The 57,087-nt window shown below is 70.3% G+C and carries 50 protein-coding genes and 1 pseudogene; 31 read left to right on the top strand and 20 right to left on the bottom strand.

Annotation, left to right across the window (positions count from 1 at the left end; translation table 11 throughout):
* Positions 1-57: 57 nt before the first annotated feature.
* The 8 genes and pseudogenes from ACIA03_RS20700 to ACIA03_RS20665 form a co-directional block, all read right to left on the bottom strand.
* Entirely contained in the window at positions 58-1,410 is a 1,353-nt protein-coding gene (locus tag ACIA03_RS20700; RefSeq protein WP_396985957.1) for an MFS transporter, read from the bottom strand.
* Positions 1,411-1,450: 40 nt separating this feature from the next.
* Positions 1,451-3,217, bottom strand: a complete 1,767-nt coding sequence (locus tag ACIA03_RS20695) for a sulfatase (protein WP_396985955.1) — start codon at positions 3,215-3,217, stop codon at positions 1,451-1,453.
* 60 nt (positions 3,218-3,277) lie between these two features.
* Entirely contained in the window at positions 3,278-3,928 is a 651-nt protein-coding gene (locus tag ACIA03_RS20690; RefSeq protein ID WP_396985953.1) for a PadR family transcriptional regulator, read from the bottom strand.
* A gap of 145 nt (positions 3,929-4,073) precedes the next feature.
* A pseudogene (locus tag ACIA03_RS20685) lies at positions 4,074-4,190 on the bottom strand (nuclear transport factor 2 family protein); the annotation flags it as partial.
* Between the two features lie 98 nt (positions 4,191-4,288).
* Positions 4,289-5,161: a metallophosphoesterase gene (locus ACIA03_RS20680; protein WP_396985951.1), complete on the bottom strand. Its 873-nt coding sequence runs from the start codon at positions 5,159-5,161 to the stop codon at positions 4,289-4,291.
* Positions 5,162-5,183: 22 nt separating this feature from the next.
* A complete protein-coding gene (locus tag ACIA03_RS20675) occupies positions 5,184-5,651 on the bottom strand; it encodes a hypothetical protein (protein ID WP_396985949.1) in 468 nt (155 codons plus the stop codon).
* Positions 5,648-7,117, bottom strand: coding sequence for an FGGY family carbohydrate kinase (locus ACIA03_RS20670; RefSeq protein ID WP_396985947.1), 1,470 nt, complete (start codon positions 7,115-7,117; stop codon positions 5,648-5,650). Before ACIA03_RS20670 ends, ACIA03_RS20675 begins: the two co-directional genes overlap by 4 nt.
* Positions 7,114-7,944: a DUF1028 domain-containing protein gene (locus ACIA03_RS20665; RefSeq protein WP_396985945.1), complete on the bottom strand. Its 831-nt coding sequence runs from the start codon at positions 7,942-7,944 to the stop codon at positions 7,114-7,116. The genes ACIA03_RS20670 and ACIA03_RS20665 overlap by 4 nt, the downstream gene beginning before the upstream one ends.
* Positions 7,945-8,087: 143 nt before the next feature.
* Here ACIA03_RS20665 and ACIA03_RS20660 point away from each other — a divergent pair, with 143 nt between their 5' ends.
* Both ACIA03_RS20660 and ACIA03_RS20655 read left to right on the top strand, forming a co-directional pair.
* Entirely contained in the window at positions 8,088-9,536 is a 1,449-nt protein-coding gene (locus tag ACIA03_RS20660) for an APC family permease (protein WP_396985943.1), read from the top strand.
* A 110-nt stretch (positions 9,537-9,646) separates the two neighbouring features.
* Positions 9,647-10,987: a class II 3-deoxy-7-phosphoheptulonate synthase gene (locus ACIA03_RS20655; protein WP_396985941.1), complete on the top strand. Its 1,341-nt coding sequence runs from the start codon at positions 9,647-9,649 to the stop codon at positions 10,985-10,987.
* On the opposite strand, the gene ACIA03_RS20650 is transcribed toward ACIA03_RS20655, so the two are convergent.
* The 4 genes from ACIA03_RS20650 to pknB form a co-directional block, all read right to left on the bottom strand.
* On the bottom strand, positions 10,984-11,463 hold the full coding sequence (locus tag ACIA03_RS20650; protein WP_396985939.1) for a GNAT family N-acetyltransferase: 480 nt from the start codon (positions 11,461-11,463) through the stop codon (positions 10,984-10,986). The genes ACIA03_RS20655 and ACIA03_RS20650 overlap by 4 nt on opposite strands.
* Before the next feature lie 10 nt (positions 11,464-11,473).
* Complete coding sequence (locus ACIA03_RS20645; protein ID WP_396985937.1) at positions 11,474-12,433, bottom strand: hypothetical protein; 960 nt, start codon at positions 12,431-12,433, stop codon at positions 11,474-11,476.
* A 183-nt stretch (positions 12,434-12,616) separates the two neighbouring features.
* Positions 12,617-13,525: a deoxyribonuclease IV gene (locus ACIA03_RS20640; RefSeq protein WP_396985935.1), complete on the bottom strand. Its 909-nt coding sequence runs from the start codon at positions 13,523-13,525 to the stop codon at positions 12,617-12,619.
* Positions 13,526-13,527: 2 nt separating this feature from the next.
* Positions 13,528-15,660 (bottom strand): Stk1 family PASTA domain-containing Ser/Thr kinase, encoded by a 2,133-nt coding sequence (gene pknB, locus ACIA03_RS20635; RefSeq protein ID WP_396985933.1) that lies wholly within the window; start codon positions 15,658-15,660, stop codon positions 13,528-13,530.
* A gap of 193 nt (positions 15,661-15,853) precedes the next feature.
* Here pknB and ACIA03_RS20630 point away from each other — a divergent pair, with 193 nt between their 5' ends.
* The 3 genes from ACIA03_RS20630 to ACIA03_RS20620 are packed head-to-tail and all read left to right on the top strand — an operon-like array spanning position 15,854 to position 17,105.
* Entirely contained in the window at positions 15,854-16,225 is a 372-nt protein-coding gene (locus tag ACIA03_RS20630) for an Rv2175c family DNA-binding protein (RefSeq protein ID WP_396985931.1), read from the top strand.
* Between the two features lie 32 nt (positions 16,226-16,257).
* On the top strand, positions 16,258-16,674 hold the full coding sequence (locus tag ACIA03_RS20625; protein ID WP_396985929.1) for a ribonuclease domain-containing protein: 417 nt from the start codon (positions 16,258-16,260) through the stop codon (positions 16,672-16,674).
* 8 nt (positions 16,675-16,682) lie between these two features.
* The gene (locus ACIA03_RS20620; RefSeq protein ID WP_396985927.1) at positions 16,683-17,105 is read left to right on the top strand and encodes a barstar family protein; all 423 of its coding nucleotides are present in this window, start codon (positions 16,683-16,685) and stop codon (positions 17,103-17,105) included.
* A gap of 3 nt (positions 17,106-17,108) precedes the next feature.
* On the opposite strand, the gene ACIA03_RS20615 is transcribed toward ACIA03_RS20620, so the two are convergent.
* Entirely contained in the window at positions 17,109-18,638 is a 1,530-nt protein-coding gene (locus ACIA03_RS20615; RefSeq protein ID WP_396985925.1) for a molybdopterin-dependent oxidoreductase, read from the bottom strand.
* A gap of 101 nt (positions 18,639-18,739) precedes the next feature.
* Between ACIA03_RS20615 and sigK the strand changes: the two genes are divergently transcribed.
* Both sigK and ACIA03_RS20605 read left to right on the top strand, forming a co-directional pair.
* Positions 18,740-19,342, top strand: coding sequence for an ECF RNA polymerase sigma factor SigK (sigK, locus tag ACIA03_RS20610; RefSeq protein ID WP_396985923.1), 603 nt, complete (start codon positions 18,740-18,742; stop codon positions 19,340-19,342).
* Positions 19,332-20,009, top strand: a complete 678-nt coding sequence (locus ACIA03_RS20605; protein WP_396985921.1) for an anti-sigma factor domain-containing protein — start codon at positions 19,332-19,334, stop codon at positions 20,007-20,009. Before sigK ends, ACIA03_RS20605 begins: the two co-directional genes overlap by 11 nt.
* On the opposite strand, the gene ACIA03_RS20600 is transcribed toward ACIA03_RS20605, so the two are convergent.
* Positions 20,006-21,301 carry an MFS transporter gene (locus tag ACIA03_RS20600; RefSeq protein ID WP_396985919.1) on the bottom strand — a complete coding sequence of 432 codons (1,296 nt, stop codon included), beginning with the start codon at positions 21,299-21,301 and terminating at the stop codon, positions 20,006-20,008. The two genes, ACIA03_RS20605 and ACIA03_RS20600, sit on opposite strands and share 4 nt — an antisense overlap.
* 178 nt (positions 21,302-21,479) lie before the next feature.
* Between ACIA03_RS20600 and ACIA03_RS20595 the strand changes: the two genes are divergently transcribed.
* The 9 genes from ACIA03_RS20595 (at position 21,480) to ACIA03_RS20555 (ending at position 33,298) form a co-directional block, all read left to right on the top strand.
* Positions 21,480-22,274: a PaaX family transcriptional regulator C-terminal domain-containing protein gene (locus tag ACIA03_RS20595; RefSeq protein ID WP_396985917.1), complete on the top strand. Its 795-nt coding sequence runs from the start codon at positions 21,480-21,482 to the stop codon at positions 22,272-22,274.
* 107 nt (positions 22,275-22,381) lie between these two features.
* Positions 22,382-24,736, top strand: coding sequence for a hypothetical protein (locus tag ACIA03_RS20590; protein WP_396985915.1), 2,355 nt, complete (start codon positions 22,382-22,384; stop codon positions 24,734-24,736).
* Positions 24,737-24,748: 12 nt separating this feature from the next.
* Entirely contained in the window at positions 24,749-25,873 is a 1,125-nt protein-coding gene (locus ACIA03_RS20585) for a cupin domain-containing protein (protein ID WP_396985913.1), read from the top strand.
* On the top strand, positions 25,870-26,694 hold the full coding sequence (locus ACIA03_RS20580; RefSeq protein WP_396985911.1) for a fumarylacetoacetate hydrolase family protein: 825 nt from the start codon (positions 25,870-25,872) through the stop codon (positions 26,692-26,694). Before ACIA03_RS20585 ends, ACIA03_RS20580 begins: the two co-directional genes overlap by 4 nt.
* Positions 26,691-27,296: a maleylpyruvate isomerase family mycothiol-dependent enzyme gene (locus tag ACIA03_RS20575; protein WP_396985909.1), complete on the top strand. Its 606-nt coding sequence runs from the start codon at positions 26,691-26,693 to the stop codon at positions 27,294-27,296. Before ACIA03_RS20580 ends, ACIA03_RS20575 begins: the two co-directional genes overlap by 4 nt.
* 26 nt (positions 27,297-27,322) lie before the next feature.
* Positions 27,323-28,840: an FAD-dependent monooxygenase gene (locus tag ACIA03_RS20570; protein ID WP_396985908.1), complete on the top strand. Its 1,518-nt coding sequence runs from the start codon at positions 27,323-27,325 to the stop codon at positions 28,838-28,840.
* Complete coding sequence (locus ACIA03_RS20565) at positions 28,833-30,905, top strand: acetate--CoA ligase family protein (RefSeq protein WP_396985906.1); 2,073 nt, start codon at positions 28,833-28,835, stop codon at positions 30,903-30,905. The genes ACIA03_RS20570 and ACIA03_RS20565 overlap by 8 nt, the downstream gene beginning before the upstream one ends.
* Complete coding sequence (locus tag ACIA03_RS20560; RefSeq protein WP_396985903.1) at positions 30,886-32,559, top strand: (2,3-dihydroxybenzoyl)adenylate synthase; 1,674 nt, start codon at positions 30,886-30,888, stop codon at positions 32,557-32,559. The genes ACIA03_RS20565 and ACIA03_RS20560 overlap by 20 nt, the downstream gene beginning before the upstream one ends.
* Positions 32,560-32,587: 28 nt before the next feature.
* Complete coding sequence (locus tag ACIA03_RS20555) at positions 32,588-33,298, top strand: alpha/beta fold hydrolase (protein ID WP_396985901.1); 711 nt, start codon at positions 32,588-32,590, stop codon at positions 33,296-33,298.
* A 61-nt stretch (positions 33,299-33,359) separates the two neighbouring features.
* Here ACIA03_RS20555 and ACIA03_RS20550 read toward each other — a convergent pair whose 3' ends face one another.
* Positions 33,360-34,445: a polyprenyl synthetase family protein gene (locus ACIA03_RS20550; RefSeq protein WP_396985899.1), complete on the bottom strand. Its 1,086-nt coding sequence runs from the start codon at positions 34,443-34,445 to the stop codon at positions 33,360-33,362.
* A gap of 34 nt (positions 34,446-34,479) precedes the next feature.
* Here ACIA03_RS20550 and metF point away from each other — a divergent pair, with 34 nt between their 5' ends.
* Complete coding sequence (metF, locus tag ACIA03_RS20545; protein WP_396985897.1) at positions 34,480-35,370, top strand: methylenetetrahydrofolate reductase [NAD(P)H]; 891 nt, start codon at positions 34,480-34,482, stop codon at positions 35,368-35,370.
* Here the strand turns inward: metF and ACIA03_RS20540 are convergent.
* Together ACIA03_RS20540 and ACIA03_RS20535 are read right to left on the bottom strand one after the other, a co-directional pair.
* Positions 35,354-36,697, bottom strand: a complete 1,344-nt coding sequence (locus ACIA03_RS20540; RefSeq protein WP_396985895.1) for a phytoene desaturase family protein — start codon at positions 36,695-36,697, stop codon at positions 35,354-35,356. The two genes, metF and ACIA03_RS20540, sit on opposite strands and share 17 nt — an antisense overlap.
* Positions 36,694-37,332 carry a DUF4126 domain-containing protein gene (locus tag ACIA03_RS20535; RefSeq protein ID WP_396985893.1) on the bottom strand — a complete coding sequence of 213 codons (639 nt, stop codon included), beginning with the start codon at positions 37,330-37,332 and terminating at the stop codon, positions 36,694-36,696. The genes ACIA03_RS20540 and ACIA03_RS20535 overlap by 4 nt, the downstream gene beginning before the upstream one ends.
* A gap of 161 nt (positions 37,333-37,493) precedes the next feature.
* Here ACIA03_RS20535 and ACIA03_RS20530 point away from each other — a divergent pair, with 161 nt between their 5' ends.
* The 5 genes from ACIA03_RS20530 to ACIA03_RS20510 all read left to right on the top strand — a co-directional run bounded on the left by ACIA03_RS20530 (position 37,494) and on the right by ACIA03_RS20510 (position 41,320).
* Entirely contained in the window at positions 37,494-38,087 is a 594-nt protein-coding gene (locus ACIA03_RS20530; RefSeq protein WP_396985891.1) for a hypothetical protein, read from the top strand.
* 192 nt (positions 38,088-38,279) lie between these two features.
* A complete protein-coding gene (locus ACIA03_RS20525; RefSeq protein ID WP_396985889.1) occupies positions 38,280-38,720 on the top strand; it encodes an SAV_6107 family HEPN domain-containing protein in 441 nt (146 codons plus the stop codon).
* 37 nt (positions 38,721-38,757) lie between these two features.
* Positions 38,758-39,483: a methyltransferase domain-containing protein gene (locus tag ACIA03_RS20520; protein WP_396985887.1), complete on the top strand. Its 726-nt coding sequence runs from the start codon at positions 38,758-38,760 to the stop codon at positions 39,481-39,483.
* A gap of 117 nt (positions 39,484-39,600) precedes the next feature.
* Positions 39,601-40,806, top strand: coding sequence for a DNA polymerase IV (gene dinB, locus ACIA03_RS20515; protein WP_396985885.1), 1,206 nt, complete (start codon positions 39,601-39,603; stop codon positions 40,804-40,806).
* Positions 40,807-40,951: 145 nt separating this feature from the next.
* Positions 40,952-41,320, top strand: a complete 369-nt coding sequence (locus ACIA03_RS20510) for a DUF3040 domain-containing protein (RefSeq protein ID WP_141792796.1) — start codon at positions 40,952-40,954, stop codon at positions 41,318-41,320.
* An 8-nt stretch (positions 41,321-41,328) separates the two neighbouring features.
* Here the strand turns inward: ACIA03_RS20510 and ACIA03_RS20505 are convergent, their stop codons facing one another.
* From ACIA03_RS20505 to ACIA03_RS20495, 3 genes are read right to left on the bottom strand one after another with little or no spacing between them, the layout of a single operon-like run.
* Positions 41,329-43,623, bottom strand: coding sequence for a transglutaminaseTgpA domain-containing protein (locus ACIA03_RS20505; RefSeq protein ID WP_396985882.1), 2,295 nt, complete (start codon positions 43,621-43,623; stop codon positions 41,329-41,331).
* On the bottom strand, positions 43,620-44,912 hold the full coding sequence (locus ACIA03_RS20500) for a DUF58 domain-containing protein (protein ID WP_396985880.1): 1,293 nt from the start codon (positions 44,910-44,912) through the stop codon (positions 43,620-43,622). The genes ACIA03_RS20505 and ACIA03_RS20500 overlap by 4 nt, the downstream gene beginning before the upstream one ends.
* Positions 44,913-44,933: 21 nt before the next feature.
* The gene (locus ACIA03_RS20495) at positions 44,934-45,887 is read right to left on the bottom strand and encodes an AAA family ATPase (protein WP_396985878.1); all 954 of its coding nucleotides are present in this window, start codon (positions 45,885-45,887) and stop codon (positions 44,934-44,936) included.
* A gap of 301 nt (positions 45,888-46,188) precedes the next feature.
* Here ACIA03_RS20495 and mraZ point away from each other — a divergent pair, with 301 nt between their 5' ends.
* The 9 genes from mraZ (at position 46,189) to murD (ending at position 56,963) form a co-directional block, all read left to right on the top strand.
* The gene (gene mraZ / locus ACIA03_RS20490; RefSeq protein WP_396985876.1) at positions 46,189-46,611 is read left to right on the top strand and encodes a division/cell wall cluster transcriptional repressor MraZ; all 423 of its coding nucleotides are present in this window, start codon (positions 46,189-46,191) and stop codon (positions 46,609-46,611) included.
* A gap of 251 nt (positions 46,612-46,862) precedes the next feature.
* Complete coding sequence (rsmH, locus tag ACIA03_RS20485) at positions 46,863-47,873, top strand: 16S rRNA (cytosine(1402)-N(4))-methyltransferase RsmH (protein ID WP_396985873.1); 1,011 nt, start codon at positions 46,863-46,865, stop codon at positions 47,871-47,873.
* A complete protein-coding gene (locus tag ACIA03_RS20480) occupies positions 47,870-48,463 on the top strand; it encodes a hypothetical protein (protein ID WP_396985871.1) in 594 nt (197 codons plus the stop codon). The genes rsmH and ACIA03_RS20480 overlap by 4 nt, the downstream gene beginning before the upstream one ends.
* 11 nt (positions 48,464-48,474) lie before the next feature.
* Positions 48,475-50,298, top strand: coding sequence for a peptidoglycan D,D-transpeptidase FtsI family protein (locus tag ACIA03_RS20475; protein WP_396985869.1), 1,824 nt, complete (start codon positions 48,475-48,477; stop codon positions 50,296-50,298).
* 154 nt (positions 50,299-50,452) lie between these two features.
* Positions 50,453-50,887 (top strand): MarR family winged helix-turn-helix transcriptional regulator, encoded by a 435-nt coding sequence (locus tag ACIA03_RS20470; protein WP_396985867.1) that lies wholly within the window; start codon positions 50,453-50,455, stop codon positions 50,885-50,887.
* Between the two features lie 55 nt (positions 50,888-50,942).
* Positions 50,943-52,658 carry an MFS transporter gene (locus ACIA03_RS20465; RefSeq protein WP_396985865.1) on the top strand — a complete coding sequence of 572 codons (1,716 nt, stop codon included), beginning with the start codon at positions 50,943-50,945 and terminating at the stop codon, positions 52,656-52,658.
* A 139-nt stretch (positions 52,659-52,797) separates the two neighbouring features.
* Positions 52,798-54,258, top strand: a complete 1,461-nt coding sequence (locus ACIA03_RS20460) for a UDP-N-acetylmuramoyl-L-alanyl-D-glutamate--2,6-diaminopimelate ligase (RefSeq protein ID WP_396986159.1) — start codon at positions 52,798-52,800, stop codon at positions 54,256-54,258.
* Between the two features lie 138 nt (positions 54,259-54,396).
* Positions 54,397-55,515, top strand: a complete 1,119-nt coding sequence (gene mraY / locus ACIA03_RS20455) for a phospho-N-acetylmuramoyl-pentapeptide-transferase (protein WP_396985863.1) — start codon at positions 54,397-54,399, stop codon at positions 55,513-55,515.
* A complete protein-coding gene (murD, locus tag ACIA03_RS20450) occupies positions 55,497-56,963 on the top strand; it encodes a UDP-N-acetylmuramoyl-L-alanine--D-glutamate ligase (protein ID WP_396985861.1) in 1,467 nt (488 codons plus the stop codon). Before mraY ends, murD begins: the two co-directional genes overlap by 19 nt.
* Positions 56,964-57,087 lie beyond the last annotated feature (124 nt).

Raw genomic sequence — 57,087 nt, 5'->3', positions numbered from 1 at the left:
GGTGGCCCCGTCAACCGCGGTGCTGATGGCGGTGCGATGCGAGGGGGGTCGAGGCCGTCAGATGATCCCTGTGACCTGGGTACGACGCCTCGTGAGCTCGTTGTTGACCCGATCGGCGTCACGGGCATACGTGACGTAGAGCGCGCTCAGGACGAGGCCGTTGAGGATCATGAGACCGACGACCACCCACAGGAATACCGTCTGGATGCCGATCGCGGCGGCGAGCTGGCCAGCGACGAGCGCGAACAGCGCCCAGCCGATCGTTTCGAAGATCGTCAGCCAGATCGCGAAGCCTTGTGCGCGCAGTTCGGGGAGGATGACAGCCGCCACGATCGGCCGGTTCACGGGGACATTCAAACCCTGAGCGATCGCCATCAGGAACCAGAAGACGCCGTAGACGGCGATCCCGCCCGAGTAGGGGATCTGCGTACCGAAGAACGCAAAGATCGCGAATGCGAACTGCGCGGTCTGGAGCAGCAGCGGGCGGCCGGTCCGCGGCAGGGCTCTGTCGACGAAGCTCACTCCGATACCACCTCCGAGCGCGCCGATCACGTAGCCGATGCCGAAGGGGATGAGGACAATCGCGGCCGTAGCGTTGTGGAAACCACGCTCGGACACCAGGAAGGTGACACCGAAGATCGGGATGAGCAGGTGACCCGAGAGCAGACGCGAGAGCATCATGACGGAGTAGGTCGGAATGCGGAACAGGGAGAGCACCGAACGGAAGGTGACGCGCGTCGGGACCCGCTGATCCTCGGCGAGGTCGGCCAGCAGGGCCTCAGACGCTCCGACGCCAGGATCCTTGAAGCCGACGGCGACGACGGCTCCGGCCAAGATACAGATACCGCCGAGCGTGCACATCGCGTAGCGCCAGCCGTCGACACCGAGTTCGGTAAACGTGGCGATGGCGGGGCCGACGAACGAGGCGGCGCCATTGATGGATGCGTAAAGGACGCCAGCAGCCTTGCCGCGGTCCTTGTCCTCGAACGAGTCGGCGATGACAGCGTTCACGATGGGTGTCCCGCCGATGACCGACGCCACCATGAGTGTGTTGAACACAAGGAGCCATCCGAAGCTCGGCGAGAGTCCGGCGAGAACGCCGAAGAAACCGCCGAGCAGCGTGGTGGCCATGAGGGTCTCTTTGCGCCCGATCCGACCTGCGAGCCACACCCAGGCCGGACCCATGGGTGCGGACGCAACCTTGCCGAGCGCAGTGAGCGCGCCGAGGCCGGCGGCGGAGACGTTGAGTGCGGTAGCGATGCTTGGGAAGATCGTGGTGATCGCACTTGCTTCGGTGTTGTCCACCACACTGATGCCAGTGAGCGTCATCAGGTTACGCCACCGGCGCGGTACGTGGGCTGCCTTGGCCGCGGCGTGAGCCTCGGTCTCAGCAGGAGCGGGGGTTGTCATGTGCGGTGTTCCTATCTGTGGAGTCCGATCGACGCTGCGATCAGCGCATCGACAATGGGGTGGTCAGCGCATCGAGTTGGCGGGCGATGGCCCGTAGCGTGTGCACTGGGATGAGCGCCGCGCGCGCCAGCGTGATCAGGCTGAGTTGCGTGGGTAGAGCGACGAGTTCCGTATGGGTCGCTGCGGGAATCTCGCGCTCGAGGATCGTTCTCGTGGACGGATCGCTCAGAAGCGTCAGGAGCGGCTGCTCGAGCTGCTCGCGCGCTGGCAGGTCGTCGAGGTCGGGCATCGGCTCCAGCAGCGCTTCGGCGCGCCCGGCCTGGGCCCGCACCAGAAGATGCGACTCGTCAGGTTCGCCGTCGAGAGGGAGTCCTAGGCGCTCGAACTGGCTGGCCGGTGCATCGGACTGGCGCAGTAGGCGAGTCAGCAGGCGCACCATTCGTAGTTCGATCTGCGGATCGTCGATGGGGTTCTTCTGGTGTGGATCCGTCTCGAGATCGAACAGGAGGGTGCCGTGCTGCCAGGGATTCATCCATCCGGCCGCTGCCGGTATGAGCATCGTGCGGATCCCCTTGGTGAAGGGCAGCGGCTCCGCCGGCGTCCAAGCAGTCAGCTCCGCAGGTGAAAAACGGGCCCGCATGTGAGTTGGCATGAGGGTGTATTCCTCGAGCGGCGCATTGGAGATGTCGTAGGCACCGCGCATGTACACGTAACGTCCGTCCGTGACGTTGACATGACCGCCATGGATTCCGAAGAGCGCTCCGTCACGGATTCGGCGGTCGTCTTCGAGCACCTCGCTCAGGTCACGACCCTGCATGTCCGGTGTTGGCTCGATGTCGAAGAAACGCAGCAGCGTCGGGGCGATGTCGATCGTCTGCGCGAGCGCCCCGCGGCGGGTATCGGCACCTCGCCCACGCGGGTCCCAAAGGAACATCGGAAGATGCACGAGTTCGTTGAACCAGGGTTGCACCGACTTGGCCCACCAGCCGTGCTCGCCCAGAAGGAAGCCGTGATCGGTGTTGACAATGAGCATCGTGTCTTCCCACATGGCGTGCTCGTCCATGAAGTCGAGGACGCGGCCGAGCGAACGATCACACATGGATACCAAGGCGGCGTACTCGTATCTGGCGTGCTGGATCTGCTCCTCCGGCTCGGCCACCTTTTCGTAGCCGGGCCAGTCGAACTCGGGACCCTCGTAGTCGTGGGGGTAGAGCTCCTTGTAGGCCTCGTGGACGAAGAACGGCTCGTGTGGGTCGAAGAGTTCGATCTGCAGCATCCACTGGTCGCTGGCGACGTTTGCTTCGAGGAACTCGATGCCCGCATCGACGGTGCGCGTCTGTGAGTGTTCGGCCTCTGTCCGCATGTAGTCGCGGTTGATCTCGTCCTGACGCTTCATCGCCAGCCCGTCACCACGCAGGCGATCCACGACGCCCTTCCACGGGTCGCCCTCCTGCCCGCGGAAGAACTCCCATGTCGTGTACCGCGTGTGGTAGGTGGCGCCGCCGTCCTCCCAGTAATGGGGGTGGTCAGAGGCAAGATGAGTGTGAACTCCTGCCTGCTTGAGCATCTCGGGCATCGAGTCGTCGAACGGCTCCAACGGTCCCCAGGAGCGGTGGAGGAAGTTGTACCGACCGGTGTGGAGTTCGCGGCGGGCAGGCATGCACGGCATGGATCCGGCATAGAAGTTGTCGAAGGTCACCGCTCTGGCTGCGAGGCGGGCGAAGTTGGGGGCGTCGACGATGGTCTCCGCGTATGCGGGAATCATGTGGCGGTTGAGACTGTCGAACATTAAGACGATGGCCCTCACGGGTGGTTCTCTCCTCGGCAGGTCGGGTGGACAGGGCTGGGTCGGGAGCTGTGACGACGCTCAGCGAAGGGTGTCGAAGATGTGCAAGTAGTCAGAGATCTCAGCGTCCTCAGGCGTGTCGAGCAGGAAGGCGCGGAGTCGCTCGAGCGCCGCGACATGCTGATCCATGCCTGCCGCGCCCTTGCGATGCATCCACTCGTTGATGAGGCCAACCAGCGCTGGGTCCGATTCCGCGCCCTCGCGGACTTCGAGTTGGCGGTCGCGGTGGCGGTAGCGCGCGATTTCGTCGTGACGGGTGGACAACTCCGTCTCGATCAGCCGCAGGATCTGTTCACGCGTCATGAACTCGGCGAAGGCGAGGCGGGCGTCGAGGTCGGGGTCGTTGTATCGGGAGGGCGGCAAGTATGGCCCCGTGAGCCAGTCCAACAGGACCGTCATGCCCTCGTCAGTGATCCGGTAGGTCTTGGCGTCGGTCGCCCCGGCCCGCGGCTCGACCGTGTGCACGACCCAGCCGTTGTCCTCCATCCGAGCCAGCGAGCGATACACCTGGCTCATCTGGGTGTTCGAGCGCAGGAAGCGACCCTGCGTGTCGAGGTACTTCTTCAGGTCGTAACCGGTGCGCGGGTGCCGAGCCAGGACCCCGAGCAGGATGCTCTCGAGCTTCATTTCCATCCCCTCTTCGTTGTCGCGGATCGAGAAAAAGGATTCCACTTGTGTGATCCTCGTCACCGGGAAGGATGGCACAAGTATCATGCTTCCGCAAGAGAGGCCGGGTTCCCCGAGCGTGCCGGGGCAAGGCCTTGTTCGCGAGCTTCCAGACTCCGTCGACGAGCACGAGCAGGGATGCTTCTGTGACGGTGTCGGGGCCGTGGATGAGAGTCATCGTCGCTGTGGCGACGGCGCCGCGGACCTCGACGGAGTCGAGGTGACGTACGCGGTCCTTCTCATCAGGAGCGGGGGAGCCGGTGAACAGGCTGCCCTGGTCCTCGAGCGGCCAGGAGGCGAAGGTGCCTTCGCGGATGTTGTGACTACGGAAGTGTGACGAACGGCTTTCCGAGCGCGATGGGCACCTCAGCGCGGCTCGTCGGTGTCCTCCCCGGAGGCGGCGTCGTAGAGGTAGACCTGCTGGCCGGCACGGGGGTCGCGGGCGGTGATCACGAGGAAGGTGGGGGAGGCCGGATCGGCGAGGTCGACAACGGTGGCGCCGGCACCGAGCACGCCGCGTACGAGATGTGGGGGTGCGGTGGTGTCGATGCGGGTGACGACGCCGGGCGTCACCCAGACGGGTACGCCGGCGAGGAATCCGCTGACCTGGAAGTGGAGGTGGCCGGTGAGGATCGCGCGTACGTCGCTGCCGCGCACCACCCGGCCGAGGGCGGAGATGTTGCGGAGCACGACCTCGGCGACGTAGGGGAGCGAGGCGAGGTGGAGGGGCGGATGGTGCAGGACGAGGACCGTCCCGTCGCGCGTCGGAGTCGCCAGCTCGGCAGCGAGGTAGGCCAGCTGGTGCTCGTCCAGGAAACCGTGGGTCTCGCCCGGTACGAGGCTGTCGACGGTGACGACCCGGAGGTCGCCCAGGAAGCTGACGGCCGCGCAGAGGTCCGAGTCCGGATCGAGCAGGCGACCGCGGTCGCTGCCGTCGGCGTCCCGGTGTCCGCTGCCGAGCACCTCACGGAACGGTCCCCGGGCATCGTGGTTGCCGGTGGAGTAGATGTGCGGGATGCCGCGCTCGGCCGCGAACGCGCCCACCCGCTCCAGGACCGCGCGGCAGCCGGCGGCCGAGCCGTCGTCGGCGATGTCGCCGCTGACGACGACGGCGTCCAGGCCGGGCAGGTGGCGGGCGTCGCGCAGGATGCCCTCGAGTGCGGCCACGGCGTCGACGCCGTCCATGTCGGTGCCGCTCGCGGAGACGTGGGTGTCGGACAGGTGCAGGATCCGGGTCAATGTGGCTTCTCCTGTCGCCGGGTCAGGTGGTGTAGGCCGACATGAGCACCTTGGCGAGGCCGTCGCTCTCGGTGAGGACGGCGACGTCGAGGTAGTGGGCGTCGACCTCGTCCCCGGCCTGCGTGAGGTCGACCTGGACACAGGCGATCGCATCGGTGCAGCCGGTTGCAGCCAGCGCGGGCGAGCCGGGCAGGTCGGCGAGCCAGGCGTCGAGCTCGGCCCGGGGGACCGTCATCGCGCCCTCGTACTGCCAGTCCTGGAACCCGATGTAGGTGCAGCTCGCGTCCGAGGTTCCGTCCGGTAGGCCTGGTGCCCCGACCGCCTGCGCTAGATCGACGCAGTCGGCCGGCTCGTCCTCGGCCGGCCCGAGCAGGTCGGCGCCCACCCAGACCGTCAGCCCGCCAGCGCCGACCAGGCCGAGGACGACGAGCACGGCACCCGCCATCAGCGCCCACGCCCACCAGGGCAGACCGCGCGAAGGACTGCTCACGCCCACTGCCGGGAGCGTTCGACGGCCCTGGTCCAGGAGGCGTACGCCTCATCGGCCGCATCGCGACGCGACGCGTCGGGGGAGAAGGTGCGGTCCAGCGCCCAGGTCTCGCGGATCTGGTCGAACGAGGACCACACGCCGACCCTGAGCCCGGCGAGGAAGGCCGCGCCGAGGCCGGTGGTCTCGACGAAGCGGGGCCGGGAGACGTCCACCCCGAGCTGGTCGGCCTGGAGCTGGCACAGCAGGTTGTTGGCGGCTGCGCCACCGTCGACGTTGAGCGAGGCGACAGGCGTCGGCATCGTCGCCATCACGTCGCGCACCTCGAAGGCGATCGCCTCCAGCGTTGCCCGCACGATGTGGGCACGGGTGGTGCCGCGGGTGATGCCGATGATCGTGCCGCGGGCGTCGGGATCCCAGTGGGGCGCCCCGAGCCCGGTCAGGGCGGGCACGAAGACGACACCCTCAGACGAGGAGACGGTGCGCGCCAGCGCCTCGGTCTCCGCGGCCGAGCCGATGATCTGCAGGCCGTCGCGCAGCCACTGCACCGCGGCGCCGGTCACGAAGATCGAGCCCTCGAGGACGTAGGTGACCTCTCCGGAGGGCGACATCCAGCCCGGCGAGGTGAGGAGGCCGGACTCCGAGCGCTGCGGCGTGGAGCCGGTGTTGGTGAGCACGAACGAGCCGGTGCCGTAGGTGCACTTGGAGTCGCCCACCTCGAACGCGGCCTGGCCGAACAGCGCCGCCTGCTGGTCGCCGGCCACCCCGGCGATCGGCAGCGAGAGGTCCAGGAACGAGCGCGGGTCGGTGACCACGCCCTCGCCCCAGTTGGGGGCGATCTCCGGCAGCGCGTCGCGGGGCACCCCGAACAGGTCGCACAGCTCGTCGGACCACTCGTTGGTGTTGATGTCGAACAGCAGCGTCCGCGACGCGTTCGAGACGTCGGAGACGTGGTGCAGCCCCCGGGTCATCCGGGCGATCAGGTAGGAGTCGACGGTGCCGATCGCGTAGCGCCCCGACTCCACGTGGGTCCAGGTGTGTGGCTCGTTCTCGCGGATCCAGGCCAGCTTGGTCGCGCTGAAGTAGGGGTCCAGGCGGAGCCCGGTCAGCTCCCGGACCCGCGCGTCGTGCGCCGCCATCGAGGAGCACATCGCGGTCGTACGCCGGTCCTGCCACACGATCGCGCGCCGCGGCGAGCCCAGCGTCTCCCGGTCCCACAGCACGACCGTCTCGCGCTGGTTGGTGATCCCGATGCCGACGAGGTCGTCCCTGCCGTGGGCCGCGAGGACCGTACGGCACGCCTCCAGGGTGGCCTGCCAGATCCCCTCGGGCACGTGCTCGACCCGGCCCGGGCTGGGGAAGTGCTGGTCGAACTCCTCATAGCCCCGGGCGGCGACCTCGCCCTTCTCGGTGACGATCAGCGCGGTGACGCCGGTGGTGCCGGCGTCGATGGCGAGGATAGAGCTCACTTCGGCGTCCTGACGATGTCGAGGATGCGCCGGTCGATCCAGGCCAGATCCTCGGCGACCCGCATCTCGTAGTTCTCGGTGGCGACCCAGGCGAGGAAGCCGGAGGCGCCCTGCGCCGCGGCGTACGTCTCCAGCTCGGCCTCGAGCTCGGGCGTGACCGGCACCTTCTCGGCCTCGGTCGAGGCGGTCAGATAGAAGTCACTGAGGTCGAGGAGTCGCTTCAGCTCGGTGATCGGCGCCGCGTGGTCGTCGACGCGCAGGTCGGCCGCGATGTCGTCGTTGCCGCCGTAGCCGGCCTCCTCGCGCACGACCAGGAGGGCAGCGCTCTGCCGCCCGCGGCTGTCGCCGCCGGCCTCGTCGCCCGCGGCCAGGGCGGCCAGCAGCCGGTGCTGGAGCGGCTCGTCGGGGGACGAGGCGAGCCAGGCGGCCTCCATCGCCTCGACCACCTCGGGGCCGGTGAGGATGTTGCCCTGGATCGCGTAACCGTCGCCGGTCCGGCCGCCCGCCCAGTCGAAGCAGGACGATCCGGTGTGGGAGACCGCGTTGCCGTCGACGTCGACGATGCCGACCTGGCGGTGGTCGCGCCGCTCGTCCTCCTCCAGAAGCCTCTCGAGGGCGACGGCAGCGGTCGCGCCCTCATCGAGGTGTGCCAGCGCGAGACCCTTGTAGGCGACGTTCGCCTCGGCCTGGGTGGCGATGGCTCCGACGCCGGCGACGGCGGCCGGAACGGCTGATCCGACGGCCAGGAACTTCGAAGCGACGGCCACACCCCAGGTGGGCTCCCCGGTGCCGGGATCAACTGCTCTGGCGACGATCGAGAAGGTCATGACAGCGACCCTATCCGCGAAAATTCAGCTGGCTACGGCGTGTTTACGAATTGTCGTACACCTAACGGCGCCGTTGGGCTTTGATGGACGGATCCCTTCATCGTTCTCGAGCACATGTCTCGAAATCCTTACCAGGAGGAACCATGAGCAACCTGGCGCAAGAGAAGAACACCGAGCTCAAGAGAGTCATCGGCCCCAAGCTCTTGCTTCTCTTCATCGTCGGCGACATCCTCGGCACCGGTGTCTACGCCCTGACCGGTTCGGTCGCCGGCGAGGTCGGCGGTGCGGCCTGGGCCCCGTTCCTGGTGGCCTTCGCCGTCGCGACGATCACCGCCTTCTCCTACCTGGAGCTGGTGACCCGGTTCCCGCAGGCGGCCGGCGCGGCGCTCTACACGCACAAGGCCTTCGGCATCCACTTCGTCACCTTCCTGGTCGCGTTCACCGTGATGTGCTCCGGGATCACCTCGGCCTCGACCGCGTCCAACGCGTTCGCGGGCTTCCTCAACGACGGGCTCGGGCTCGATGCCGCGCCGGGAAGCCTGACCCTCGTCCTGATCGCGCTCGGGTTCATGACCCTGGTGGCGTTGATCAACCTGCGCGGCGTGGGTGAGAGCGTCAAGGCCAACGTCGTGCTCACCCTCGTCGAGCTCTCCGGTCTGCTGCTGGTCATCTTCGTCGGTCTGGCCGGGATGTTCGCCGGCAAGGCCGACTTCTCCCGCGTGATGATCTTCGAGTCGGCCGAGGGCAAGAACGCCTTCATGGCCGTCACGGCGGCCACCACGCTGGCGTTCTTCGCCATGGTCGGCTTCGAGGACTCGGTCAACATGGCAGAGGAGACCGAGAACCCTCGCCGTGACTTTCCCAAGATGATGCTCACCGGCCTCGGGATCACCGGGCTCATCTACGTCCTGGTGTCGATCTCCGCGGTCGCCCTGGTTCCGGTCGGCGACCTCACCGACCCGGAGAAGGGATCGGCGCTGACCCAGGTCGTCGCCGCCGGCGCCCCGGACCTGCCGTTCGACACCATCTTCCCGTTCATCGGGATGTTCGCGGTCGCCAACTCCGCGCTGATCAACATGCTGATGGCCTCGCGGCTCGTCTACGGCATGGCCAAGCAGTTCGTGCTTCCGCCGGTGCTCGGCAAGGTGCTGCACGGGCGGCGTACGCCGTGGATCGCGATCCTGTTCACCACCGCGATCGCCTTCGGCCTGATCATCTGGGTGGTCAACGCCAGCGGGTCCGAGAAGGGCGCCGAGACCGTCTCGCTGCTCGGCGGCACGACCTCGCTGCTGCTGCTCTGCGTTTTCACCGTGGTCAACATCGCGCTGCTGGTCATCCGCCGCCGTCCGCCGGGGAACCCTGACCACTTCAAGGCGCCGGTCTGGATCCCGGTCGTCGGAGCCGTCACCTGTGCCTATCTGGCGGGCCCGTGGGCACGCAGCGCCGAGCAGCAGGACCAGTACAAGGTCGCCGGTGTGCTGCTCGTCATCGGCATCGTCCTGTGGGGACTCACCCGGATCTTCTACAAGCCCGAGGGCGGTCACTTCCAGGACATCGAGCACATGGACCTCCACCCCGAGGACGACGAGTAGCGGGGTGAGGTCGGTCAGGGCCGGCGTACGTTCTCCACAGGACGTACGCCGGCCCCGCCGTGTCTGAGATGACTTCGTAACAACCGGGTGATCCGCGTACCCTGAGGCTCGTGAACGACGCCTTCCCCTCCCTCGAGCAGCTGCACGCCATCGGAGCCCTTCAGCAGCCGACCTATTCCGACCCGGTCGCCCTGGCCGCGGCGGTCGAGAAGCTGAGGAACCAGCCGCCGCTCGTCTTTGCGGGGGAGTGCGACCAGCTCAAGAGCTCGATCGCCGCCGCCGGCCGCGGCGAGGCGTTCATCCTGCAGGGCGGCGACTGCGCCGAGGTCTTCGCCGAGGCGACCGCCGACAACACCCGCAACAAGCTCCGCGTGCTGCTCCAGATGGCAGTCGTGCTGACGTACGCCGCCTCCGTCCCGGTCGTGAAGATCGGCCGTCTCGCGGGGCAGTACGCCAAGCCGCGCTCCTCCGACACCGAGACCCGCGACGGCGTGACCCTGCCCGCCTACCGCGGCGACGCCGTCAACGGCTTCGAGTTCACCGCCGAGTCCCGGATCCCCGACCCGCAGCGGCTGCTCGACGTCTACCACGCCTCCGCCTCGACCCTGAACCTCGTGCGCGCGTTCACCACCGGTGGCTACGCCGACCTGCGCCAGGTGCACACCTGGAACTCCGAGTTCGTGCGCAACTCGCCCGTCGGCGCGAAGTACGAGGCGATGGGCTCCGAGATCGAGCGCGCGATCGCGTTCATGGAGGCCATCGGCGCCGACCCGGAGGAGTTCCACCGGGTCGACTTCTACTCCTCCCACGAGGCGCTGCTGCTCGAGTACGAGCACGCGATGACCCGCATCGACTCGCGCACCGAGACGCCCTACAACGTCTCCGGCCACTTCGTCTGGATCGGTGAGCGCACCCGTCAGCTCGACGGCGCCCACGTGGAGTACTTCCGCCACCTCAACAACCCGATCGGCTGCAAGCTCGGCCCCACCGCGACCCCCGACGACGCGCTCGCGCTGGCCGCCAAGCTCAACCCGAAGAACGAGGAGGGCCGGCTCACCTTCATCACCCGCTTCGGTGCGGGCAAGGTGCGCGACGGGCTGCCCGGGCTGGTCGAGAAGATCACCGCCGAAGGCGTCAACGTCACCTGGATCTCCGACCCGATGCACGGCAACACCTTCTCCACCTCCAACGGCTACAAGACCCGCCGCTTCGAGGACGTCCTCGACGAGGTCCAGGGCTTCTTCGACGTCCACCACGCGTTGGGGACGGTTCCGGGCGGCATCCTCGTGGAGAACACCGGCGACGACGTCACCGAGATCATCGGTGGCGGCGAGGAGCTCGACGAGGCCGGCCTCGTGCACCGCTACGAGTCGGTCGTCGACCCGCGCCTCAACCGCGTCCAGTCGCTCGAGATGGCTTTCCAGGTCGCGGAGATGCTGCGGTCTCGTTAGTCGACGTTCTCGTCCCGCGCCCACGCGAGCTGCATGATCTCCTCGCCGTCGTGGAGGGTGCTGCGGTTGCCGGTGTCGGTGAAGCCCGTGGCTTCGTAGAGGCGCTGGGCGCGGCGGTTGTCGGTGCGGGTCCAGACGCTGAGGCCCTCCCAGTCGCGTGACTGGAGGTCGCGGATCATCTCGGTGCCGACGTGGGAGCCCCACACGGCGGGGTCGACGAAGACCATCGAGATGTGGCCGTAGCCGGGGAGCGGGACGCCGTCGACGAGGTAGGTCTCGGCCAGCAGCATCCCGGCCGGGCGGGTGCCGTAGTGGGCGATCAACGCGAGCTCGGCCGACTCCAGCTTCTCCCGGACCCGGCGGACACGGGCCTCGGTGGCGGTGCGGCGGCGGGCAGCGTTGGCCGCCCGCCAGACGTCGAGGGCAAGGGCGCGCTGTTCGTCGCTGTCGATCTCGGCGACGATGATTCTCGGCATACAGGCAGCGCTACAGCGTCATCAGCCAGATACCGAGCACGAGCACCACGATCATGAAGATCGCACCCACCCACAGCAGCACCAGCCAGGTCGAGGGGTTGTCCTCGGCCTCCGCGGCCATCAGCGAGGTGACGTACTCCTGCTGGGCGCCGTAGTCGCCGAAGTCCTGCTCGAGCGGCTCCTGCTCGCCGACGTAGCCGTAGCCGGTCTGCCAGTCGTCGGAGCCCTCGGTGGCGTAGGCCTCCTCGGCGTAGCCGGTCGCATAGGCGGGCTCGGCGTCATGGATCTCGTCGGCCGGCTCCGTCGCCGCCGGCGGAGCCCAGTGGCGGGCCTTCCCGTTCCGCGCCTCCTGGACGAGCATCCCGGAAGGCTGGACGAAGGGCTGGTACGCCGCCTCGGCCGTGGCCTCGGAGACCGGATCGGGCGCGGGGACCGGCTCGGGGGTCGGCTCGGGGGTCGGCTCCGGCTCGGGAAAGGGGCCCGGCTCCGGAATCGGCTCAGGGGTCGGCTCCGGGTCGGGGACGGGATCGGGGCCTGGGACCGGCGTCGGCTCCGGGAAGGGCGAGGGATCGGGGATCACCGCCGCCTCGGCGGCCGGCTCCTGCGCCGACGGGGGAGTGGCCGGCGGCGGAGCGGTCGGCGGTGCGTACGCCGGGCGGATCACGGTGGCCTCGGTGGGCTCGGCGGTGTCGAGCTCCTCCTCGACGGCCTGCGAGGGGCGCCTCGAGGTGCGCTCGGTGGGCTCGGCGTCAGCGGCCGGCGCCGCCATCGAGGAGGCGGGACCTGGCCGGTCGTCGTCGCCATAGGCGCTGATCCGGGGCAGGCTCAGAGAGGTCTGGTCCGCGTCGGGCACATTCTCCACAGCCTCCGGCGCGGTCGCCTCGACCGGCTTCCGGATCGCGGTGGCCCCGTTGGGCTCGTCGAGCTCGTCGGTCTCGGGTGCGACGTCGTCGTTCGCAGCACTGGACACGGGTGGCGTCCTTTCCTCTACATCGATGGAGTCAGCCTCGGCTGCGCGGTCGGGCTCCGTGGCGACCTCGAGACCACACATCGAACACGTCGGCTCGTCGGACAGCCGGTGTCCACACTGTGCGCAGCTGGTCATGCCACCCCCATGGCGTCGAAGTTCACTCCCGTGTTTCCCAAGACTAGGTCACAGGCCTTGACGGTGTGCCGATGCACGGAGATCGCGCAGCAGCGGGATGTCGGGGTTGTCGGCATCGCGAGAACCCGGGGTCTCCAGGATGAAGGGCACCCCGTCGGTCGCCGGATGCGCGAACAGCTCCTCGAAGGCGGTCGTGCCGATGTGGCCGCGACCGATCTGCTCGTGGCGGTCGAGGTGCTTGCCGCGTACGTCCTTGGAGTCGTTGGCATGGATCAGCCGGAGCCGCCCGGGGCCACCGATCTCGACGATCCGGTCGACACACGCGGTCGCCCCACCGGGCTCGTCCAGCGGAGCGCCGGCGGCGAACACGTGGCAGGTGTCCAGGCAGATCCCGGCCTTGGGGTGGAAGTCGACCGCTCCCAGGTAAGCCGGCAGGTCCTCCACGCCCGCGCACAGCGAGCGCCCCTGTCCCGCGGTCGGCTCCAGGAGCAGCCACGGCGCGTCGTCGCCGGAGACCTCGTCGAGCACCGGCAGCAGCGCCTCACGCACCTGCTTCAGCGCGGCGGCGTGATTCTCGCTCGCATCCCCCTCGGGGGAGACGAACGATCCGGTGTGGATGACGACCCCCTCGGCGCCGATGTCGGCGGCCCGGCGGAGGTTGTGGGCCACCAGGGCGGCCGACTTCTCGTAGGTCGCCGGGGTCGGGGAGCCCAGGTTGACCAGGTAGGGGGCGTGGATGAAGGCACGCATCCCGCGGTGTTCGAGCTCGGCCCGGAACGCCTTGTCCTCGGCCGGCTTCCCGGCCGAGAGCGTCCAGCCGCGCGGGTTGCCGACGAAGATCTGCAGCGTCTCGCCGCCGACCGCATCGGTGTTGGCGAGGGCGCCGGCGACGAGGCCCTTGCCGACCTGTACGTGGGTGCCGATCGGATTGCGAAGCGAGGTCCGAGAAGAGTTCAAGGTCAGTTCAACCAGATCGTGATCTCGGAGCCGTAGGGCGCCTCGCCCTCGGCAGGCTCCTGCCGGGTCACGAAGTCGAGGCCGAGGTGGAACTCGTCCTTCTCCTCCTTGACCTTGAACCCGGCAGCCTCGAGGGTCTGCTTCGCGGCGTCCTTGCTGCTGCCGACGACGTTGGGGACCGGAACGGAGTCGGGGCCCTTGGCGACGACGAGGGTCACGGTCTCGCCCCGGGGGAGGGTGCCGGAGTTGGGGCTCTGGCTGAGTACCGTGCCGGGCTGGACCTCCTGGCTCTCCTCCTCCTGGATCTCGACCTTCAGGCCGTCGCCCTCGAGCGACTTCTTGGCCCGCTCGGCGCTGCGGCCGGTCCAGTCGACGATGGCGACGGGGGCCGGACCCTTGCTGATCACGAGCACGATCGCCTTGCCGGGTCGCACCAGGGTGCCGGCGCGGGGCTGGGAGTTGATGACGTAGCCCGCGGGGACGTTGTCGTTGAACTTCTCGATCGGGTCGCCGACGCTGAGCCCGAGGTCCTGGATCTCGTCCTGGGCATCGTCGGCGAGCATGCCCTTGACCTTCGGCACGGAGTATTCCTCGATGCCCTTGCTCACGCTGATCTCCACCGTCGAGCCGGGCAGCGCCTTGTGGCCGCGGCCGGGGTCGGAGTCGATCACGACGCCCTCCGCGACGGTGTCGGAGAACTCGGTGTTGGCCGAGACCTCGAAGCCGGCCTCCTGCAGCTGGGTGGTCGCCGCCGCCCGGCTCAGGCCGGCCACCGACGGCACCCGCTCGTAGCGGCCGTCGATGAACCACCACAGGCCACCGGCCACCAACGCGACGGCCACCACGGCGGCACCGATCGCGATCGGGCCCCGCCAGCTCGCCGGCATGCTCCAGCGCTGCTTCGGCTGCGTGGGGGTCGGGGCGATGCGTACGTTCTCCTCGGGCTCGCTCAGCGAAAGCCGTGCGCCGGCGGGGAGGCCGACGGCCGGAGGCGGTCCCGGCGGACCCGGGGGACGGCCCGGCGGAGGACCGGACGGACCGGTGGGGCCCAGGCCGAGCGCGGGCATGACGGCGGTCGCCTCGGAGCTGGACTCGTCGTGCGCCCGGGGCGGGGTGTCGAGGCCGCTGGCAGCCGGGTTCGCCTGGGTCGCCTTGTCGGGGCCGCCGGCCGAGGGCAGCGCCAGGTCGGCGGTGAGATCGGGGTCGTCGAAGATGCCCGCGGACAGGGTGGCCATGACGCGGTTGACCATGCGCAGGAGCACACCGGCGTCGGCCGGGCGCAGCTCGGGGTCGCGGGCGGTCGCGCGGGCGACCAGGGCGTCGACGTACCGGGGGATCCCGGGTGCCGCCTTCGACGGCGGCGGGACGTCCTCGTGGACGTGCTTGTAGGCGATCTCGACCGGGCTGGGGCCGCTGTGCGGCTTGCGTCCGGTGAGCAGCTCGTAGAGCACGACGCCGGCGGCGTAGACATCGCTGCGCGGCCCGGACTTCGACTCGGTGACCAGCTCTGGCGCGAGATAGGAGACCGTGCCGACCAGGTTGCCCGTGGTGGCGTCGTTGGAGTTGTTGCTCATCACCCGGGCCAGGCCGAAGTCGGCGACCTTGACCCGTTGCGAGATCGAGGCGGCACCCGTGGTGATGAGCACGTTCTCGGGCTTGATGTCGCGGTGCACGATCCCGATCGCGTGCGCCGCGGACATCGCGCTCAGGATCGGCTCGATGTAGGCCAGCGCCTTTCCGGCGCCCAGCGGAGCCTGCGACGCGATCGTGTCGCGCAGGGTGTGGCCCTCGATGTATTCCATCGCGAGGAAGGCGATGCCCTCGTCCTCGTCCTGGTCGTAGACGGCGACCACGTTGGGGTGGGAGAGCTTCGCCGCAGACCTGCCCTCACGCACGAACCGCTCGGCGAAGTTGCCCTCCTCGTCGAGGTTCTGGTGCATGACCTTGACGGCGACGATGCGGTCCAGCCGCATGTCGTGGGCGACGTATACCGTCGCCATGCCGCCCTTCGCCACCTTCTCGACGATCCGGTAACGCATCCCCAAGACCTTGCCCAGAAGGGGGTCGGATGCGGTAGCCGGGCCTCCGCCGTGGCGCCCGATGACGCCGTCACGGGGGTCCGCCTCACTAGCCACGCGATCCTCCTGTCTCCGGTCGGAGAAGTATTCCGGACCGGGCAATGGTACGGACCAGCGGGTCCCACTCACGACTTTCCGGCGCGGCTACCCGGGCCGGTAATGTGATCGTTATGAGCGAGCGTCAGCGAGTGACCATGGGCCTCAGGCCGCCACGTCCGTACTCTGGCGCTTGCGCTACGGAGGTGGCGGCATGAGCGATGTGCGGCTGGCTGAGCAGGATCTGGGTGTCCTGGTGGACGAGTGGATCGACTGGGCTGCCGCCGCGTCGCAGCTCGGGGTGACGGTGGGCAAGGTGCGCACGATGATCCGCGAGCACGAGCTCGCCGCGGCGGTGCCTCCGGGCATCAAGGGACAGCACATCCCGGCCCTGTTCATCCAGGACGGCCTGCCGGTCAAGGGCCTGGGCGGACTGCTCCACGTGCTCCACGACGGCGGCTACGACGACCGCGAGATCATCGCCTGGCTCTTCCTCGACGACGACCTTCCGGGCCGCCCGATCGACGCACTTCGGGAGAACCGCGGGGCGGAGGTCAAGCGCCGGGCTCAGGCCATGGCACTCTAGGCGGACCTGGCCCGTACGTCTCGGAGGACCTGATGCGGTCGAAATCTGTCCTGATCGGCCTGCTGCTCGCCGTCGTGATGGCGCTGTTCACCGGGTGCGGCGGCGCAACCGGTGGCGACTCCGGCTCCGGCGCGGGCGGGAGGACCGGCACCGATCCCGAGAGCGGGCTCGCCTGGATCGCGGAGTCCGACCTGCCGCCCGAGGCCGTCGAGACGCTCGAGCTGATCGACGCCGGCGGCCCGTTCCCCTACCCGGGCAAGGACGGCAGCAGCTTCGGCAACCGCGAAGGCATCCTGCCCGACGAGGCGTCGGGCTACTACGCCGAATACACGGTGCCGACACCTGGCTCCGATGACCGGGGTGCGCGGCGTATCGTCACAGGCGAGGGTGGGGAGTTCTACTTCACCGAGGACCACTACGAGTCGTTCTCACGGATCGACCGGGGGTGATGGGGCAGATGAGTGGACTGGCAGGTCTCTTGGCCGGGAAGATCGATCCCGGCGTCTATCGCTGGCACACCGAGTTGGCGGCCACCGACCTCGTCGAGTCGGTGACCGGCGCCGGCTGGTCACTGAAGCAGATCGCCGACGTGGCCGAGACCAAGGACGAGGTGCTCGGCGCCATCGGCACCGCGCTCGGCTTCCCGGCCCACTTCGGGCGCAACCTCGACGCGCTGTGGGACTCGCTGCGCGACGTCGCCGCGCCCACGGTGCTGCTGTGGGAGACCTGGGGGTGCGCTGCGTACGCGGATCGTGCCGGTTTCGACAGGATCGTCCAGGTCCTCCGCGACCGGGCCGCGGAGATCTCCGAGGACCGGCCGGCGTTCACCGTGCTGCTGCGCGGCGACGGTCCGGAGACCGACCTGCCCGACCTGGGCTGAGCCTCACCCGACGGTCACGACGCGGGTCGGGTAGCCGGTGGCCCCGTCGGGGGCCGGCGGCGCCTCGTCGGCGGTCTGCGGGGTGCCGGTGCGGTCGTAGGCCCGCGCCTGGATCCGGTGCTCGCCCTCGGTCGCGTCCCAGCGGAAGGTCCACTGGCGCCAGGTGTCGACGCTGTCCTCGGTCGCGAGCGTGGCGGGCTGCCAGGGGCCGTCGTCGATGCGTACCTCGACCTTGCTCACGCCGCGGTGCTGCGCCCAGGCGACGCCGGCGACGGTGCGCTCACCGGCCATCACCTCGTCACCGGGGAGGTCGATGCGGCACTCCGTCTTGATCGGGCCCTGCGCCGACCAGCCGCGGTCGGTCCAGTAGGCGCGGAAGTCGTCGAAGCGGGTCACCTCGAGATGGGTCAGCCACTTGGTCGCCGAGACGTAGCCGTAGAGGCCGGGGACGATCATGCGCACCGGGAAGCCGTGCTCCTGGGTCAGCGGCTCGCCGTTCTGGGCGATCGCGAGCAGGGCGTCGCGGCCGTCGGTGAGCGCCTCGAGCGGGGTGCCGATGGTGATCCCGTCGGCACCTTTGGACTTCACCGCGTCGGCGCTCGGGTCGACGCCGGCGCGCTTGAGGACGTCGCGGATGCGTACGCCGGTCCAGCTCGCGTTGCCGATCAGGTCGCCGCCGACCTCGTTGGAGACGCAGCAGATCGTGACGCGGCGCTCGTAGAGCGGCATCGCGACCAGGTCCTCATAGGTCAGCTCGACCGGGTTGTCGACCAGGCCGTGGATCTTGAGCCGGTAGTCGGCGACGTCGACGCGTGGGGTGAGCAGGGCGATGTCGATGCGGTAGAAGTCGTCGACGGAGGTCACGTGGGGCGTCAGGCCGTCGATCCGGAGCTCCGCGCCCGCCGGGAGGGGCGCGGCGGGGGAGACGGCCGTCGGGATGGCCACCCTCGTCGCCGGGTGCCGGCGGCCCGTGACGACCTTCGCACCGACCCCGCCGGCCGCACCCACCGCGGTCACGGCCGCCGCGGCGACCAGGAACCTGCGACGGTCGAAGCCGTCGGGTGCCTCCGCCTCGGTGGCCGTGCCGCCGGACTCCCGCAGGGGCCGGGTGAGCAGGACCAGGGCGGTGATCCCGACCACCAGACCGATCACCAGCGCGACGATCCCCATCGTCCCCTTGCCCGCCCGGTCGGCCAGGAGAGCCGCGACGTCGACGGCCCCGAGGAGCAGCAGCATGGCCGCGCCGAGTGCGGCGCGGCGTACGGCCAGGGCGCCGGCCACTCCGAGGAGGACCAGCGTGACCAGCGCGACGCTGGCCAGCAGGACCGGCTTGTCGGCGGTGCCGAAGGTGGCGACGGCCGCCTCCTTGAGCCAGCGCGGGGTGAGGTCGATGACCCGGTCGCCGAGCGCGAGCAGGGGTGAGGTGCCGCGGGCGAGGGCGGCGATGAGCTCGGCGACACCGAGGCCGAGCACGCCGGCCGCGATGCCCGCGACTGGGCCGTTCGGACGTCCGGGGAGGATGCGGGCTGTCATGCTGTGGGTTCGTGGCCGATCGATGGGTGGATGGGTCCAATCCTCCCACTCCTCGGCTGCGAACCAGGGGTGAGATCAGTCATCTGTCGGAAGGGGTGCGCGTGCGGCGAGCGCTGCGGGTCGTGGGTGAGTCCGCGTCGCGGGGCCCGGATGACGACCGGGACCCGGAGGCGGTGCTTGCCGCCGTCGCCGGGGGAGACCTGGATGCCTTCGGTCGGCTCTACGACGGCCTGGCTCCGCTCGTCTTCGGCGTCGCCCGGCGGGTCGTGCGCGACCCCTCGCGTGCGGAGGAGGTGACCCAGGAGGTGTTCACCGAGGTGTGGCGCCAGGCGACCCGGTTCGACCCTGCCCGCGGGAGCGTGCGGACGTGGGTGCTGACGATCGCGCACCGGCGGGCGGTCGACACCGTGCGCTCCTCGCAGGCGTCGCGAGCGCGGGAGGAGCATGTCGCCCGGCGCGAGCCGCTGGAGGTCGCCGGCCCCGAGGAGACGGTGGTGACGGCCGCCGAGCACGAAGGCGTACGCCGCTGCCTGGACTCCCTCACGCCGCTGCAGTCGCAGGCGGTGCGGCTGGCCTACTACCAGGGCTTCACCTATCCGCAGGTCGCCGAGATGCTCGGCCGGCCGCTGTCGACGGTGAAGACGCGGATGCGGGACGGGCTGATCCGTCTCAGAGATTGCCTGGAGGTGCGGGATGGCTCCTGACGTACACGGTCTGGTCGGGGCCTACCTGCTCAACTCGTTGGAGGACGAGGAGCGAGCGGAGGTCGAGACGCACCTGGCTGTCTGTCCTGACTGCCGGGAGGAGGTCGACTCGCTGCGGGCGGCGACCGCGGCGCTCGCCCTGCAGGTCGCCGAGGCACCTCCGGCGTCGCTGCGCGCCCGGGTGATGCGTACGGCCTCGGAGACTCCGCAGGCGCCGCCCGTGGTCGCGGCGATCCGTCGCCGCCGTCGCTGGCTCGCCGGCGTGGTGGCCGCGGCCGCCGTCCTGGTCATCGGTGCCGGCGTGACGGTCGGCGTGGTCGTTCGAGATGACGACCCGCCCGCGACGACCGCGGCCGAGGTGATGTCGGCGCCGGACGCGCGGATGCACAAGAAGGAGACCTCCGACGGCGAGCTGATGGTCGCGATGTCCCACGAGATGCACATGGTCGCCGTCGACACGGCCCACCTCTCGCGTCCCGACGGGATGACCTACCAGGTCTGGTGGCACACCGACGCCGGCATGGAGTCCGCCGGCGTCCTCGACGAGGAGATGTCCGTCGCGGTGCCCGTCGAGGACGGCGATCTCATGGTCACCATGGAGCCCGAGGGTGGGTCCGACGAGCCGTCGGACCACGTCCTCTTCCAGATGTCCGCCGAGTCTCTCTAGCTCGTGCGAGCACGGCGGTTGGCGGGAACGAGAGCGATGATGACGGCACCGACGACGGCAGGGATGGCGAAGCCGTAGAAGTTCCACCCGATGCCGTTGCTGGAGGCCAGCAGCCATGCGCCGTACGTCGGTCCGACGATCGCCCCGATCCGGCCGATGCCGAGGGACCAGCCGAGCGCGGTGGCCCGGGCGCTGGCGGGGTAGTAGGTGGCGACGTAGCCGTTCACCAGGATCTGGGTGCCCACCGTGCCGAAGCCGGCGACCGCGATGAGCAGCATCAACAATCCCGCGCCGGGCTTGGTGGCCAGCAGCGCGAGGGAGGCCGCAGCTGCCCCGAATGCGGCCACGGTGACCGCCTTCGAGCCCCACTTGTCGGCCAGGATCGAGACCAAGAGAGCCCCGATGACGGCGCCGATGTTGAGGACGAGCAGGAAGGTCAGCGCTGAACCGAGGGGATAGCCGGCTGTCGTCATGATCTTGGGCAGCCACTGGTTGAGACCGTAGACCAGCAGCAGGCCGACGAAGCTCGCGGCTCCGAACAGCACGGTGGCGACGATCCGGGTGCCGCTGAACAGGGTGGCGATGGCGCTCTTGCTGTCAGCGTCGTCCGTAGGCGCCGCGGTGGGCAGAGGAACGCCGTAGCGGGTGGCGAGCGCCTCGGCCTCGGCGTCCCGGCCGCGGGCGCGGAGGAAGGCGGCCGACTCGGGGAGGAACTTCCAGGCGAGCGGTACGACGACCAGCAGCGGCGCCATGCCGATCCAGAACATGATGCGGAAACCGTGGTCTGGGAGCAGGTTGATGGCAAGAAAGGCTGCCAGGACGCCGCCGATCGAGAATCCCGAGAACATCAGCGCGTTGTTGAAGTTGCGGCGGTGGGCTGGAGCGTACTCGACGGTGAGTGCGATCGCCGTGGGTACGACGCCACCGAGACCGATGCCGGTGACGAAGCGCATGAGTCCGAAGATCTCCGGTGTTGGCGCGAGTGCGCTGAGCCCCATGGCGACCGAGAACCAGGCGATGCTCGCGAGCATGATCTTGCGGCGGCCCAGGATGTCGGTCAGCGCGCCGACGAGGAGGGTGCCGATCACCATGCCGATGAGGGCGTAGCTGCCGATCGCGCCGGCTTGGGGGAGCGACAGTTCCCATTCCGAGCCGGGCGAGGTCAGGGCCGGGACGACGGCCCCGTACACGATGAGGTCGTAGCCGTCGAAGATGATCGTGACCAGGCAGATGGCAACGACCCAGAGGCCGGCGGAACGGCTCACCTTCGGGACTTGCGCTGTGTCAACCATGGGTTCCTCCTGGGGAATGTGACGAATGACACGAAACGTAGGTCATATAACTGACGGACGTCAATAGAATGGAATACGTTTTGCCTGGGAAGACGGCCGCCGATGTGGTGGCCGGCCTGGGGTGGTGTGGTAGTCACATCCTTTGAGCCCGTCTTCCCGGGTGAGTGAGGAGCTGTGGATGAAGCCTCGGTCGATCGTCTTCGACCTCTTCGGTGACTACGTGCGGTACGTCGGAGGGGAGGTCCGCATGCGCGCCCTCGTCGATCTCCTGGCGGCGTTCGATGTGGGTGACAGCACTGTCCGCGTCGTGATGAACCGCCTGCGCAAAGAGCAGTGGTTCGATGCGCGACGCGAGGGTCGCGAGACCGTGTTCGCGCTCAATGACCGGTCCTGGCGGATGCTCGACGAGGGGCGCGAGCGGATCTTCACGAGGGGATCGGCGGAGTGGGATCGTCGGTGGTCGATGGTCATCTACACCGTCCCGGAGTCGGATCGCCCGCTGCGCGAGGAGCTGCGTAAGGAGCTGGCGTGGCTCGGTTTCGGCACGCTCACGGCCTCCACATGGCTCAGTCCATGGGATCGGCTGGGCATGGTGGAGGACCGGTTCGGCGACCGGGGCGGCCTCCGGCTCGACCTGCTTCGCTGTGAGTCGGCGGGCCTGGCCAAGGATCGCGAGATGGCTGCGCGGTGCTGGGATCTCGTGGCGCTCGATGCTGACTATGCCGCGTGGCTGGCGACGTACCGGCCGCGGATGGCCGCCTATCGCGCCGGGGATCTCGACCCGCGCGACGCGCTGGTCGAGCGGATGAGGTTGACCCATGACTACCGGCTGTTCCCGTTTCGAGACCCCGACCTTCCCGGGGAGCTGCTCCCCGCGGGCTGGAAGGGCGGCGAGGCGCACAAGCTCTTCCTCGAGGCTCACGAGCTGCTGCGGATTCCGGCCGAGAGCTTCTTTCGGCAAGTCGCCACCTGAGCCAATTCGTGCCAAATTCTTGACGGTCGGCGATTATTTGAGTTGAATCAGCGGTGGAGGCACCTTGTGGTGCCCGTCACACGACTGACTCGACTCCCGGAGGTCCCATGCGACCCGCTCGTCTGGCCCTGATGGCCGCAGGCGTTGCCCTGCTCCCGATCGCCGCCATCGGCAACGCCGCGACCGCGGCCGGCCCCGTCTACGAGGCCGTCGTCAACTCTGACGACCACGCCACGCCTCGCACCATCGACGATCTTCTCGAGGCTCCTGCCCGCGCGCCGCAGCTGGAGAACACCGGCATCTGGAAGGCCGAGCCGACGATGGTCTGCCACAGCTCGGCCTATCGGAAGGGCGAGTTCCTCAACCAGGGTTGCATCTACGACGACCAAGGTGCCCAGCTGGTGCCGACCAACTGGCCTGAGCACGCGATCACGCCGGCCTACACCTACCCGGAGAACCCGGCCTACCGCGCCAACGCCGCCGACATCGTGGAGGTGCGGGTCAAGCCGCAGCCCGACGCGACGGCGTTCCGGGTGACGTACAACACCATGCTCGACCCGGAGCTGGTGGGCACCACGATCGCGCTGGGCAACTCGACCGATCCGCGCCCCGCTCCCCACGGTGCGAACACCGTCATGCCGGCGAGGGTGTTCGTCACCGTCCACGGCACCACCGGCGACATCGTCGACGGCGCCAGCGGCGACACGCTCGCCGAGAAGCCGTCCGTCAGCGTCGACCTCGAGCGTCGCCAGGTCATGGTCACGGTCCCACACTCGGCGTTCGACCCCGGACGCGGCAAGACCCGCATCGCCGCCGCGGCCGGTCTCTGGGACGCCGAGAAGGACCGGTTCCTCCTCCCGCAGCTCGTCGCCGACAAGACGTACCCCGGTGGGGCGGTGGCCACCGACCTGGCCTCGCCGAGCGCCTACTTCGACGTCGCCTTCCGTTACGGGGAGCCCTTCGACTCGCCCTGGCGCAACGACCACCAGAAGACCGCCCTCGCCGCGGGCGACATCTCACGCTTCCACGCCGACGTCGACTTCGGGAAGCTCGCGGCCGGTGGTGATGACGACCTGGCCGGGACGTCGATGGGCGTTCCGACCTCGGGCTACATCGAGCGGATCTACCCGACGCACCACGAGTCCCGTCAGGGACGGCGGCTGGTGACCGATCCGGGTGCTCCCACGATCGGGTCTCTGACTCAGCAGAACGGTCCCGTCGACGGACTCGACGGCTCGACGGTGAGCGCGCAGTTCGGCTGGGTCTGCCGTGACGAATGCGTCCCGGACCTCCCCGGCCAGCTCCAGCGCTACGTCGCGTACGTCCCGAAGATCGAGGCCCCCGCCAGCGGCTACGCCAGCCTCCTGTGGACCCCCGGCTTCGCGCAGACCCCCAACGACCAGGTCTACGACCCCGGGATGCTCGAGGCGTCCCCGACCCAGGACAAGGACCTCTTCCACAAGTTCGCCGAGCGTCCGAACGCGCCGACCGTCGTGATCGCGGTCGACGGCCGAGGAAACGACGAGTGGTTCTACGGACAGTCGGGCGCCAGCGTCATCGAGGCGCTGGGCGATGCCCGCCGGGCGTACGACCTGGACCCGACGCGCACCGTGATGAGCGGCTTCTCGTCCGGGGCCTACGGGGCCAACAAGCTGTCCCTGCAGTTCCCCGACCTGTTCAGCAAGGCGTTCATCTGCGACGGTCTCAACAAGGCTCCCTCGATCCCCGGCCTCAACGGCGTCTTCGACGTCACCCCCGTCGACACCGGCACCCAGCACGAGCCGGGCTCCACGCTCACCCCGCTGCTGCCCTCGCGCCGCAACCAGCCCGTCGTGGAGTGGGCCGGCCTGCCGAACTCCTACATCCCCTACGACATCCCGCGCGAGCGTGCCCAGGCCTACATCGCCGGTGACTACGACTTCCAGTTCACCACCTGGATCGGGGCGTCCTCCGAGCACGTCGTCCAGTGCGCCAACGGCACCTGGGACGTGGCTACCAAGCGACTCGGTGACATGCGTGGCGTGCAGAATCCGCATCACGTGACGTACGTCCGCAACCCCGCGATGGACGATCCCGCCTCCGGGATGGTCGGCAACCGGGCCTACTGGGTGAGCGGCATCGAGACCCGCAGCGACACCGACACCGACCTGGGCACGATCGACGTCGTCTCGCGTGGCTTCGGCCGTGCCGACGCCCCCACCGAGCCTGTCGTCCTGGGCGAGGGGATCGAGCCGGGCACGACCGTCCCGCTGAACCCCTACACGACCGAGACCCGTACGCCGAAGGCACCCCTCACGGTCGCGAAGGCCGACGCCTTGAAGATCACCGCGACCAACATCTCCGAGATCACCATCGACCCCCGACGTGCCCAGGTGACCTGCGCGGCGGACCTGAAGGTCACCACCGACGGCCCGCTGACCGTGCACCTGCTCGGCTGCGGCGACCGCACCTTCGGCGCCTGAGAGGAAGGAACCATGACGATGACCGCCAGCCCCGTGAAGATCGCGGCCTCCGACGCCGCCGACCAGCCGACGCGCACGCCGGAGCTCGACGCCCTCTACCGCGGGTTCGAGTCCGAGCTCCTGGTCCCGCTGTGGACCGAGATCGGCGACCTGATGCCCGCGCACCCGAGGTCGAAGGCGCTGCCCCACCTGTGGCGGTGGCAGGACCTGCTGCCGCTGGCCGCGCAGGCCGGGGAGCTGGTCCCCGTCGGCCGTGGTGGTGAACGGCGCGCGATCGCGCTGGCCAACCCCGGTCTCGGCGGGCGGCCTTTCGCCACCCCGACCCTGTGGGCGGCGATCCAGTACCTCAACCCTGGTGAGGACGCCCCGGTCCACCGGCACACGCAGAACGCGTTCCGGTTCGTCGTCGAGGGGGAGGGTGTGTGGACCGTCGTCAACGGCGATGCCGTGGCGATGCGGCGCGGTGACTTCCTGCCCCAGGCCGGCTGGGCCTGGCACGGGCACCACAACGCGACCGACGCCCCGATGGCGTGGATCGACGGCCTCGACATCCCCTTCCAGTACGCCCTCGACGCCACCTTCTTCGAGTTCGGCCCCGACGCCGTCGACAACCTCGAAACCCCGGACCGATCCCGCTCGGAGCGGCTGTGGGGACACCCGGGACTGCGGCCGCTGACCCACCTCGGCCCGACCCCGGCTACGCCGCTGCTCGTCTACCGCTGGGAGCACACCGACAAGGCGCTCGCCGACCAGCTCGCCTTGGAGAAGGAAGGCGTCGCGGCCACCGTCGAGCCCGGCCACGCCGCGGTCCGCTACACCAACCCGACCGACGGTCGTGACGTGATGCCCACGCTGCGCACCGAGTTCCACCGGCTCGCGCCCGGCACCGAGACGACCGCGGTGAGCGAGGTCGGCTCCACCGTCGCCCAGGTCTTCGACGGCACCGGCGAGGTCGTTGTCGGCGACCGCACCTGGACGGTCGAGCGGGGGGACCTGTTCGTCGTGCCGAGCTGGCAGCCACTGACGCTGCGCTCCGAGCACGGCCTCGACCTGTTCCGGTTCAGCGACACCCCCGTCTTCGAGAACCTCCACCTCCACCGCCGCCAGGAGACCGACCGACAGGAGACCGGTCGATGAAGCTCGCCACCGTCCGCGCCGCCGAGGGCACCCGGGCCGTCCGTGTCGAGGCCGACCGTTACGTCGACCTCGGCTTCCCGGACGTACGCCGGCTGCTGGAGGCCCCCGGCTGGAGCGTGCTCGCCGCCGCTGATGGCCCCGCGCTGTCGCTGGACACGCCGCTGGCTGCGGTTGTCCCGGAGCCCGGCAAGGTGCTGTGCGTCGGCCTCAACTACCGCAGCCACATCCTGGAGATGGGACGCGACCTGCCAGAGCATCCGACGCTGTTCGCGAAGTTCGCCGACGCCCTCATCGGCGCCGGCGACGACATCGTCGCCGCCCCGGAGTCGGACATGGTCGACTGGGAGGCCGAGCTCGTCGTCGTCATCGGTGCGACCGTACGCCGGGCCGACCCCGCGACCGCGGCCGCGGCCATCGCCGGCTTCACGGTGATGAACGACGTGACCATGCGGGACTGGCAGTTCCGCACCCGCGAGTGGCTGCAGGGCAAGACGTTCGACTCGACGACCCCGCTGGGCCCGGTGCTGGTCACCCCCGACGAGCTTCCCGGCGGCACCGCCCCGGCGTGCACGATCTCGACGACGGTCAACGGGGACGTGATGCAGTCGGCCGAGACCTCGGATCTGCTCTTCACCCCGGTGGACCTGGTCCAGTACATCTCGACGATGATCACGCTCCGTCCCGGAGATGTCATCGCCACCGGAACCCCGTCCGGTGTCGGACACGCCCGCAGCCCGCAGGTCTTCCTGAAAGCCGGTGACAAGGTGGTCACCGAGATCAGCGGCATCGGCCGGCTCGAGAACTCGGTCGTGTCCGGATGAGCGCACAGCTGAGCGAGCGGACGGGCGAGCGGGCGTGGGTCGCGGCCGGCACCGAGCTCTTCGTCGCCGAGCTGGCTAAGGTCGAGGACTTCGCCAGCCCGACCGCCCTGCCCGGCTGGAGTGTCGGCCACCTCGCCGCGCACGTGCACTTCAACGCCGAGGCGCTGCGCCGGCTGGTCTCCTGGGCGGCCAGCGGCGTGGAGAGCCGCATGTACGCGTCGGCAGACCAGCGAGCCGAGGAGATCGAGTCGGGCTCGCGCCGTGCCCCGGACGAGCTGCGCGACCTGGTGGCGGAGTCCGCGGCCGGGCTCGCCGCCGACCTGGACGCGCTCGACGAGGCGGCCTGGGACGCCGAGGTCATCACGGCACAAGGTCGCTCGATCCCTGCTCGGCAGATTCCCTGGCTGCGGGCCCGCGAGGTGATGGTCCACGCCATCGACCTCGGCACCGGCCTGACCTTCGAGGACCTGCCGCCCGACTTCACCACCGAGCTCCTCGTCGACGTCGTGCGCAAGCGTGCACGCGCCGGTGAGGGGCCGGCCCTCGCCGCCTGGCTTGCCGGCCGCACCACCACCGCCCCAGCGCTCGGCCCCTGGCTGTGACCCCCACCATCGGAAGGACAACTGACGTGAATCTCCGCATCGCCTGCGTCGGCGGCGGACCGGGCGGCCTCTTCTTCGCCACCTTGCTGAAGCAGGCCCACCCCGAGGCCGACATCACCGTGTTCGAGCGCAACCGCGCCGAGGACACCTTCGGCTTCGGCGTCGTCTTCTCCGACGCCACCCTCGACGCCATCAACGCCGCCGACCCCGTCCTGCGGACGGCGCTCGACGACTTCGGCATCCATTGGGAGGAGATCGAGGTACGCCTGAAGGGGGAGACCTTCGCCTGCGGCGGCAACGGGATGACCGCCATCGTCCGCAAGAAGCTGCTCCAACTCCTCCAGGAGCGCGCGATCGAGGCGGGTGTCGACGTCCGGTTCTCCACCGAGGCAGCCCTCGACGACCTCACCGACTTCGACCTGGTCGTCGCCGGCGACGGCGCCAACTCGCGCATCCGTGAGCAGCTCGCCGCCGCGTTCGAGCCGTCCTTCGAGACCGCGACCGCCAAGTTCATCTGGTTCGGCACCACGTACGCCTTCGACGGACTCACCTTCGTCCACGTCCGTGGTGAGCACGGCGTCTTCGCGGTCCACGGCTACCCGATCGCGCCGGGACTGTCGACGTTCATCGTGGAGACCGACGAGGAGACCTGGCGTCGTGCCGGACTCGACGAGTTCGACACCAGCCAGCCCCCTGGAACCAGCGATCAGAAGTCGAAGGAGTATCTCGAGAGGCTCTTCGCCGACCAGATCGACGGGCATCCGCTGGTCGTCAACAACTCGCGCTGGGCGAACTTCCGCACCCGCCGCGCCGCCCGCTGGACCACCGGCAACATCGCCCTGCTCGGCGACGCCGCGCACACGGCGCACTTCTCGGTGGGGTCCGGAACCAAGATGGCGATGGAGGACGCGATCGCCCTCGCCGCGGCACTGGGACAGCACCCCGACGACGTGCCCGCCGCGCTGGCGGCCTACGAGGCCGGCGCCCGGCCACCGGTGGAGAAGATCCAGGGCTCGGCCCGCCCCAGCCTGTCATGGTGGGAACACTTCGGGCGCTACCACGACACCCTGGAGCCGTGGCAGTTCGCCTTCCACTTCCTCAGCCGCAGCATCGGCGCGCAGAAGATCGCCCGCCGTGACCCGGAGTTCGTCGCCGCGGTCCGGGAGGAGTGGCGAGCGAGCCGGGGGGCGGATGTTCTCGCCACCGGCTTCGAGCTCGGCGAGGGCACCTTCGCCAGCCGCCGAGTCTCCCTCGCCGAGGTGCGCCGCAGCGGCGCTCGCCTCCTCGAGGTGGACGCACCGTCGAACGAGCACGAGTTGGCCGACGCCCGCCGGCGGCTGCTCGACGGGCTCGAGAACAAGCCCGACCTGGTCGTCCTGAGCGGAGGGTCGGCCCTGTGCCGCGCCCTGCTGTCGGAGGACGTACGTCTCGGGGCCGGCGTGCCGTCCCTGCTCGTCGAGCCCGAGGCGAGCGATGACCGTGTCGAGACGCTCGTGCTGAGCGGGCGTGCCGATCTGGTGGCCGAGGGGACGCGTGATGAGTGACCTTTCTGCCCTGTTCGCCCCGCGCGGGATCGCGGTGATCGGCGCTTCGGCCGACCCGGCCAAGATGGGTTCGGTGATGGCGCGTTCGCTGGCGACGTTCGACGGTCCGGTCGTCGGGATCAACGAGCGCCTCGATGCGCCCCGCGACGGGCTGTTCCCCTCGGTGGCCGCCGCCGTGGAGGCGGGTCATGGACCGATCGACCTCGCCGTCCTCTGCATCCCCGCGCCGCTGTGCGCGCCCGCCCTCGACCGGGCCGCGCAGGCAGGGGTGCGGACAGCGCTCGTCTGCGCGGGCGGCTTCGCCGAGGTCGACGAGGCTGGTGCCGCCCACCAGGCTGCGCTGGCCGAGGTGGCGGCGCGTCACGGCGTACGTCTGCTGGGGCCGAACACGTCGGGCTTCCTTGCACCGCACCGGCGGATCCACGGCACCTTCGTCCCGGGGGCCGCGGCCGTGCCGGCCGGGGGAGTCGGCGTGGTCGCCGCCAGCGGCGGGGTCAACCACGTGCTCGCCTTCCGCCTGGCCGATGCGGGCTACGGGGTTTCGGTGGCGGTCGGTCTGGGCAATGCTGTTGATGTGAGCACGGCCGACGTGATCGACCACCTCGTGGCTGATCCCGATACCACCACGATCGCCCTGCACATCGAGTCGGTCGCCGACGGACAGCGCCTGCTGGAGTCGGTGCGTCGCGCGGCCGCCGTCAAACCCGTGGTCGCTCTGGTCGTGGGCAAGGCCGATGTCGGTGACTTCGCGAAGTCGCACACCGGTGCGCTCGCCACCGCCTGGCGCACCACCCGCTCGGTGCTCGCCCAGGCTGGGGCGGTCATCGTCGACGACGAGCAGGAGCTCGTCACCGCCGCCGGCCAGCTGTCCCTCAGCCGGCTGGCTCCCTCTGCCTCCCCCGGGGTCGCGCTGGTCACCGCTCAGGCCGGGCCAGGGCTGCTCGTGATGGATACCCTTCGTTCCTCGGGTGTGGCGATGCCGCTTCTCGCCCCGCAGACCCAGGCCGCCGTCGGTGACCTGCTGCCGCCGATGACCTACCAGGCCAACCCGGTCGACACCGGCCGGCCGGGGGAGACCTTCGGCCAGATCGTCAGCACCGTCGCCGACGACCCCACGATCGACCTCGTCGCGGTCTACGCGCTCTCCGAGCCCGACGCCGTCGACCTCGGTGTCGCTCTCCGCGGAGCCCTGGCAGCCGACCGGACCATCGCGGTCGGCACCGGCGGCGTCGAGGCGGAGACCGTCCCCGAGCGGAACAAGTTGATCGCCGACGGCATCGCCACCCATGAGGGTCCGACTGCGCTCGCCGTCGCCGTCACCGCCATGGTCCGCGACGCTCGGCAGCGGCATCGCGCCGCCTCGTCGCCACGCGACGCCGCGCTTCCTCCGGCGGCCAGTGCTCTGCTGGAAGGCAAGCGGGCCTGGGACGAGGACCAGGCCAAGGAGCTGCTGGGCCTGCTGGGCATCAGCACTCCACGACGTCGCGCCTACGCGTTGCTGGACGAGGCACGCACCGCGCTCGATGATCTCGACGGGCCGCTCGCGGTCAAGATCCTCGACGCCGCCGTGCTGCACAAGACCGACATCGGCGGCGTACATCTCGGCGTCACGACCCAGGCCGAGCTCGACAAGGCTCTCGAGGCTCTCGGGGAAGCCGGCGCCGAGCGCGTGTTGGCCGAGGAGATGGCGCCGAGCGGGATCGACCTGATCGTCGGTGCGCGGCGGGACCCGGTCTTCGGACCCGTCGTCCTGCTGGGCCTCGGCGGCACGGTCGCCGAGGCGCTCGCCGACGTCGCCATCGCGGCACCACCGTTGAGGACGGCCGACGGCGCCGCGCTCGTGGACGAGCTCGCCGGGGCCGCCGTGCTGCACGGCTGGCGTGGCGGGCCGGCCGCCGACCTCGACCAGCTCACCGGCGTACTCGCCTCGCTCGGTCAGCTGCTCATCGATCACCCCCACCTCGACGAGGTGGAGATCAACCCGCTTCGCATCACCCGCGAGGGCCTGGTCGCCCTCGACGCGGTGATCACCGTAAGGAGTTCCGATGGTCACGCCGATCAGTGAAGGTGTCGTCCGGTGGCCCGACGAGGTCGCTGCGCATTACGTCCATGAGGGCTACTGGGAGAATCGCTCCTTCGGTGAGCAGATCTGGGAGCAGGCGGACCGCACACCGGACGCGACCGCACTCGTCGACGGCGCTGTCCGAATGACGTACGCCGAGCTCGTCGGCCGCGCGGACGCCGCTGCCGTTCGGCTCGCCGATCTCGGGCTCGAACCGGGGCACCGGATCCTGGTCCAGCTGCCCAACGGCTGGGAGTTCGTCGTCCTCACCCTTGCCTGCCTGCGCGCCGGGGTCGTGCCCGTCATGGCGCTGCCGGGACACCGCCGTCACGAGCTGGAGTATCTCGCCAACCATGCCGAAGCCAGCGCCCTCGCCGTTCCCGACGTGTTCCGGGACTTCGACCACCAGCAGCTGGCCCTCGAGCTCCGCGACGCGGTGCCGTCGGTGCAGGCCGTGCTCGTCGTCGGTCAGGCTGCGCCCGGCGCCGTCGACCTGCGGTCGCTGCTCGCGCCGTCGTCGGACCCGGCAGCAGACCGGGCCCGCTGGGACAGCCGTACGCCGGATCCCGGTGACGTCGCGGTGTTCCTGCTCTCCGGTGGGACCACCGGCCTGCCGAAGCTGATCGCCCGCACCCACAACGACTACGTCTACAACGCCCGCTGCTCAGCGCCGATCGCAGGGCTTGACGCCTCCAGCGTCTACCTCGTCGCCGTTCCGGCCGGGCACAACTTCCCGCTCGCCTGTCCCGGCCTGCTCGGCACGCTGCTGGTCGGTGGCACCGTGGTGATGCTGGACAGTCCGCACCCGGTGAAGGCCTTCGCCGCGATCGCAGCCGAGCACGTCACGCACACCGCGGTGGTCCCCGCAGTGGCGCAGACGTGGATCGACCACGCCTCCTCGGTCGGCAACGACGACCTCGCCTCGCTGCAGGTGCTCCAGGTAGGAGGATCCCGGCTCGTCGACGAGGTTGCCCGGCGTGTCCGACCGACACTCGGCTGCACGTTGCAGCAGGTGTTCGGGATGGCGGAAGGCCTGCTCAACTACACCCGCCTCGACGATCCCGAGGACATCATCTGCTGCTCCCAGGGGCGGCCGATGTCGCCGGCCGACGAGGTGCTCATCGTCGACGCCATGGACCAGCCGGTGCCCGATGGTCAGCCCGGCTCTCTGCTCACCCGTGGTCCCTACACGCCCCGGGGCTACTACCGAGCACCGGAGCACAACGCCCGGGCATTCACCGCTCATGGCTGGTACCGCTCCGGCGACATCTGCCGGTGGGACAGCACCGGCAACCTCGTCGTCGAGGGCCGCGACAAGGACATGATCAACCGCGGTGGCGAGAAGATCTCGGCAGAGGAGGTCGAGAATCTCCTCTACCTGATCCCCGGCGTCGAGCAGGCCGCCGCCGTGGCCATGCCCGACCCGAGTCTCGGCGAGCGAGTCTGCGTCTACGTCGTCTGCCACGAAGGCACCACGGTCGACCTCGACCAGGTGCGAGCCGCCATGACGGCACACGGGGTCGCGGCGTACAAGCTTCCCGAGCGCCTCGTGCTGGTGCCCGAGCTGCCCCAGACCAAGGTCGGCAAGATCGACAAGAAGGCGCTCCGCGAGGACATCGCCGAACGCATCGACCTCGACTCCGCCAGCCGTCGCTGAACCATCCGAACATCACCAGGAGACCCCTATGACCACCTTCGTACTCATCACCGGCGCCTGGCACGGCGGCTGGGCCTGGCGCCCTGTCGCTGCGCACCTTCGGGCCGCGGGCCACCAGGTGCTGGCCCCAACCCTTCCCGGCCTCGCCGACGGCGACGACCCGACCGGTCTCGAGCTGAGTGACGTCATCGACCATGTCGCCGGCCTCGTCGAGTCCCAGGACCTGACCGACATCACGCTGATCGGCCACAGCTGGGGCGGCTACGTCATCACCGGCGTCGCCAACGCGATCCCCGACCGGGTGGCGAAGGTCGTCTACTGGTCGGCCTTCGTCCCCGCTGCCGGTGTGCCGCTCTACGACGAGTGCCCGCCGCACTACCAGGAGCTGTTCACCACGCTTGCCGCCGCCTCGGGCAACAACACCATCAGCATGCCGCTCGAGGTGCTGCAGGGCGGCTTCGTCCAGGACGCCTCCGAGGACGTGCAGAAGCTCGTCCACTCTCTCCTCGGCCCGCAGCCGATGCAGTACTTCACCGCCACCGTCGAGCCGCTCGACCAGTCACACCCGTTCGAGGCGGTCTACCTGCTGTCGGAGGACGACATCGGCCTGCCACCGGGGGAGTACGGCTGGGCACGCTTCGCGGGCCGCCTCGGTGTCGAGCCTGTCCTCGTCCCCGGGAGTCACGAGGCCCTCCTGACCAGGCCTGCCGACCTCGCGGAGGCATTCCTCAAGGCGTGAGGTGGCGGGTGGCCGTGCGGTTGCCAGGTCGCCCGCCTTCGGAGCCGCCCCGGCACTCCGGTCAGACGCTGCGCTGGGTGGCGGCGGTGGCGAGGGCGCGGAGAGTGGTGGCGGCGTCGGCGTCGAGGAGACCCGAGGACCTGGCGTCGTCGAGGGCGGTGAGGCCCTGGTCGGCGAGCTCGGTGATGGCCTTCTCGACCTGCTGCTCGGCGCCGGAGGAGGCAATGATCGTACGCAGCGCCGCGACCTGCTCCTCGGTGAGCTGCTGGCCGAGGGATCGGTCGAGGAGGTCGGCGTCGGCGGACGGAGAGCTCGTCAGGGCGAGAGCGACCAGGACGGTGCGCTTGCCCTCGACGAGGTCGTCGCCGGCGGGCTTGCCGGTGACCGAGGGGTCACCGAAGACGCCGAGAAGGTCGTCGCGGAGCTGGAACGCCTCACCGACGGGAAGCCCGTAGGCCGACAGCGCCTCGATCTGCTCGCCGGAGGCTCCGGCCAGCGCGGCGCCGACGTGGAGGGGGCGCTCGACGGAGTACTTCGCCGCCTTGTAGCGCACCACCTTCATGGCCGCCTCGACGTCCGCGGCGCCGCGCGCCTGGACGGTGATGTCGAGGAACTGCCCGGCGATGACCTCGCTGCGGGTGTGGTCGAAGACCGAGAGCGCGGCGGAGGTCTCGGCACCCCCGAACCCAGAGGTACGCAGCAGCTCGTCCGACCAGGTCAGCAGCAGGTCTCCGAGGAGCACCGCAGCGGCATCGCCGTAGGCACGGGACCGGCCGGGCCAGCCGGCGGCGGCGTGGTCGGCCTCGAAGGCGCGGTGTGCGGCCGGTGCGCCCCGGCGGGTGTCGGAGTCGTCGATGACGTCATCGTGGACGAGGGCCGAGGCCTGGAGCAGCTCGAGCGCGGCGGCGGCGCGCACGAGCGCCTCGTCCTCGGTCGGCGTGGGGGAGGGGTTGACCGCACGGAAACCCCAGTAGCAGAACGCGGCCCGCAGCCGCTTGCCTCCGGACATCGACTCCCGGGCCCGGCGCAGCAGCGGCTCGACCTCGTCGCCGAGCGGGGCCAGCCGCTCGGACTGCGTCTCGAGAAAGGTGTCCAGAGCCCCCTGGACGCGACTGCGGAATTCATCGGCGCCCCACGTTTCATTCACTCTCCGAGCCTAGGGCACTCACTACGATGGCCCGATGGTGACTGGACGTGGACGCTCCCTCGCGGAGCTGATCAACCAAGGCGAGCGCTCGTTCTCCTTCGAGTTCTTCCCGCCGAAGGACGAGGCCGGCGAGGCGCAGCTGTGGGAGGCCGTGCGTGCGCTGGAGCCCTACCGTCCGACCTTCGTGAGCGTCACCTACGGCGCCGGCGGCTCGACCCGGGACAAGACCGTCGCCATCACCGGCCGGATCGCCGCCGAGACCGAGCTGCTGCCCGTCGCCCACCTGACCTGCGTCGGCCACACCCGCGACGAGGTCGCCGCGATCCTCGACTCCTACGCCGCCCAGGGCGTCGCCCATGTGATGGCGCTGCGCGGCGACCCCGCCGAGGGTCCGCGGGCCCCGTGGACCCCGACCCCGGGCGGTCTCGACTACGCCATCGACGTGGTGAAGCTGGCCCGCGAGCGCGGTGACTTCCGCATCGGCGTCGCCGCCTTCCCCGAGGGCCACCCGGGCGCCGAGTCGATCGAGGCCGACGCCGACGTGCTGGTCGCCAAGGCGCGGGCCGGGGCGGAGTTCGCGGTCACCCAGATGTTCTTCCGCGCGGCCGACTACTTCGGTCTCGTCGACCGGGTCCGCGCCCGCGGCGTCGACATCCCGATCCTGCCCGGCATCATGCCGATCCTGAACCTCGCCGCCATCCGCCGCCAGAGCGAGCTCATCGGCGCCGAGGTCCCCGAGGAGATCGTCGAGCGCCTCACCGCCGCCGGCCCGGAGCCCGCCGACATCCGCGCCGAGGGCATCGCGGTGGCCGCCGAGCTGTGCCAGGAGCTCCTCGACGGCGGCGCCCCCGGGCTGCACTTCTACACGCTCAACCGCTCCAAGGCGACGCTGGAGATCTTCGCCAAGCTCAACGTGACGGTCTAGGCACCCTTGTCGGGGGCCCGATCGACTGCGCCACCAGAGCCGCGGACAGCCCGGCGAACGGCAGCCCGGAGCCGGGCGTGGCGTGGGCTCCGGCGGCGTAGACGTTCGGGATCGGGGTGCGCGGCCCGAGCCGCTGGAACACGGTGTTCCGCCCCGCCCACTTCACGCCCAGCGGCGACCCGCGCCAGCGGCGTACGAGCTCGGCGGCGCCCAGGTCGACGCGATGCACGACGTGCTCGCGGACGTCGATCTTGTGGCGCGCCAGCGCCAGCAGGACATCCTCCATCAGCTTGCCGTGGGAGTGGATCGTCCAGGCGTGCCGCCCCTCGGGGGCGAGCCCGCGGGTGCGTACGACCAGGGTGGGCTCACCGTGGAGCACCAGCTCGTCGGGGAGGCCGGTGAGATGGTCGGGCAGGTCCGCGAGACCCAGGTGGAACGTCATCGGCGGGATCGCCGGCAGGGTGCGGTCGACCAGCGGCCGCAGGGCCGGCAGCGAGCGCGGGTCGAAGGCGACCACGACCGCGCCGTCGGCGCCCAGGTCGATCTCGCCGGCGGTGGTGCTCACCGCGACCGCCCGCCCGTCGCGTACGACGATGTCCTCCACCCGGGTCGCGGTCTGCACCGAGACCCGGCGGGTGGCCATCCGGGCGGCGAGCACCTCGGCGACCACTCCCATCCCGCCCTCGACCCGCCAGGCGCCGAACCGCTGCTCGAGGTAGGCGGTGAGCCCCGCCCAGGCAGGTACGTCACGCGGCTCCTGCCCCGCGGCGACGAACGGGTGCGCCGCGACCAGCCGCAGCCGCTCGTCCTTGAACGCCTTGCGCAGCCGCTTGTGGAGGGTCTCGCGGGACCTGAACCGCTCCGCGACGGCCGACGGCAGCGCGGAAGGCTCCCACGGCACCTCGAAGTAGTGCTGCCGCAGCACCTCCCAGTCCTCGCTGAACCTGGCGACGTAGTCGGTCCAGCGCTGGCCCATGCCCGGGCCGAGCTCGTCGAAGGCGGCCAGCTGGGCGCCGCGGGTGCCACCGGGCACCGCGACCGAGGTCTTGTCGGCGAACCGGTGCTCACGGATCACGTCCATCGGCACCAGCTCGAGCTCGCGCTCCGCGGGCCGTCCGGACTTGCGGAACAGGTCGCGCATCACCGCGGGCAGCAGGGTCGAGGTCGCCGAGGCGTCCCAGGTGAACCCCTCCTCGCGCACCGGCACCAGGGCGCCGCCGAGCTCGCCGGAAGCCTCGAGAAGGGTCACCGAGTGGCCGAGCTTGGCCAGCCTGGCGGCGCTGGCCATCCCGGCGTACCCGCCCCCGAGGACGACTACGCCGGTCACTGGACCGGGTAGGGCTTGGTGGTGCCGTCGGCGGGTCCGTCGGGCGGGGGAGCCGAACCCCGCCGTCCGCGCCGGGTCAGCCTGCGCCAGCCTCCGCGAACGGCGCGGATGATGAGATACACCAGCACCAGCCCGGCCACCAGCAGGACGCCGGCGACGCCCGCCGCGGCCAGCGGGTGCTCGGTCGCGAACCAGACCACGCCGAGGACGAGCCCGTCCTCGGCCAGGCTGACCACCGAGTTGGAGACCGGCTCGGGCGAGGTGTTGACCGCCAGCCGCTCGCTGGCCTTGATCAGATGGGACATCAGCGCCGAGGTGCCGCCGACGACGCCGCCGACCGCCTCGTTGAGCGAGTCGGCCTCACCGGCGAGCAGGACGCCGATCACGGCGCCGATCGTGGGACGGATCACGGTGGAGATCGAGTCCCAGGTCGAGTCGATGTAGGGCACCTTGTCGGCGACGAACTCGATCGCGTACATCAACCCCGCGGCCGCCAGCACCGGCCAGGTGCCGAGCACGTCGGGGATCTCCTCGGCCCCCGTCGTACGCTGCACGACGCCGAGCACCAGCACGACCAGGTAGGCGTTGATGCCACTGGCCCACCCGCTGGAGAAGGTCAGCGCTAGAGATTCCATGGGGACATCTTGGCCTAAGCCACCGACACCGCGGACCCGGCCCGAGACCAGGAGCACGCGCTCCCGTATTTACCCCCGTTGTGTCCCGTACGGCAGAATGGGCTGATCAACGCAGAGTGCTGACCGACTCAGAGTGAAGGCCCACGTCGCAAGGAGACCGGATGACCATGACGACACCCGACGAGAACGAAGGTGTGGTCGTGAGCGAGGACGCAGAGGTCGCCTACGAGGTGGCCGCCCTCGCGGCGGAGCCCGTCCCGCGGGAGATGACCTGGGCGGTTCGGCTGATCATCGGTCTGATCGCGTTCAGCGCCGTCGTGGTCGTGGTGATGGTGCTGCGCTCCGACGACCTGGTGCGGGCGTGGGCGGAGGGCAACCCCTCGGCCAAGCGCATCCTGGAGACCGAGGGTCTCGACGCGCTGATCAACCCGCCCAACGACAACCGGGTCAGCGCGCCGGCGTTCATCGCCCCCGCGATCACGCTGTTCTGCGTCATGGCCGGCATGCTCGGCGTGCTCGCCGTCTTCCTCCGTAACGGCTTCGAGTGGGCCCGGATCGTGATCACCTTCCTGGTGTTCATCTCCGTGGTCGCCAGCATCGGCGGCATCCTGACGGGCCCGCCGGTGACCATCACCGTGCTCACCGTGGTCGCGATCCTCATCGCCGCCGGCCTGCTGGCGGTCATGTGGCTGCCGGCGAACACCCGCTACATCCACCCGCCGCACCGCATCCGCGGCGCCGTCGCCGACGACTGAGCGACCCGCACCAGCGCCTCGACACGCCCCGTCGCCGAAACGTCTTGTGACTGTCGGTGGCGGGGTGTAGTTTGATCACGTGTTCGAACAGATGTTCGAACAACCAGGCTCCGGCGGGTGTCGTCCTCGACCCCCGACACCCGCCGGAGCCGTCCACTGCGGGGTCGACCTTGAGCGAGAAGGACGACCCCGATGCATCTGCTGCCGGCGACGACCCACAGCTACCTGTTCCGCGCCACCGAGTCGCTCTCGGAGGCCATCGTGGCCGACGACGTGCCGAGCCGGTACGCCATGGCGCACGTCGCCGCCCTCCAGGCAGCGGCGGCGCTGATCGCGGCCCGCACCGACCCCGTCGAGGCCGCCAGCCGCGCCGGTCGCCGCCGGCCGTGGAACGCCTGGGTCCGCCTCAAGAAGGTCGCGCCCGAGCTCTCCGAGTGGGCCGACTACTTCGCGGCCGGCGCCGCCAAGCGGGCCGCCGCCGAGGCCGGCTCGATCCGCGCGGTCACCGCGGAGGAGGCCCACGACCAGGTCCGCGATGCTGACCGTTTCCTCGCCGTCGTCGAGGAGTCCCTCGGGCTGATGGCCCACACCTCTCACGTCGCCCGCCTGCGGCACGACAGCCTCGTGGGCTGATTCAGGTGTGGTGGGATCAGGGCCTACGCTTGGCCCCATGGCAGCTGGCTCCGCATCAACCAGTCGTCGGGCAGGCGCCCGGACCGTCGCCGTCTGGGACGCGCTCGACCCGGTCCTGGCCTCCGGCCCGCTCGACGTCCTCGACATCGGCGGCGGCACCGGCACCTCAGCCGTACGCATCGCCGGCCTCGGCCACCGGGTCACCGTCGTCGACCCCAGCCCCGACGCGCTGGCAGCGCTCGACCGACGCGCCCGGGAGGCCGGCGTCTCCGTCGACGCACGCCAGGGTGACCTGGCCGCGCTCTCCGACGTCGCCGACCCCGGCGGGGCCGACGTGGTGCTCTGCCACGGCGTCCTCGAGGTCGTCCCCGACCCCGCTGCCGCACTGGCGGGGATCCGCGAGGTGCTCCGTCCCGGCGGCACGCTCAGCCTGCTCGTCGCCCAGCGCACCGCCGCCGTCCTCTCCCGCGCCCTGGCCGGCCACTTCGCGCAGGCCGCCGAGCTCCTCGACGACACGGCTCCGCAAGGACGCTCGGGGCGCCGGTTCGCCCTCGACGAGGTCACCGGGCTGCTGGATGCGGCCGGGTTCGAGGTCACGGACGTTCGCGGCGTACGTGTCTTCGTGGATCACGTGCCGGGGTCGCTGCTCGACGTCGATCCCGGGTCGACCAACGCGCTGGTCGATCTGGAGCAGCGTGCGTCCACCCGCGCCGACTACCTGCCGTTGGCTTCGCAGGTGCACTTGCTCGCTTCGCTTCGCTGACGGCTCGCTTCGCTTCGCCGCTTGGCGCCGACGCGGCGCAAAGGTCCCACCTCCGCTAGCGCTCCGGCGTGACATTTGCGCCGAGTCAGCGCTGGTCCGCGTCCTCGGAGGATCGGGGTGACCTCCTCCGCTGGCGCTCCGGAGGCCACCCCGATCCTCCATGTCGACATGGACGCCTTCTTCGTGTCAGTGGCGATCCGGCACCAGCCCGAGCTCTGGAGCCAGCCGGTCGTCGTCGGGGGTCATGCAAGGGGCGTGGTGACCTGCGCCAACTATCCGGCCCGGGCCTATGGCGTACGCGCCGCGATGCCCGGCTCGATGGCGAGACGGCTGTGCCCGCAGCTGGTCTCGGTCCGCCTCGACTTCGGTGAGGTCGCCGAGGTCTCCCGGCAGGTCCGCGAGATCTTCCGCCGCGCCACCCCGCTGGTGGAGGTGGTCAGCGTCGACGAGGCGTTCCTCGACGTACGCGGGGCGACCAGGCTCTTCGGAAGCCCCGAGCGGATCGCCGAGCGGATCCGGAGCCAGATCGCCGAGGAGCTGAGCATCACCTGCTCGGTCGGCGTCGCGCCGACGCCGAGCGTCGCCAAGGTCGGCAGCCGCAAGGCGAAGCCCGACGGCGTCGTGGTCGTCCGGCCGGAGGACATCCCCGGCTTCCTCCACCCGCTCGACGTGGGTGAGCTCTACGGCGTCGGCCCGAGCACCCGCAACCGGCTGCGGCGGCTCGGCTTCGAGACCGTGGGCGACATCGCCCGCACCCCGGTCCCGACGCTCCACCAGATCCTCGGCCCACGTCTCGGCGGCCACCTGCACCGGCTCGCCACCGGCACCGACCGGCGCGAGCTGACCGGACGGCTGGGCCCCGACCTCCCCGACCGGTCGACGGGCGCCCAGGAGACCTTCGGTCACGACCTGAGCGACCGTGAGGACATCGTCCGCGAGCTGCTGCGCCTCTCGGCGCGCGTCACCCGGCGGATGAGGAGGGCCGGCACGGTCGGGCGCACCGTCGCGCTGACGGTCCGGTTCACCGACTTCAAGACCATCTCGCGCTCCCGCACGCTGCCCGACCCGACCGACGTCACCCAGGAGGTGCACGCCACCGCGGTCCGCCTCTACGACGAGCTGAATCTACGCGGCCGGGCCCTGCGCCTGGTGGGCGTCCGGGTCGAGCACCTGGTCGCCCGCGAGGGCACCGACCGGCAGCTCGTGATCGGCGAGCGGGAGCGGGGCTGGTCCGACGCCGACCGCGCCGTCGACCAGGTCGCCGAACGCTTCGGGTCCAGCCTCGTACGCCGCGCCAGCCTGCTCGATACCGGCCGGGGTTGACGTGGCAGCAGGTCTGGTTGACACAATCAGTTCCGGTTGTGCCATGTGGCAGAACGTCGAGGGGCAAGAATTTTCCGGGCTCACTACCGCCTTCACGATGGCGTGCCTAGACTTGTAGGTGCCCCAACAGGACATGGGAGGTACGGTGCCACTCTCGGAAGAGGAGCTTCGCCTGCTCGAGCAGATGGAGCGCGCGCTCTCGGCGGAGGACCCGAAGTTCGCCTCCGCCCTCCGAGGCACGGCCTTGCGCCGTGCCCAACGTCGACACGCGGTCATCGCGGGCTTCGTGCTCGCCGGTGGAGTCGCGTTGCTGATGACCGGTGTGATCTCACGGATGTGGATCGTCGGGGTGGTCGGCTTCCTGGTGATGCTGGCTTCGACCTCCGTGCTGCTCACCGCTCTTCGCGGTGCCGCCGCGGTCGAGGAGGACGACGGGGACCACACGCCCCGCAGCTCGTTCTTCGACCGGGCCAGCGAGCGCTGGAGGCAGCGCCGCCGCGACAACGACCTCTGATCCGCACCTCAGGAGGAGATCAGTTCCCGCTCGGACCGCGTGGTCGGTCCGTCGGTGGCTGATGCCGCCACCTGACGACGGAAGACCGATGCCGGCCACAGCGCCGCCCGGCGCCGAGCCCGCCTGTCGGCACGCTCCCTGAGCGCGGCCGAGACCAGGCGTACGTCGTCCCCGACCGCCGCGGCGACGCGATGCTCCGCGTAGCGGTTGCGCTCGACCGCGGTGACGATCCGCTGCAACGCGAGCATCGGCTCGCGACTCTGCAGGTGAGGGGCCAGGCTGGTGGCCTCCTCCCGCGGTGACCGGGTGCCGGACCAGGGGAGCCCCAGGTCGATCGCGGTGTCACCCAGCTCGTTCCAGCCGGCCTCCGCGTCGCCCCCGAGCCGAGCCGTACGCCGCCTGCGCCGGATCACGGTCGGCGCCGCGAGCGCGATCACGCCGACCAGCGCCATGATGCCCAGACCGGTCCAGAGCGGTCCGGTGTTGGACTTCTCGTCGCCGGTGTCGGCAACCTCGGGAGTGTCAGGGGCCTCCCGCTGTGGCCGGTTGGGCACCGGTGCGACACTCGTGCCGGCGCTGGGCAGGGGCGCGTCCGGTTCGTTGCGGGCGTTGTCCAGCGCGCCGGTGGTGTAGTTGGGCTCCCTGGTGTCGGCGGCCGCCGGGGTCGGCTCGAAGCGGATCCAGCCGATGTCCTCGAACCACAGCTCGGGCCAGGCGTGCAGGTCGCGGCCGCGGAACTGCCAGACGCCGTCCTCGTCCTGGTCACCGCCGAGGAAGCCGAAAGCGACGCGGGCGGGGATGCCGAGCTCGCGGGCGAGCACGGCCATCGCCGTGGCGTACTGCTGGCAGTAGCCGACCTTGTTGTCGGTCAGGAAGTCCAGCAGGGCCGCGCCGTCGGTGCCGACGTCACGTTCCAGGCTGTAGGTGAACTCGCCGCTGTGCCGGAACCAGTTCTGCAGCGCGACGGCCTTGGCGAACGGGCCGTCCTGGCCGGCGGTCCGCTCCAAGGCGATCTCCTCGATCTTGTCGGGGAGCAGCGGCAGGTCCGTCATGCCCGGAGGCGCACCGACGCCGGGCTCGCCGGCGGCCAGCAGGCGCGCCTGGGACGGCTGGACCGGGGCGGCGGTCATCCGCCAGCGCTGCCCGGCGACCGTCTGGTCCCTGCCCTCGGTCGACATGAAGTCGAGGGTGTCCTCGTCGTAGCGCCACGGCCCCCTGGCGGTGACCTCGAGGGGATGGGTGAAGACCGGGAGCCAGGTCGACTGGAACTTGGCACTTGCCTTCAGCTGGTAGGTCGTCGGTTTGCCCAGCAGGGTCTCGTCCGACATCGGCGGCTCGAAGGTGGCCACGCCGGTGTGGTCGGAGGGGACGTCGCGGTTGCCCGAGGTCCACTCGGTGCCGGTGAACTTGGTCAGCGCGCCGACCCGCAGATAGGACGGGGGAGTCTCGGTGTCGCCGTAGACCGGGGTCACCGACACCATCACCTGGTCGCTCTGTCGGCGCAGGTCGTCGTAGAGCCCGACGGTCGGGTTGATCACCCGCAGCGGGCCGTTGCCGTCGCCCTGACCCAGGCCGGGGAGGGTGACGTTCGCGCTGGGCATCCAGGCAGGGGCGAGCAGCGCGATCACGACCGCGGAGACGCCGATGACCGCAGGTCCGGCGGCGGGCACGGCCGGGAGGTCCTCGTCGAGGCGCCGGCCCCAGCGGCCCAGCTGCTGGGCCCGGTCGAGGCGCAGCATCACCAGGAACGAGGTCGCGGTGAAGACGAAGACGACCCAGGAGACCCCGCCCCAGCCACCGGCGCCGATGACGCTGAACGACACCGTGAAGACGCCGAGCACCACCAGCCCCATCATCGGCGGGCGCCGCAGCGAGACCGCCAGGACGTCGGCCAGGAGCACGGCAGCGACGCCGCCCGGGATGAGGTAGGGAGCGACGTCCGGTCCGGACATCGGCAGGTCGAAGGGGTCGAACGCGATGTACGCCTCCGCCATCTCGGCGACGACCCGGGCCCGGCCCGCGCCGGTGGCCGGGAACGGGTGCTGCACGACCAGGAGGCTGGTCGCGATCGTGCCGAGGAGCAGCTGCAGCAGCACCACGACCGAGCCGTGCACCCGCAGGAGCCGAGCGGAGATGCCGGTGCCGACCACGAGCAGGCCGACGACCAGGATCGGGCCGAGATAGGAGAACCGGTTGGTCGTGAACGAGCCCCACGACGACAGTGCGAACATGACCGTCGCGAAGCAGGTCACCGGCACCGCCATCGCGGGCGCGACGCCGCGTACGTCGCTGGAGGTCATCATCGTGCTGCCCCCGCTCCCGCCGGAGCGCCCCGGGTGCCGAGCTGGCGCCAGCGGGTCGCCACCGAGTCACCGATCCCGAGCTCGACCGCCTTCCAGCCGTGCTGGATGAGCAGAGGTACGCCGCTGGGCCGCCGCTGCTCGGGCGCCAGATGCACCGCGCTCCACCCGTCGACGTCGAGTGCGAAGGCGAGGGCGGTCCCGGTGTGGTGGCGCACCCGGCGGAGCACGCCGGCGTCGTCCTCGTCGAGGGAGCCGAGCACCGCCACGGTGACCCCGCCCTGTCCGGCCTCCCCGATCCAGGAGGCGTCGATGTGGTGGTGATGGACGGTCTCGACGACGGCGAGCGCCTCCAGCAGGGCGGCGGCGTCGGCCTGACCCTCGCGGTCGTGCCAGCCGGCGTTGAGCTCGCCACCTCCGAGAGCGCCCGGCGTGACTCCGCCGGAGGTCACCAGGCGCACGGAGTAGCCGGCCTCGACCAGGTGCACCGCGACCGAGGCGGCGACCACGACGGCCTGCTCGAAGGAGGAGCCCGCGCCCTGTCCACGGTGGACCGAGCGGCGGTTGTCGAGGAAGACCGTGGCCCGGGCCTGCCAGGGCTGCTCCTCGCGGCGCACCATCAGCTCGCCGAGCTTGGCCGAGCTGCGCCAGTGCACCCGCCGCAGCTCGTCGCCGCGGCGGTATTCACGCACCGTGACATCCTCCGCGCTGCCGCCGAGGAACGCCCGCGGCCGGGAGTCGCCCGACGAGGTCGCGTTACCGGTCAGGGGAGTCGGGGGCAACGGGACCACTCTCGGCGTGACCGTGAACGGGACCGTGGACTGGAAGGCGCGGTTGAGCTCCACCAGGCCGAACGGATCGGCCACGGTCACCCGCATCGGGCCGATGTCGAAGCGGCCCCGGATCTCCGAGCGGATCTGGTAGCCGAGCTTGTGGCGCCACCCGAAGCCGATCCGGTCGACCACGAAGCGCGGGCGCCCGCCCAGCGCGTACGGCACCGTCTCCTCCAGCAGCAGGGTGCCGGTGGGGATCCGGCCCTCGTTGGCGATGGTGAGCTCGACCCTGGCGGGTTGGCCGGCCTCGGTCAGGTGCGGCTCGATGTGGCGCACGAGCGCAAGCCGGTAGCGGCCCCAGGCAGCGACCACGGCGGTGACCAGCGGCAGCGCGACCAGCAGCATCCCGATCCGGGACAGCGTGGACTGGTCCAGCAGGATCCCGCAGACGATGGCGGTGATCCCGGCGGCCAGGAAAGCCCGGCCCCGGACGGTCAGTCCGGACAGTGCCTCGCGCATATCGGGCGGCTCCCTCGTGGATCAGGACTGCGGCACCGGCACGGCGGACACGACGGTCTCGAGGATGTCGGTGACCGACCGGCCGTGCATCGCCGCGGAGGCGCTGGGGAGGAGACGGTGGGCAAGGACCGGGCCGGTCAGCCTGCGTACGTCATCGGGGAGGACGAACTCGCGTCCGTGCAGAGCGGCATGGGCCTTCGCGGCCCGCAGCAGGTGGAGGCTGGCTCGCGGGGAGGCGCCCAGGGCGAGCTCGTTGTTGGCCCGGGTCGCCGCGGTCAGGGCCACGGTGTAGCGCCGCACCGCGTCCGCGACGTAGACCTGGTTGACGACGCCGACGAGCTTGCGGATCTCCGCGGCGTCGGTCACCGGGTCGAGGTCGTCGAGCGGGTTCGCCGCGCTGTGGCTGGCCAGCATCGCGATCTCGGAGGCGACCGGTGGGTAGCCGACCGAGACCCGCGCCATGAAGCGGTCGCGCTGCGCCTCGGGCAGGGCGTACGTCCCCTCCATCTCGATCGGGTTCTGGGTCGCGATCACCATGAACGGTGACTCCAGCTGGTAGGTCACGTTGTCGACGGTGACCTGATGCTCCTCCATGCACTCCAGCAGTGCCGACTGGGTCTTGGGGGAGGCGCGGTTGATCTCGTCGCCGACCACGATGTTGGCGAAGATGCCACCCGGTCGGAACTCGAACTCCCGAGTGTTCTGGTTGAAGATCGACACCCCGGTGACATCGCTCGGGAGCAGGTCGGGGGTGAACTGGATCCGGCGCACCGAGCAGTCGATCGAGCGCGCCAGCGCCTTCGCGAGCTGGGTCTTGCCGACCCCCGGCACGTCCTCGATCAGGAGGTGTCCCTCGGCGAGCAGCACGGTGAGCGTGGAGTCGACGACGTCGGTCTTTCCTTCGATCACCTTCTCGATGCTGTCGCGAATGCGGCCCGCGACCCGCACCAATGTCTCGATCTCTGCCCCATGCACTGGGTTTGATCCTGGGGCATCCAACGGCGTCGTCACGTCGCGTCCTTCCGACTCAACCTGCTTATGAGAACACCGTACGGGGTAGCGCCCACGGGCGTCTGCGTCATTCACCCGACTGTGACCTGTGGGCGACCCGTGGACCGGTCGCCCCCGGCCGTCGGCGCCTGCCGCCCGGGGGAGCGGGAGGTGGTGGGAAAACACCTCGTGGGGGAGGAAGGTGGTTTGAATGTGGGGGATTGTGGGGTACGGTGGGGCAAAGTGGAGGAACGATCCACGTTGAGCTGACCGCGGGGGCGAGCACATGTTCTTCATGGGCACGTACACGCCGAAGCTCGACGAGAAGGGCCGGATCTTCCTTCCCGCAAAGTTCCGAGATCGACTGGCGGAGGGGGTTGTCGTGACGCAAGGTCAGGAGAACTGCCTCGTGGTGTGGCCCGAGGACGTCTTCATGCAGGAGGCGCAGCGGGCCCAGCAGACGCCGCTCACCTCTCGGGACGCCCGCGACTACGCCCGTGTCCTCTTCGCGGGGGCCGAGCAGACGACACCCGACAAGCAGGGCCGGATCGGCATCCCGCCGCTCCTGCGTGACTACGCCGGGATCGTCAAGGACGTGATCGTGATCGGTGTGATGGACCGGATCGAGATCTGGGACCCGGCCAAGTGGGCGGAGTACTCCGCGGGTGCACAGGCCAAGTTCGCAGACCTCGACGAGTCGGCAGACTGATAAAGGGACAGATCGACAAAGCGACAAGCAACAGAGCTGATCAGAACCAAGACAAGTCAACAGCGGATCCGCAGGACGAGGTCTCAGTCCCGCTCCACTCACCCAGCCATCCGGGGCACCTTCCCCGGTTCCGGACGGCACTTCGGTGGTGACGGAGCGGGCATGAGACCTGGCTCTGCGGATCCGTGGCGTTGTCAGCCCGTGGCTCTGCCACAGAGTCGGGGAGAACACACACCAGACGAAGCCGTGCGATGGGGGTCGAGGCGGTGACGAACCAGAAGCACGTGCCGGTGATGCTCGACCGCATCGTCGACCTGCTCGCGCCGGCGCTCGCCGATGGCGGCGTCCTTGTCGACTGCACGACCGGCCACGGTGGTCACACCGAGGCGGTCCTCGAGCGGATCCCGGGTTCACGCGTGATCGGCATCGACCGGGACACGTACGCCCTCGGCATCGCGGGGGAGCGGCTGTCCCGTTTCGGCGACCGGTGGACCGGCGTCCACGCGGTCTACGACGAGATCCTCGACGTGATCGCGGATCAGGGCCTCGACCACGTCGACGCCGTGCTCTTCGACCTCGGTGTCTCCTCGATGCAGCTCGACCAGCGGGAGCGGGGCTTCGCCTACGCGGAGGACGCGCCGCTCGACATGCGGATGGACGCCACCCGGGGCCAGACCGCGGCGGACGTGCTCAACACCTACTCCGCGGCCGACCTGACCCGGATCCTGCGGGACTACGGCGAGGAGAAGTTCGCCAAGAAGATCGCCTACGCCATCGTCAACCGTCGCGAGAAGGCGCCGTTCACGACGAGCGGGCCCCTGGTGGAGCTCCTCTACGCGGAGATCCCGGCACCTGCGCGTCGCACCGGCGGACATCCGGCCAAGCGCACCTTCCAAGCGCTGCGGATGGAGGTCAACGACGAGCTCGGGGCGCTGCGTAAGGCGCTGCCGGACTCGCTCGAGGCCGTCGGTCTCGGTGGCCGGGTGGTGGTCGAGTCCTACCACTCGCTCGAGGACCGGCTCACCAAGCGGGCCTTCGCCGAGGCGACGAAGCTGGACGTACCTCCCGACATGCCGATCGTGCCGCCCGAGGCCGAGCCGTCGTTCCGCCTGCTCACCCGTGGGGCCGAGCAGGCCACCGAAGCAGAGATCGAGGAGAACCCGCGTGCCGCCTCGGTGCGACTGCGCGCGGTGGAGCGCATCAAGCCCCCAACCAACCCAAGAGACAACTCAGCCAAGTCAACCCCTGGAGCAACCAGATGAGCATCGCCGCCGCGCCACAGTCACCTGTGCGCAGCCCGGACCGGGCCACCGAGACCCAGACGCGCCTCACCGCTGTCCCGGCGCCGCTGCCGGCCCCGATGGCCCCGCGGCTGCCGTTCGTCGTGCTCGTCTCGATGCTGCTCGTCGGCGGCGTCGTGGGTCTGCTGGTCTTCAACACCTCCATGCAGCAGTCGGCCTTCCAGGAGCAGCGTCTCCAGGAGCAGGCGACCACCCTGGCCGCCCGGGAGCAGGCGCTCGACGGTGAGCTGAAGAAGATGGAGGACCCGCACAAGATCGCGGCCAAGGCGAAGAACCTCGGCATGGTCGTCCCGCAGAACGCGGCCATGCTGCGGGTCCCCGAGGCGAAGATCGAGGGTGAGGCGGCCCCGGCCGACCGCTCGGCGACCCCGCCGCTGCACCCGAAGGTCGCCAAGCCCTACAGCGTCCTGGTCGCCGAGCAGAAGGCCGCCGAGGCGGCCGCGGCGAAGAAGAAGGCCGCCGAGCTCGCCGAGAAGAAGCGCGCCCAGGAAGCGGAAGAGAAGCAGGCGGCCGAGGAGCAGCAGCGTACGTCGTCGGGCGAGGCTCGGTAGGGGAGGAAGCGATGGCCAGGCGAGAGGTCAAGCGGACCGCCCGCCGACCGGCGCGACGGCCCGTCTCGCGGCCCGCGACCAAGGCGACGCAGCGACGCGGGCCGGTGCACATCCGGCTCCGCGTCGGCTTCATCCTGGTGGCGATGGTGCTCTCGGTCTTCGGTGGCCGGCTGGTGCAGCTGCAGGGCATCGACCCGCACTCGTACGCCGCGATGGCGGCCGCCGAGAACGTCGTCGACGTCGTGCTGCCGGCCGAGCGCGGCGAGATCCTCGACCGCGACGGGGAGGCGCTGGCCGATTCCTCCGACGGCCTGATGGTGCTGGCCGACCCGAAGCAGACCAAGAAGGACGCTCCGGCGATCGCCGCGTTCCTGGCCAAGGAACTCGGCGTCGACTACGCCTCGGCGCTCACCAAGCTGCGCAAGGACGGCAGCCGGTTCCAGTACATCAAGCGTCAGGTGCCCGCGACCCAGGCGACCGCGGCCGTGGAGAAGGCGGGCAAGGAGGGCTTCCAGGGGCTGTGGACCAGCCGCGACCCGCTGCGCAACTACCCCAACGGCGACGTCGCGGCCAACCTGGTCGGCTTCATGGGCAACGACGGCCCCCTCGCCGGTCTCGAGGCCGCCTTCGACAAGCACCTGGCCGGCAAGGACGGGCACGCCGAGTACGACGCGACCAGCCCGGTCAGCGGCACCCGGATGCCGCTGGGCACCAACAACCGCGTCGACCCCGTGGACGGCCACGACCTGAGGCTCACCATCGACCGGGACCTGCAGTACTACGTGCAGCAGACCCTGATGGACGCGGTGCAGAAGTCGCGCGCCGAGTCGGGGATGGCGGTGGTCATGGACACCCGGACCGGTGAGATCCTGAGCCTGGCCGACTACCCGACCTTCGATGCCCGTGACCCGGCGGCCTCGCCGAAGTCGCTGCGTGGCAGCAACGCCCTCTCCAACGTCTACGAGCCCGGCTCGGTGCAGAAGGTGCTCACCGTCGCCGGCCTGCTCGACCAGGGGCTGGTCTCGCCCTCGACCCGGCTCAAGGTGCCCGGGTCCTACCGCTCGGGCGACGCCGACATCCACGACTACTACGAGCACGGCACCGAGAAGCTCACCCTGGCCGGCGTGATCGCCAAGTCCTCCAACATCGGCACCGTCATGGCCGCCGACAAGTACCCCGAGGGCCAGCTGCGCGACTACCTGGCCGCCTTCGGGGAGGGCCGACGCACCGGTCTCGGTCTCGACACCGAGTCCGCGGGACTGCTGGCCTCGCCGGAGACCTGGAACGCGGCCGACGAGGACCGCATCGACTTCGGCCAGTCGATCTCGGTCAACGCCGTGCAGATGACCGCCGCGCTCAACACGATCGCCAACGGCGGCGTCCGCATCGACCCCAGCCTGATCGCCGGGAGCGCCACCAACAACTCCGGGGCCGAGGTCGGCACCGACACCGCCCAGCGCACCCGGGTGGTCTCCGCGAAGGCCGCCGCCGAGACCGGGGAGATGATGGAGCGGGTCATCAACGATCCCGTCAACGGCACCGCTCCGGCTGCTGCCGTCGAGGGCTACCGTGTCTCCGGCAAGACCGGCACCGCGCAGCGCGTCAACTCCGAGTGCAAGTGCTACGACGGCACCAACACGGTCTCCTTCGGTGGCTTCGCCCCCACCGACGACCCGCGCTTCACCGTCTACGTCGCGATCCACAACCCCGGCAACGGTGGTGGCGGTGGCACCGTCACCGGTCCGGTCTTCTCCCAGATCATGTCCTTCGCCCTGCGCCGCTACGGCGTCCCGCCGACCGGCACCGCGCCGTCGAAGATGCCGACTGGCTGGTGAGTTGCGCGGTTGCAGGAATACCCGGTCAACCGGGTATTCCTGCACTTCTCGGGCATTGCAACGCCTGAGAAGTGCAGGCATTGCCTGTTCGCTGTGACAGACGAGACAGTTGTTCCAGTCCCGAAACATAACATAGATATGTTATGTTTCTCTGGTGAGTACGACGACAGCCTCCGGCCGTGACCTGTCGCTCGCCCTCGAGCGGGTGGTGCGACTGGTGCGGGAGGTGTCGACCGCAGGGGACGTGTCGCCGACGGCGGCCACGGTGCTGGCCGGGCTGGCGAGGACCGGACCGCAGCGGGTCACCGACCTGGCCAGGATCGCCGGGGTGTCCCAGCCCGCGATGACGCAGCTGGTCAACCGGCTCGGCCAGCAGGGGATGCTCGCCCGGGTCGCCGACGACGCCGACCGGCGGGCGGTCCTGGTCGAGATCACCGACGCCGGACGAGAGGTCCTCGAGGCCAGGCGAGGTCAGCGAGCCGGTGTGCTCGACGCCGCCCTGGCCAGGGTCTCCGCCGAGGACCGCGCCGCCATCGCGGCGGCGCTGCCGGCCCTCGACCGGCTCGTCGACGCCGTGCTCGATTCCTGACGCGCCGGCCTGCCGGCGACGCGTACGAAACAACGTCTGAGAAGAGGCAAGAAGAATGAGCTCCCACTCAGGGGCAGCTGCCGCAAGTCCGTTCAAGCAACCACGTGCCGTGTGGGCGGTCGCGTTCGCGTGCGTGGTGTCCTTCATGGGCATCGGGCTCGTCGACCCGATCCTGCCGGTGCTCGCCGAGGAGCTGAAGGCGACGCCCGCGCAGGTGTCGCTGCTGTTCACCAGCTATCTCGTGGTGACCGCCGTGGCGATGATCGGCGTGGGCTGGGTCTCCAGCCGGATCGGCGCGAAGTGGACCCTGATCCTCGGCCTGATGCTGATCGTCGTCTTCGCCGGGCTCGCCGGAACCGTCGACGGGGTCGACGGCATCGTCGGCTTCCGGGCCGGCTGGGGCCTGGGCAACGCGCTGTTCATCTCCACCAGCCTCGCCGTCATCGTCGGCTCGGCGACCGGGGGATTCGCGGGAGCGATCATCCTCTACGAGACCGCGCTCGGCCTCGGCATCGCGGTCGGCCCGCTGCTCGGCGGCGTGCTCGGTGGCATCTCCTGGCGCGGCCCGTTCTTCGGTGTCTCCGCGCTGATGGCGATCGCGCTGGTCGCGACGCTGGTCTTCCTGCCGCCGACGCCCAAGCCGGAGAAGAAGGTCTCGCTGTTCGCCCCGATCGCCGCGCTGCGCCACCGCGGGCTGCTGACGATGGGCATCATGGCGCTGCTCTACAACTGGGGCTTCTTCACCCTGCTCGGCTACGCGCCCTACCCGATGGGGCTGCACGACCCGCTGCAGCTCGGCTGGGTCTTCTTCGCCTGGGGCATCCTGGTCGCCGTCTTCGCCGTGTGGGGTGCCCCGTGGGCGCAGCGCCGCTTCGGTACCGCGCCGACCCTCTACGTCAACCTGTTCGGTCTCGGCGCCCTGCTCGCCGTCATCGGCCTGGGCGTCTCCTCGCCGACCGTGGTGATCGTCGCGGTGATCCTGTCCGGCATCTTCGTCGGCCTCAACAACACCCTGACCACCCAGGCGGTCATGCTGGTCTCCCCGGTGGAGCGGCCGATCGCCTCCTCGGCCTACGGGTTCGTACGCTTCATCGGCGGCGGCCTCGCACCCTTCGTCGCGGGCAAGATCGCCGAGGCGACCGACCAGTCGGTGGCCTTCTACGTCGGCGCCGCCGCGTTCCTGATCGCGATCCCGGTCCTGGCCAGCGGCCACCAGCTGATCACGGCCGCGGAGTCGGCCGAGACCGCCGAACCGGTCGCGCCGAGCCTGGAGCCCGTCGGCCCGGTCCGCGGGGAGGGCCGGCCGGTCCTGGTCGCCGTCGGAGCCACCCTCGACGCCGACGCGGTCGTCGACCGGGCCGCCGAGATCGCAGCCGCCGAGGGCGCGCCGCTCGAGGTGGTCCACGTCCGCGAGACCGAGGTGGTCGAGGAGCTCGCGATCGACGCCGAGGAGCCCGAGACGGCCGCCGCCACCGTACGCGCCCACCTGGACCGTCTCGCCGCCCGCGGTGTGACCGCGACCGGACTGGTGCTGCACAGCGTCGGCGACCACGCCAGCGCGGGGGTCGAGCTGGCCAGGTATGCCACCGAGGCGGGGGTCCGCACCATCGCGCTCGGCTCTTCGCCCCGGGGCCGTGCCGCGCAGCTCGCCGACGGCTCGATCACCGCCGCGGTGGTGCGGAACGCCGGCGTACCCGTCGTGCTCGTCGTCCCCGGCGAGGAGCCGCACGAGCTCAGCGCCGCGGCGCTGGCCCAGCTGCGCCACGCCTGAGCGCCACGCCTGATGTCGGCCCGGCGGGACCTGGTCCCGCCGGGCGGATAACCTTCGGCAGGTGAGCAGTGCGTACGAGACGGCGGATCTCAACAGCCCGACCCGCCCACGGGTGACCGAGCCGGTGACGCTGGCCGACCTGGCGAGCGAGCTCGGCCTGGACGTACGCGGCGAGGCCCGTGTCACCGGGGTCACGCTGAGCTCTCAACGGGTGCTGCCCGGTGACCTCTACGCCGCGCTCCCCGGCAGCCGGGCGCACGGCGCCGGCTACGCCGCCGGTGCCGTCGAGGCCGGCGCGGTGGCGGTGCTCACCGACGCCGCCGGCGCCGCCGAGCTGGAGGCCCGAGGCCTCGGAGAGGTGCCCCAGCTGCTCGTGGAGCAGCCCCGCAAGGTGCTCGGCGCGCTCTCGGCCCGCGTCTACGGCAACCCGTCGGCCAAGCTGCGGCTGATCGGCGTGACCGGCACCCAGGGCAAGACGACGACCACCCGGCTGGCCGAGAGCGCGCTGCTCGACGCCGGTCACCGCGCCGGCGTGATCGGCACCGTCGGCACCCGGATCGGCGGGCGCGACGTGAAGACGCCGCTGACCACGCCCGAGGCGCCCGACCTGCACGGTCTCTTCGCCCGGATGGTGGAGGAGGGCACCGAGTCGTGCGCCATGGAGGTCTCCTCCCACGCGCTGGTGATGGGGCGTGTCGACGGGGTCGTCTTCGACGTCGCCGTCTTCCTCAACCTGGGCCGTGACCACCTCGACTTCCACGAGACGGTCGAGGACTACTACGCGGCGAAGGCCGGCCTGTTCACGCCCGAGCGGGCGAAGCTGGGCATCGTCAACATCGACGACGAGCACGGCCGCCGGCTCGTGGCCGAGGCGAGGATCCCGATCCTGACCTACGCCCTCCACGACGAGACCGCCGACTGGCGCGCCACCGACATCGAGCTGCGCCCCGACGGCTCCAGCTTCACCGTCCACGGCCCCGACGGGCTCGAGTTCCCGGCCGCCAGCCCGCTGGCCGGCGACTACAACGTCAGCAACACCCTCGCGGCGCTCGCGAGCATCCAGGTGGCGTACGAGAGCGACGACGTCGTACGCAGCGTCGCCACCGCCCTCGCCAAGGGCTCCGGGGTGCCGGGGCGGCTCGAGCGGATCGACGAGGGCCAGCCGTTCACCGTCGTGGTCGACTACGCGCACAAGCCGGACGCGGTCGAGGCCGCGCTCGGCACGCTCCGGCCGCTGACCGAGTCCCGGCTGATCGTCGTGATCGGGGCCGGGGGAGACCGCGACACCGGCAAGCGGCCGATCATGGGGGAGATCAGCGCGCGCCTGGCCGACCACGTGATCGTCACTGACGACAACCCCCGCACCGAGGACCCGGCGAGCATCCGGCGACAGGTGCTGGAGGGCACCACCGGCGGGTCCGCGAGCGTCGAGGAGATCGGCGACAGGCGGGCCGCGATCGAGCGTGCGATCGGCCTCGCCGAGCCCGGCGACATCGTCGTCGTCGCAGGTAAGGGGCATGAGACGGGCCAGGAGATCAACGGCGTCACGCACCCGTTCGACGACCGCGAGGTCGTCCGTGCGGCTCTGGCCGCACGGTGATCGATGTGCTGATACGGCGGGGTGCCGCAGAGCCGGCGAACCCGTAGGGAAGAATGCCCGGGGCCGGTGTCTTCGCTATGCACACCGGCCCGGGGGCAAGGACATGGAACGGCATGGCAAGGAAGGCACCCGGCTGACATGAGAGCGATCTTGCTGAGCGGAGCGATTGCGCTTCTGTTCTCGCTGCTCGGCACCCGATTTGCGATCGTACAGTTCACGAAGTTGGGCTACGGCCAGGAGATCCGCGAGGACGGCCCGACCACCCACCGCACCAAGCGCGGCACCCCGACCATGGGCGGCGTCGCGATCGTGATCTCGGTCCTCGTGGGCTTCATCGCGGCCAAGCTGCTGACCGGAGACGCACCGAGCGCGACGGCCTACCTGCTGCTCTTCCTCCTGGTGGGGATGGCCGCGGTCGGCTTCGTCGACGACTTCATCAAGGTCTTCATGCAGCGCAACCTCGGTCTGCGCGCGTGGTCCAAGATGGTCGGGCAGACGCTCGTCGCAGTCGGCTTCGGTGTGCTGGCGATCCACCCGGGGATGGCGAACGACGACGGGATCACCCCGGCCGCCGACCAGCTCTCCTTCATCCGTGACTTCGGTCCCCACTTCCTCGGCGGCGACGGCCTGCTCTTCTGGCTCGGCGGCGGGTTGTTGCTGGCGATCTTCTGGGTGATGGTCACCGGCACCTCCAACGCCACCAACCTCACCGACGGCCTGGACGGCCTGCTGGCCGCCTCCTCGGCGATCGTCTTCGCCGCCTACACGATCATCTCGATCTGGCAGAACAACCAGCGCTGCGGACGCCCGAGCGTGGAGATCGGCACCTGCTACGAGGTGCGCGACCCGCTCGACATGGCGATCCTCGGGGCCGCGATCAGCGGCGCCTGCATCGGCTTCCTGTGGTGGAACGCGAGCCCGGCGAAGATCTTCATGGGCGACACCGGCTCGCTCGCGCTCGGCTCGGTGCTGGCCGGGTTCGCGATCATGTCGCACACCGAGTTCCTGCTGATCATCCTCGGCGGTCTGTTCGTGATGGAGACGTCGGCGGTGATGCTTCAGGTCGGCTGGTTCAAGCTTTCCCGCAAGCTGACCGGCACGCCCAAACGTATCTTCCGGATGACACCGATCCATCACCACTTCGAGCTGCTCGGCTGGGAACAGGTCAATGTGGTGATCCGGTTCTGGATCATCACGGGCCTCTGCGTCGCGGCGGGCCTGGGAATCTTCTACGCCGAATGGGTGGCGACGATCTGATGGACCTTGAAAAGCTCGACAAGCTCGGCCGTAACGACTCCTGGGAGGGCGTGAGGGCGGTCGTGGCCGGCTTCGGTGTCTCCGGGTTCGCGGCCGCCGACAACCTCACCCACCTGGGTGCCTCGGTGATCGCGCTCGACGAGTCCCCGGGCGACGAGGAGCGCCAGGAGAAGGCCAAGCTCCTCGGCATCCTGGGTGCCGACGTACGCCTCGGCGAGGGCGCCACCCACGTGCTGCCCGACGACGTCGACGTCGTGGTCACCTCTCCCGGCTGGCGGCCGACGGCGCCCCTGCTCGCGCAGGCGCGCGAGCGCGGCATCCCGATCTGGGGAGAGGTCGAGCTCGCCTGGCGGCTGCGCGACCCCGACAACGCCGCCCCCTGGCTGGCGGTCACCGGCACCAACGGCAAGACCACGACCGTGCAGATGCTCGACAACATCCTGCGTACGGCGGGGCTGCGGTCCGTCGCCGTCGGCAACGTCGGCCTGCCGATCGTCGAGGCCGTGATGGATCCCGAGCCCTACGACGTCTTCGCCGTCGAGCTCTCCTCCTTCCAGCTCCACTACACCTCCTCGATGGCCGCCGAGGCCGCCGTCGTCCTCAACATCGCCGAGGACCACCTCGACTGGTACCCCTCGATGACCGAGTACGCCGCCGACAAGGGCCGCGTCTACGAGGGCGTCGAGCGGGCCTGCGTCTACAACGTCGCCGACGAGGCCACGATGCACCTGGTCGAGGAGGCCGACGTCGTCGAGGGCGCCCGCGCCATCGGGTTCACGCTCGGCACCCCGGCCGTGGGCCAGGTCGGTGTCGTCGAGGACATCCTGGTCGACCGCGCCTTCATCGAGGAGCGCCAGACCTCCGCGGCGGAGCTGTGCCAGATCTCCGACCTCGCCTCGTCGGCGCCCCACTACGTCCAGAACGCGCTCGCCGCGGCCGCGCTCGCGCGTGCCCACGGGGTCTCCCAGGCCGCCGTACGCGACGGGCTGAAGTCGTTCCGCCCCGACGGCCACCGCATCGAGGTCGTCGCCGAGTCCGGCGGCGTGACCTGGGTCGACGACTCCAAGGCCACCAACCCGCACGCCGCCCAGGCCTCGCTGCAGGCCTACGACCCGGTGATCTGGATCGCCGGCGGGTTGGCCAAGGGTGCCCGCTTCGAGGACCTGGTCGCCTCCATCCACGACCGGCTCCGCGCCGTCATCCTGATCGGCCAGGACCGCGACGTCATCGCCTCCGCCCTCGCCGCTCACGCCGGCGACCTGGAGATCGTCGAGCTCGACGATCCCGACGGCGAGGCCGCCCTCGCCGAGGCCGTCGAGATCGCCGCCGCCCTGGCCAAGCCCGGTGACACCGTGCTCCTGGCCCCCGGCTGCGCCAGCCAGGACCAGTTCCGCGACTACAAGGCCCGCGGCGACGCCTTCGCCGACGCCGTACGCCGCCAGGTCTGACCCCGCCCGCCGAGACGTCAGCCCGGTCGGGGGGGGGGGGGGAGGGGCCCGCCCCCACCCCCCCCCCCGCGGGGAGGGGGCCCCGGGCCCCCCCGCGGGGGCGGGGGGGGGGCCCCGCGCGGGG

It is taken from the genome of Nocardioides sp. NPDC051685 (genome assembly GCF_044453405.1).
Classification (GTDB): Bacteria; Actinomycetota; Actinomycetes; order Propionibacteriales; family Nocardioidaceae; genus Nocardioides.
Note: the sequence above shows the minus strand (reverse complement) of the source record. Positions and strands in the feature narration are given on the sequence as shown.

What these genes read in the sequence shown, in the direction of transcription:
- ACIA03_RS20625 (WP_396985929.1), top strand. Translation starts at nt 16,258, where the DNA reads ATGCGGTCGAAATCTGTCCTGATCGGCCTGCTGCTCGCCGTCGTGATG.
- ACIA03_RS20665 (WP_396985945.1), bottom strand. Translation starts at nt 7,944, where the DNA reads ATGACCTTCTCGATCGTCGCCAGAGCAGTTGATCCCGGCACCGGGGAG.
- murD (WP_396985861.1), top strand. Translation starts at nt 55,497, where the DNA reads ATGGGTGGCGACGATCTGATGGACCTTGAAAAGCTCGACAAGCTCGGC.
- ACIA03_RS20600 (WP_396985919.1), bottom strand. Translation starts at nt 21,301, where the DNA reads ATGGTTGACACAGCGCAAGTCCCGAAGGTGAGCCGTTCCGCCGGCCTC.
- ACIA03_RS20575 (WP_396985909.1), top strand. Translation starts at nt 26,691, where the DNA reads ATGAGCGCACAGCTGAGCGAGCGGACGGGCGAGCGGGCGTGGGTCGCG.
- ACIA03_RS20505 (WP_396985882.1), bottom strand. Translation starts at nt 43,623, where the DNA reads ATGATGACCTCCAGCGACGTACGCGGCGTCGCGCCCGCGATGGCGGTG.
- ACIA03_RS20660 (WP_396985943.1), top strand. Translation starts at nt 8,088, where the DNA reads ATGAGCAACCTGGCGCAAGAGAAGAACACCGAGCTCAAGAGAGTCATC.
- ACIA03_RS20465 (WP_396985865.1), top strand. Translation starts at nt 50,943, where the DNA reads ATGAGCTCCCACTCAGGGGCAGCTGCCGCAAGTCCGTTCAAGCAACCA.
- ACIA03_RS20590 (WP_396985915.1), top strand. Translation starts at nt 22,382, where the DNA reads ATGCGACCCGCTCGTCTGGCCCTGATGGCCGCAGGCGTTGCCCTGCTC.
- ACIA03_RS20500 (WP_396985880.1), bottom strand. Translation starts at nt 44,912, where the DNA reads ATGCGCGAGGCACTGTCCGGACTGACCGTCCGGGGCCGGGCTTTCCTG.
- ACIA03_RS20620 (WP_396985927.1), top strand. Translation starts at nt 16,683, where the DNA reads ATGAGTGGACTGGCAGGTCTCTTGGCCGGGAAGATCGATCCCGGCGTC.
- ACIA03_RS20700 (WP_396985957.1), bottom strand. Translation starts at nt 1,410, where the DNA reads ATGACAACCCCCGCTCCTGCTGAGACCGAGGCTCACGCCGCGGCCAAG.
- ACIA03_RS20480 (WP_396985871.1), top strand. Translation starts at nt 47,870, where the DNA reads ATGAGCATCGCCGCCGCGCCACAGTCACCTGTGCGCAGCCCGGACCGG.
- ACIA03_RS20615 (WP_396985925.1), bottom strand. Translation starts at nt 18,638, where the DNA reads ATGACAGCCCGCATCCTCCCCGGACGTCCGAACGGCCCAGTCGCGGGC.
- mraY (WP_396985863.1), top strand. Translation starts at nt 54,397, where the DNA reads ATGAGAGCGATCTTGCTGAGCGGAGCGATTGCGCTTCTGTTCTCGCTG.
- mraZ (WP_396985876.1), top strand. Translation starts at nt 46,189, where the DNA reads ATGTTCTTCATGGGCACGTACACGCCGAAGCTCGACGAGAAGGGCCGG.
- ACIA03_RS20630 (WP_396985931.1), top strand. Translation starts at nt 15,854, where the DNA reads ATGAGCGATGTGCGGCTGGCTGAGCAGGATCTGGGTGTCCTGGTGGAC.
- ACIA03_RS20565 (WP_396985906.1), top strand. Translation starts at nt 28,833, where the DNA reads ATGAGTGACCTTTCTGCCCTGTTCGCCCCGCGCGGGATCGCGGTGATC.
- rsmH (WP_396985873.1), top strand. Translation starts at nt 46,863, where the DNA reads ATGGGGGTCGAGGCGGTGACGAACCAGAAGCACGTGCCGGTGATGCTC.
- ACIA03_RS20560 (WP_396985903.1), top strand. Translation starts at nt 30,886, where the DNA reads ATGGTCACGCCGATCAGTGAAGGTGTCGTCCGGTGGCCCGACGAGGTC.
- ACIA03_RS20555 (WP_396985901.1), top strand. Translation starts at nt 32,588, where the DNA reads ATGACCACCTTCGTACTCATCACCGGCGCCTGGCACGGCGGCTGGGCC.
- ACIA03_RS20580 (WP_396985911.1), top strand. Translation starts at nt 25,870, where the DNA reads ATGAAGCTCGCCACCGTCCGCGCCGCCGAGGGCACCCGGGCCGTCCGT.
- ACIA03_RS20530 (WP_396985891.1), top strand. Translation starts at nt 37,494, where the DNA reads ATGACCATGACGACACCCGACGAGAACGAAGGTGTGGTCGTGAGCGAG.
- metF (WP_396985897.1), top strand. Translation starts at nt 34,480, where the DNA reads ATGGTGACTGGACGTGGACGCTCCCTCGCGGAGCTGATCAACCAAGGC.
- ACIA03_RS20585 (WP_396985913.1), top strand. Translation starts at nt 24,749, where the DNA reads ATGACGATGACCGCCAGCCCCGTGAAGATCGCGGCCTCCGACGCCGCC.
- ACIA03_RS20535 (WP_396985893.1), bottom strand. Translation starts at nt 37,332, where the DNA reads ATGGAATCTCTAGCGCTGACCTTCTCCAGCGGGTGGGCCAGTGGCATC.
- ACIA03_RS20605 (WP_396985921.1), top strand. Translation starts at nt 19,332, where the DNA reads ATGGCTCCTGACGTACACGGTCTGGTCGGGGCCTACCTGCTCAACTCG.
- ACIA03_RS20595 (WP_396985917.1), top strand. Translation starts at nt 21,480, where the DNA reads ATGAAGCCTCGGTCGATCGTCTTCGACCTCTTCGGTGACTACGTGCGG.
- ACIA03_RS20520 (WP_396985887.1), top strand. Translation starts at nt 38,758, where the DNA reads ATGGCAGCTGGCTCCGCATCAACCAGTCGTCGGGCAGGCGCCCGGACC.
- ACIA03_RS20650 (WP_396985939.1), bottom strand. Translation starts at nt 11,463, where the DNA reads ATGCCGAGAATCATCGTCGCCGAGATCGACAGCGACGAACAGCGCGCC.
- ACIA03_RS20475 (WP_396985869.1), top strand. Translation starts at nt 48,475, where the DNA reads ATGGCCAGGCGAGAGGTCAAGCGGACCGCCCGCCGACCGGCGCGACGG.
- ACIA03_RS20525 (WP_396985889.1), top strand. Translation starts at nt 38,280, where the DNA reads ATGCATCTGCTGCCGGCGACGACCCACAGCTACCTGTTCCGCGCCACC.